This is a genomic window from Shewanella sp. SM68 (genome assembly GCF_025653925.1).
Classification (GTDB): Bacteria; Pseudomonadota; Gammaproteobacteria; order Enterobacterales; family Shewanellaceae; genus Shewanella; species Shewanella oncorhynchi.
In genome coordinates this window covers 57,672-115,342 of record NZ_JAKKRU010000007.1, presented here as the reverse complement: position 1 = coordinate 115,342, position 57,671 = coordinate 57,672, and the positions used below count along the sequence as shown (strand labels likewise).

The following is a 57,671-nucleotide window of genomic DNA, read 5'->3' as shown; positions in this document are numbered from 1 at the left end:
CAGTGTGATGACTAGCAGGCTTAATATTGTTTAGTATTGCAGCGCAGTGATCCTTTATGCATTTTAAGAAGAGCCAACAGCACTCGATGGTTTAGTAACGGCATTACTCCTACGGATAAGCCCTGTCATAGTAGAGCCCTGCACTAAAATCGAAAATACGACGACGGCATAGGTCATCACTAACAACAACTCCCGCAGCTCTACACCACCAATAGCATCTATGACGATACCCTCAGGCAAACTCATCACCATAGCGAGGGCTAATCCTCCCCTTAAACCACCCCAAATCAAAATCGTCTCAGCATAGGGGTTGTATGACTTAAACAATCGAAAGCCCAAATAAGGTAATAACACACTCATTGCACGAGCCAACAAGACTATTGGTATAGCCACAAACATAAACCACCACAATGGCGCTTTAAAAGTGACTAACAAAAGTAATAAACCAAGCAATAGGAAGAGTAAGGCATTAAAGAAGGATTCAATCAGCGACCAAAAAGTAAATAGTTTCACTCGCTCGTTACGAGCAAAAAACTTAGGCACGCTGAAATTTCCTATGATGATCCCCGCACTCACCATAGCTAAAGGACCAGAAACACCAAGCACATCCGCCATGACATATCCCGCGGTTGGGATCAGCAGGGTCACCAGCATTAATTGCGTTTCTTCCTCGCAGTAGCGGAAAAAATGATGCAGCAGAAAACCAAGCACGCCACCGTAAATAACCCCACCTACTGCCTCACGAATAAATAACTCAGAGATATAGATAAACGTCAGTGGCTCTGTGGAGAAAGCCAATTGCGATATTGCCACAAAAATCACTAACCCTATGCCATCGTTAAATAAAGATTCTCCTTCTACTTGAATCGCGATATCTTCCGGCGCACCCATTTTCTTTAAAATAGCCAAAACAGCGATCGGATCGGTGGGCGAAATCAAGGCGCCGAACAGTAAGCAGTGGCTGAATTCTAGCGGGAGACCCAGCATAGGCGCGAACCAAAATAACAGCCCACCTATAATAAATGTCGACAATAAGGTGCTTATAAAAGCAAGGATTAGGATCTCCCACTTTTGATGCCTCAGTATTTTTAAGCGGATTTGTAATGCGCCGGCAAAGAGTAAAAAACCAAGCATGCCATTGAGCAGTAAAGCTTGAAAATCGAGTTTCTCTAAGCCAGAGACAAAATAAACATAAACGTCCCCACCTAAGGCCTTTCCCCCAAGGAGCAACAACAAACTCATTCCTAGGGCAATAGCAGTAATGGCCACAGTTTCCTGCAGTTTATGGACGCGAGAGGAGATAACCGAAGTCACTAGCGCCAACGCGCAGAGGACACACAGAATTTGGTAGCTGGACATAAGAGCCTCTAAAAATCATCAATTTAGAGACTCTAGCACAAGTTTAGATTTCTAAACCATCCAATAGACTTAACCACCCTTTAATGATCCTGTGGCAAAACCAAATGATCCCAAAGAGATAAATCGAAAGACTGAGCCAAGTCAGTGGAACGCAATAGCCGAGCACTAGCAAGCCAAGAAAGGCGAGATTAGAATGCCGTTGCCAACGCAAATGCGACGCCAATAATGGATTACCATGGAATTGGCGTTGGGAAAGATTAATGAACAAACTTAGCAGCACAGGAAGTAATAATAAGGGAAAACCCGACATCAAGGCGTACAACAAATGTCCCAGAGTACGGTCTTCAATTTTTGCGGCATAAGTGGTTGTCATTGTCATTGAGAGACTCCAGCCAGACTAATAGACTGGGCGCAAACATCATACGCCCTTGTCATTAACCTTACGTTCTCACTGAGATAAGCGCAACTAAGGATTAGAAATATTTCCATCCATTTAAAAATAAGTCACAAGTAAATGACGCTAATTAGCAGCACGTTAAAGTTTAAGTGTCACGTCGGATGCTAATGTTGTGGAGCAAGCGAGTACAAAACCGGCCTCAATTTCTGCAGCAGTCAGTGTCATCACGCTTGTCGATACCGTTTCTCCCTCCAAGACTTGACACTTACACGCGCCGCAAACGCCCGAACGACAGGCTGCAATAATCGGCAACCCTTCGGCCTCAATTCCCTCCAGCAGACTTTGTCCTTGATTTAGCGTCATGCTTCGATCGCCAATAGACAAGGTAAAAGCCCCTTCAGGTAGGTTTTCACTCGTTCCATCTGACGAGTTTGCTTGCATAAGCTGACTGCGGGCAACTTTCTCGGCCGTGGCAAAACTCTCATGGTATAACCGACTCATATCAAAATTGAGTTCGACCAATAAGATTTTTACCGCTTGCATATAGGGTTCTGGCCCACAAAGGTAGATAGTACGCTCTGCAAAATCAGGTACTAAGGTTTTTAGCATCTGTGCACTTAACCGCCCGAAATCGAATGCTATCTTTGGTGAACACCCCAGTGTTTCAGTGACAGTCTCAAGTGCGTAGCTGAGCTTAAATGCATTAAAACGGTTGGCCATAGTCGCCAATGATGACTTAAAAATAATATCATTCTCTGATCGCGCACTGTGCACAAAGGCAATATCGGCATCAATTTGTGTATCAGTCAGATAACGCGACATAGAGTACATGGGGGTAATACCGCAACCAGCACTCAAAAAAAGGTATTTCTGCGCCGTTATAGCTAATAGATTAGCATCTAACTTTTCAGTCTCTGGCTGTTTATGGCTTAGCCGAGCAATATCAAACAGATTAAATTGTCCCGCGGGCGGCAGCACTCGTACACTCTGGCCGAGTAATAGATTGTCGATAAGATAATTAGATACGAGTCCACCCGCAACACGCTTAATCGTCACCATCAAGGAATAGGGCCTAGATGGCGATGATGACAAGGTATAACTGCGGCACACTTGCTCGCCATTAATCTCAAGCACAAAGGTCATAAACTGACCGGGTTTATAGTCAAACTTCATCGGCTCGCCCGCTTGAAAACGAAAACTCACGACATCCGAGGTTTCATTCCAGCGTTCGACGCACACTAATTGATTAACACTTCCGGGTTTATGGGGCGAAACCGATAATGCCCGCGCTCCCGCTATCACACTCATGTTCATAGCATTTACCCACAAAACACTGCGGCCTCAGTAAACAAGCCAAAACCGCAGTTCAGCAACAATTCTTGGTTGATTTAAGCCACGTTTAACATATTTTTTAAATCGGCTTCGACTGTCGTGGTATTACGCAAGCCAAACTTATCTTCCAAAATTTTGGCTAAATTGGCCGTCAGGAACGCAGGTGGCGTCGGGCCTGTTCGAATATTTTTAACCCCGAGAGACAACAGTGTCAGCAGTACTACAATGGCTTTTTGCTCAAACCAAGAAAGCACTAAGCTCAGAGGTAATTCATTGATATTACATTCAAACACTTCAGCTAATGCAATCGCTAACTGAATCGCTGAATAGGCATCGTTACATTGGCCCACATCGAGCAAACGTGGAATACCGTTAATGTCACCAAATTCGAGCTTATTGAATTTGTACTTACCACAGCCTAGCGTCAGGATTATTGAATCCTTAGGTGTGGATTTAGCAAGTTCAGTGAAGTAGCTTCTGTCGGCTTTGTCGCCATCGCAACCGCCAACAAGGAAGAAATGCTTAATCGCACCACTCTTCACATTTTCAACCACGGCGGGCGCTGCGGCCATCAAGGCATTACGGGCAAAACCAATAGTGATAGTGTGTGGGATTTCATCATAGATAAAGCCTTCTAAGGCTGACGCTTTATCAATGACAGCCGAGAAATCATCTCCTTCGATATGCACCACACCAGGCCAACCCACTATGCTGCGAGTAAAGATACGATCACTATAACTACCCACATTTGGATCGATAATACAGTTAGATGTCATCACCACAGCACCAGGGAAATTGGCAAATTCTTGCTGTTGATTCTGCCAAGCACTGCCGTAATTTCCGACAAGATGTGCATATTTTTTAAAGGCTGGATACGCCAGTGCAGGAAGCATTTCCCCGTGGGTAAACACATTGATACCCTGGCCTACAGTCTGCTCGAGAATAAGCTCTAAATCCTTCATGTCATGGCCAGAGACTAGTATAGCTTTGCCCTTAACTGACTTAGTGTTGACCACAGTTGGCTCAGGATGACCAAAGGCTTGAGTTTCCCCCGCATCCAGCATTGCCATTATGCGGTAGTTCAACTGACCTATGTCCATAGCAGTAGTAAACAGCTTATCGCCATCAACACTCGGCTCACCTAAGAAAGACATGATTTCATGGAAGCGCCCTGCCACATCAGCATCAGTCTGACCCAACACGCGAGCATGCTCCATATAAGCAGCCGCACCCTTAAGGCCATATAAACACAATAACCTCAATCCCATGATGTCTTCATGAACTTCATGCTTATCTTTATTCAGCAGTGCAATCGGCGCCTGCGCTAGCATTTCAATCTTACTGGTCCCCAGCACTAACTGAGCGACTTGCGGCACTTGCTCAGCAGCAATACCGGCTTGTTCACAAGCCGCTTCGTAAGAAGCTTTTAACTGAGCACGATACTTAGCCGCCTGCTGGGTATAGGCCATAATGCGCTCATCATCGAAGTTGACGTTGGTGAGGGTCGCGAAAAAGGCTTTAGGCACAAAACTATCAATTTCAGCATCGATAATGCCCAGCTCGCGAGCTTTAACCGCATATACAGACACGCCTTGTAGCATGTAAATCAGCAAGTCTTGCAGATCGGACGTTGCCGCCAACTTGCCACACATGCCTTGGGAATAACTACAACCATTGCCAGCGGGTGTACGAATGGTTTGCTCACACTGAATACAGAACATGGATAGACTCCTAATTTAAATTCATGCTTTATTTTTGCATGTTTAAAACTAGTCTACCTAAACGTGCCATAAGCGACAGTCATTTCTAAAGTGAGATGCTAAATGTTAGAGAAAGATCACCTTAAGCAATTGCTAATTAATACAATGTGACCTATTAAAATCCATAAAAAACGCCCATCAATGATGGGCGTTTTAAAGGGTAACTTATTATTTATTAATTGGTTTTCATATCATTAACCGATTGCAGCATAATACGACTTTCGCGCTGGAATTGAGGTGCAAAATCCCCAAACCATTTGGCGACACTTTGGAACTGCTTAATAAACTCGTTCCTGTCACCCCGTTTTAGTAGCTCTAACGCTTCACGGTAGTTATCTAAATAATCACCAATAGCATGCTGGCTATCTTGCTGGGCAAAAATAATATCGGCGTAAAGCTCTGGGCTTTGGGCGAATAAGCGCCCTACCATAGCCAATTCTAATCGGTAAATCGGCGAGCTAAATTGCAGTAAAGTATCAATATCGGCCTCTTCCTTACACAGATTCAAACCATACACAAAGGTCGAGAAGTGACGCATTGCCTGCACTAGCTGCATCGCACTGTCGTGACGCTCTGGTTCTGCTTCGACAATCCGCGCCCCCCAAATGGTGATCTGCTCAAGCAACCACTGGTATTTTTCCGGCGAGCGACCATGACACACCACCACGACTTGCTTCGCCAGACTGCCCACATCAGGACCAAACATAGGATGAAAACCAACGACGGGACCAGAATGCGCCTCAAGCATGGCTTTAACCGGCTCAGTCTTGATGGAGGTCAAATCTGCCAGAATGCAGTCGGCTGGTAATTGGGTCAGCTTTTCACGAATAAGCTCGCAAGTAATCGCAATCGGCACAGTCACTAACACCATGCCCGCATCGACAAATAAGCTATCCGCTTGCTGCCAATCGTCTTTATCGAGCAAATTCACTTGGTAGCCAGATAAGGTCAGCATTTGTGAGAATAGACCACCAAGCTGACCTTTACCGCCGATAATCACCACAGTTCCTAAATCTTTTTTGACTTGTTTAAAGCCTACATCTTTCTCATTAAGGTAAGACTCACGCATCAAGCGACGCAAAATATCTTCGATCAACTGCGGCTCGATCCCCATAGTTTTTGCTTCTTCACGGCGTTTAGCCAGCATGGCGGCTTCACGCTGAGGTGCATAAATAGGTAAACCGGCGCCGTGTTTCACCGTGCCCACTTGCGCAACGAGATCCAAGCGCTTACGCAGTAAGTGCAGTAATTGCTGATCAACACCATCAATCAGGCCGCGAAGGTGTTCTAATTCGGCCGTTGTTTTTTCATTCATACCTGAGTCCATTAAGCTGTAACCAATTTAAGCGTTAGCTACTTTAAGCATATCGAAACGCGTTGGAAGTATTGAAGATAACTTCGCTGCACCTTCCCGTAAAATGGTTTCTGTTTTTTCCCAATTAATACAAGAATCTGTTACAGAAACACCGTAAGCTAGCTCGCTTAATGGCCTATCACAACTTTGATTGCCTTCATTTAAATGACTTTCTAGCATGACGCCAATAATCGACTTATTGCCGTTATAAATCTGCTCGAACACATCTTCACAGACAGGCTTTTGGCGGCTGTAGTCTTTGGATGAATTGCCATGGCTGCAATCGATGATCAAACGTGCATTGAGTTTGGCTTTATGGAGCTGCGTTTCACACTCTGCCACACTCGCCGCATCATAGTTGGGCGTTGCACCACCGCGTAAAATCACATGGCCATCGGGATTACCTGCAGTTTGCAATAATGCGACTTGGCCCTGTTGGTTTATGCCCATAAATCTGTGGCTACTGGCCGCCGATTTTAGCGCATTAATCGCTACATCGAGCTTACCATCGGTGCCATTTTTAAAGCCCACCGGCATAGAAAGACCCGATGCCATTTCCCTATGGGTTTGCGATTCAGTGGTGCGAGCGCCAATGGCAGACCAAGTGACAAGCTCAGAAATGTACTGAGGACTGATAGGATCGAGTGCTTCGGTGGCAACAGGCAGTCCTAACTCGGCCAACCAAATCATTAGCTCACGGGCCATTTTCAGGCCTTTTTCGACATCGAAGGATTCATCCATATCGGGGTCGTTGATCATGCCCTTCCAACCTACCGTAGTACGCGGCTTTTCAAAGTAGACTCGCATTAAGATATAAAACTCATCACTGAGTTCATCGTGCAGAGTTTTAAGCCTTAAAGCGTATTCTTTTGCGGCGGCGATATCATGGATGGAGCAAGGGCCAGTGACAATCAATACTCGATTGTCACGCTTATGAACAATATCAGCCACGGTTTTGCGGGCATTGAGGATATAGCGATAAGCATGCTCAGAGAGTGGCAAGGCATTTTTAAGCTCTTGCGGCGTGATTAAGACTTTCTCTGAACTGATGTGTACGTTGTTAATCGTATCTTGTTGCATGCTTACCACCTAAGACTTAGTGTTTAACCCAGTTGTCGAAGCAGGACTTCAAGTCAGCTTGGGCATTCATTTCGGATATAAAATAGCGTAAATCCATCGCAATGTACTTTTGTAATGCTACACCATTACAATCAGGCGACCACTATGCCTGTTCATTCTCTTTAGATCAAGTATAAATACTTAAAAAACAGCAACAAAAAACCGCCACTAGGGCGGTTTTCTGTGCGAACACTACGTCTTGTTTTCTGTAGCGGTAACTATTACTTAGTTGCCAGCTTCTCACGGATACGTGCAGATTTACCTGAACGATCACGCAGATAGTACAGTTTGGCGCGACGAACGCGACCACGACGCTTAACTTCAATGCTAGCGATCAGTGGGCTGTGCGTTTGGAAAGCACGCTCAACACCTTCGCCATTAGAGATTTTACGTACTGTGAATGCAGAGTGCAGACCACGGTTACGCTTAGCAATTACAACGCCTTCAAAAGCCTGTAAACGCTCTTTATCGCCTTCTTTAACACGAACCTGAACGACTACTGTATCACCAGCACCAAACGCAGGTACGTCTTGTTTCATTTGCTCATCGTTGAGCATTTTAATGATGTTGTTCATAACTTACTCCGTTCTAGAATTAACTGAGCTACGACTAAGCATGCTTGTTCATTGCTTCAACGAACTGCGCTAATAGAGTCGTTTGTTCGTCAGTCAGAGCTAGATTTTGCAATAATTCTGGCCGTCTAAGTAAAGTCCTACCAAGGCTTTGCTGTAAACGCCAGAGTCTAATTTGTTCGTGGTTGCCACTTAGCAGCACTGCCGGTACGTCAAGACCATCCAAGCTTTCAGGGCGAGTGTAATGTGGACAATCCAGTAAACCGTCGGAGAAAGAATCTTGCTCCGCCGAAGCTTGTTTTCCTAGCACGCCAGGAACCAATCTCGATACTGAATCTATCAGAGTCATCGCCGGTAATTCGCCGCCCGAAAGCACGTAATCCCCTATCGACCACTCTTCATCCACTTCCGTTTGAATGATGCGTTCATCAATACCTTCGTATCGACCACAGACCAAAATCAAACGTGATGATTGAGCCAACTCAGTGACGCCTTGCTGATCCAGCTTGCGTCCTTGAGGTGACAAGTAAATCACCTTCGCACCTTCACCCGCTGCGGCTTTCGCTGCATGGATGGCATCGCGCAAGGGTTGCACCATCATCAACATTCCGGGACCACCGCCGTAAGGCCTGTCATCTACCGTATTATGTCTATCATGGGTGAAATCACGGGGATTCCACGTGTGCAACTCGAGCAGGCCGTTTTTCACGGCTCGACCCGTAACACCAAAGTCTGTCACGGCACCGAACATCTCTGGGAACAGGGTTATTACCCCTAACCACATCTGTTGTACCTCGACTTAGAAGTCAGGATCCCAATCCACTAAAATCTGTTTACCTTGCAGGTCCACCGTTTTGATGAACTGCTCAGGGACAAAGGGGATCATACGTTCCACTTTGCCGAAACTATCTTTAGCGTTGGCTTTAACAAGTAATACGTCGTTCGATCCTGTTTCCACGATCTGATCGACAATCCCCATGTTATAGCCTGTTGTATTGACCACTTCGCAACCGATGAGATCACGCCAGTAGAATTCATCTGCTGGCAAATCGTTCATCTGTTCCGGCAAAATCGCAATCTCACAATTTGTGAGCATTTGCGCTTGCTCCCGTGTTTCTACGCCATCAAGTAAGGCAACAACGGCCTTACCTTGATAACGCCACTGGGTGACCTTTATTTCGCGCCATTCACCATTTTCTTTAATAAGCCAAGGTGAATAGTCAAAGATACCTTCAACAGAATCGGTATAGGCGGTGATTTTCAGCCAACCTTTAATGCCATGACAGGAGCCTAATTTCCCCAGTACGACTGGCTGTTGGTTACTGCTCATCAATCTATACCTTAACGCTATTAAGCTGTTGCTTTACGAGCGTCTTTGATCAGTTTTGCTACACGTTCTGTAGCAGCTGCACCGTTAGAAACCCAGTGCTCAACGCGAGCTAGGTCTAAACGTAAAGTTTCTTCTTGGCCACGGGCCAATGGGTTGAAGAAACCAACACGCTCGATGAAACGACCGTCACGAGCGTTACGGCTATCAGCAACAACGATGTTGTAAAATGGACGCTTTTTTGCGCCGCCACGAGCTAAACGAATGGTAACCATGCGTTTTCAATCCTCTAATGATTTGCTTGAAGCAAAAATAAAAACTGGAACCCCGTGTTCGCGAAGAGTCCCAGATAGAAAGCCGGAAGATTTTACCTGACTTTCCAACGAATGCAACCAAAGATGGCGATTATTACGCCTGCGCCCTCAGTAAGCGGTTCATTGTTACCAGAGTCAACCGACTGATAAAGTGCTAAGTTTAACTAAAAATGCCCGATTAACGTCCCGGAAATTTCATTCCTGGCGGCATCATGCCGCGCATTCCGCGCATCATTTTTTGCATGCCGCCCTTAGCAGACATTTTTTTCATCATCTTTTGCATTTGAGTAAACTGTTTCAATAAACGGTTTACATCTTGAATTTGCGTGCCAGAACCGGCAGCGATGCGACGTTTGCGTGAGCCCTTGATTAAATCAGGGTTCTTACGCTCCTTGGAAGTCATCGAATTAATGATGGCTTCCATTTGGCCTGTCATCTTGCCGTCTTGGATTTGCGCTAAGGCTTCTGGGGGCAATTGACCCACACCGGGCAGTTTTTCCAGCATGTTCATCATGCCGCCCATGTTTTTCATTTGCTGTAACTGCTCACGGAAATCTTCTAAATCGAAACTACCACCCTGCTTCACTTTCGAAGCCAGCTTCATGGCCTTTTCTTTATCGACGCCACGCTCAACTTCTTCGATAAGCGATAACACATCGCCCATGCCCAAAATGCGTGAAGCAATACGGTCTGGATGGAATGGCTCTAACGCGTCGGTCTTTTCACCCACACCGAGGAATTTGATTGGCTTGCCCGTAATGTGGCGAATCGATAACGCCGCACCACCGCGCGCATCACCATCGACTTTGGTTAAGATCACCCCTGTCAGTGGTAAAGCTTCGTTAAACGCCTTAGCCGTGTTCGCCGCATCTTGACCTGTCATAGCATCAACAACGAACAAGGTCTCGATAGGCTTGACCGCAGCGTGTAAGCCTTTGATCTCGTCCATCATGGCTTCGTCAACGTGCAGACGACCCGCGGTATCGAGGATCACAACATCGATGAACTTTAATTTAGCGTGGGCAATCGCCGCTTTCGCAATGTCGATTGGCTTTTGGCTGACGTCCGATGGGAAAAACTCCACCGCCACTTCTTGCGCTAACGTCTCAAGCTGTTTAATCGCTGCTGGGCGGTAAACGTCGGCACTGACCACCAATACCGATTTTTTATGGCGTTCACGTAAAAATTTACCCAGTTTGGCCACACTGGTGGTTTTACCCGCACCTTGCAGACCTGCCATCATAATCACAGCTGGCGGCTGAGTGGCTAAATCTAGGGCTTCATTCGCCTCGCCCATGGATTTTTCAAGTTCACTTTGAACTATCTTAATAAAGGCTTGACCTGGGCTTAAGCTTTTAGAGACTTCTTGGCCAACGGCACGTTCTTTTACGTTATTAACAAATTCGCGCACCACAGGCAGGGCAACATCGGCCTCCAGCAGTGCCATACGCACTTCGCGCAGGGTTTCCTTAACGTTTTCTTCAGTTAAGCGACCACGGCCACTGATATTTTTCAGTGTGCGTGACAGTCTGTCGGTTAGGTTCTCAAACATCGTCCTGTTCTATACCTTTAAGAATCTCGATTGATGGGCTGTATTATAACGATGCATGCGCATTATGCTACTGCTGCACCCATCTTGATTGTGGTTAAGTGTTTTACTTGCGCTGAGTCATGTTTTATTGTCGTCGACACACTATTTAACCCTAACAATAAGAATCTGCTAAATTTTGCAACTCATGTCACTGCCCATTTGCCGACAGCTCATGTTATTCTAGGGAAAATATTGATCTGTATGCCCCGTTTTTAAGGCACCTTTAACTACACAAATAGGTTAATTACCCATGGTCATCTTTTCTGCCTCAGCCATGTTTTTTTATTGCATTGCATTGGTACTAGTGACGAGTCGATTGTTTCACCCAGACGGTCCGAATCGCCGTGCTGTCGCAGGCTTTGCCGCTATTGCGGTTATTTTGCATGCTGCAGCATTATCACAAGTGATTTTCACCACAGATGGCCAAAACTTTAGCCTGACGAATGTGATTTCCTTAGTGAACTGGATTATCGCTTTTACTTTTACGATATTGATGTTCAGGCTGAAAGTCATCGTCGTCGTGCCCGTGGTTTACGCCTGCTCAGTGCTTTCGGTTGCCCTACTCTGGTTATTGCCGCCTAAATTCATCACGCATTTTGAGCTTTATCCTGAAGTATTAGCCCACGTCGTATTGTCACTCATGGCCTACAGCGCCCTGATGATTGCCGCCCTGTATGCGATACAACTGGCGATGATCCAAAATAAACTGAAGAAAAAACAATTTATGCTGAGCCCTGGCATTCCGCCGCTGATGACAGTTGAAAAACAGCTTTATCACCTGGTGATTATCGGCGTTATCTTGCTCAGTTTGTCGCTCGCGACTGGTTTTATCTTCCTTGAAGATATGTTCGCCGATGGTAAAGGTCATAAGGCAATTCTGTCGATAATGGCTTGGTTTATATACATTACTATGCTGTGGCAACAGTATTGGGTCGGTTGTAAAATTCGTACCGCAGTCATTTATACTCTGACTGGCGCATCCTTACTTTCGCTCGCATATTTTGGCGCGCGCATTGTCAAAGAGTTAATCCTCAACTAAACATTTAAGTCGGCTGGGCAGTTATTGCTGCGGCCGACTTGACACTTTTTTTAAATGTCGGTATTTACTTAAGTTTACTGGCCACATTGGAGCCTTTTTTGGACGCTATATCGACAAGCGCACTCCTGATCGTTTTACTAGTGCTTATCCTATTCTCTGCCTATTTTTCAGGCTCAGAAACCGCAATGATGACTCTCAACCGTTACCGTCTACGCCACTTAGCCAACAATGGCCATAAAGGGGCGATTAGAGCTTTGAAGTTACTTGAGCGTCCTGACCGTTTGATTGGATTGATCTTAATTGGTAATAACTTAGTCAATATTTCCGCATCGGCTATTGCGACTATCATTGGTATGCGTCTTTGGGGCGACTTAGGGGTCGCTGTTGCAACAGGCGTGCTTACGTTAGTCGTGCTCGTTTTTGCTGAAGTCACGCCAAAAACCATCGCAGCGCTAAATCCTGAGCGTATTGCTTTTCCCTCTAGCATATTGCTACTTATACTTTCCTCTACCTTTGCCTATGTTGTCTCAAGCGTTAATTTAATAACCACAGGTATCTTACGTTTGATGGGGATAAAAACCGTTAATAGTAGCGATGCACTAAGCCAAGAAGAGTTGCGCACTGTGGTACATGAGGCAGGGGCACTCATCCCCCGACGCCACCAAGAAATGCTGTTATCTATCTTGGATTTAGAGAAAGTAACCGTTGAAGATATTATGGTGCCACGCTCAGATATCTACGGAATTAACGTCAATGACGAATTTAAGGTTATCAATCGTCAGGTGATCCAAAGTCCACATACCCGAGTGTTAGTGTATCGCGACACCATAGACGATGCAGTGGGCTTTATTCATCTACGCGATGCTCTGCGCCTCCAATCTAAAGAGCAATTTAGCAAGTCATCTTTGCTGCGCGCAGTGAAAGAACTCTACTTTGTGCCAGAAGGTACGCCACTCAATGTGCAGCTAGCTAACTTCCAACAAAATAAAGAGCGCATCGGCTTAGTCGTTGATGAATATGGTGATATTCAAGGTCTAGTAACACTCGAAGATATTCTCGAAGAAATTGTCGGCGACTTTACCACTTCTATGTTGACCACCCCGAGTGAAGACATTAAGGTCCAGCAAGATGGCAGCTACTTAGTTGATGCGGGCATTACGATCCGCGATTTGAATAAAGAAATGAAGTGGAACTTTCCCACCGATGGCCCTAAAACCCTCAATGGTCTGATTCTGGAGTATCTGGAGGAAATTCCTTCTGCGAATACCAGTTTACGTTTAGCAGGTTATCCATTAGAGATAATTGATGTGTCAGAGAATATGATTAATACAGTGAGAATTATCCCACTGTATTATCATCCCCCCAGAGTTTAATCCTCAATTTTGAGTATAAAAATTGGCCGAACCACACAAGTTAAGATGTGGTCCGGCCGACAATTCCCTCTAAGCGATGATGCTCCCCCGAGCTATACCTTTAGCGCTAATCTATCTACTCTAATTCACTATCTAGCCAAGCTATGCAGACTTTTTCGCCTCAAGTATACGACGCTTCTCAAGCGCGATTGGCGTTATCTGGGCATTCAGCGCCTTTTCTAAGCCCAACATAAAATACACTTCCGCCATTAAGAAAAATGGCCCAATTAATAGCTGATTTAAGTCATCCACAAAGGCTGGCTTGGCTTTTTCATATTGATGGCCGATTAGCTGGAACACCCAGCCCACCACAAATACCCCTAGGGCAAGCCAAGTGGCACCGGCGATATGCGCCGCCCACTCAGTCGTGAGCAGCACTGGTACCATGAATAATATGAGCCCCATTGAAAGCCTTAAGTGTAAACGGACATAATAGGCCAACACGAATATACCGACTATCACTGCTAAACTTGTCTCCCCCATACTGCCCAGCGGAATACGCACTGTGGCCAACAACAGGAAAGCAGACCAAATAATCAGTGGGATGCCAATAAAATGGGTCTGAATATTACGCTGATTTAAATGCACACTTTTGTAGGTCGATAACTGCTCTGCGGCGGATTTCATGCGGGTTCCTCTTCATTTGCCCCTGCTTTTACGTGCGCCAAATTGAGCGACGCGCAAGCCATAAACTAACGTAAAACAATTAAACTGAACAGTAAAAGTAAATAAATTGTTGCATTCACTAATTTGGATACCCATCCAGAAATGAAAAAAGGAACCCTAAGGTTCCTTTTTTACCGCCAACAGACACAAACTCGGGTTTATTGAGACTCTATGATTACCGTCGCAATCGCATAGGATTTTTCATCGGCAATAGAGATATGCCCAACCGTCGCTTTAAGCTGCTGTAAACGCGTCAGCGCCCCCTCGGTAAAGTGAATCGTCGGTGCACCATCCTCATTGTTGCCAATGTGAATATGCTGAAACGACACGCCGCGGCCAATACCCGTACCGAGGGCTTTGGCTGCGGCTTCTTTTGCAGCAAAACGCTTGGCAAGATAACGACTTGGCTGACTATGGGCAGTATAAATGGCTAACTCAGCCTCGGTCAGCACACGTCTAGCGAGCTTGTCACCTGCGCGCGCCACATGGACCTGAATACGCTCAATCTCGACGATATCTGTGCCTAGGCCGACAATCGCCATTATTCGCCTCGACGACCTTCAAGCATTAACACTTTCATGTCTTTCACTGCTGTCGCCAAACCGTCAATGGCGGCACGTGCGACAATCGCATGGCCGATATTGAGTTCATATAACTCAGGAATCGCCGCGATGGGTTTCACGTTGTGATAATGCAAACCATGACCCGCGTTAACCACTAAACCTTTGCCATGGGCGTATTTTGCCATTTCGCGAATACGCGCTAACTCAGTGGCTTCTTCTGCTTCCGTTTTAGCATCGGCATAACAGCCCGTATGAATTTCAATAAGCGGTGCGCCAGAGGCAACGGCGGCATCAATTTGAGTTTTATCGGCATCGATAAATAAGGAGACTTGAATACCCTCAGCGGCTAAACGAGTCACTGCGGCAGTGATTTTATCTAACTGCCCCGCCACATCTAAACCACCTTCAGTGGTGACTTCTTGACGTTTTTCTGGCACTAAACAGACATAGGTCGGCTTAATTTCACAGGCGATGTTAAGCATTTCTTCGGTCACAGCACATTCAAAATTCATGCGGGTTTTCAAGGTTTTTGCCAACAGATACACATCGCGGTCTATGATGTGGCGTCTGTCTTCACGCAAATGGATAGTGATGCCATCGGCGCCAGCATGTTCAGCAACGGCAGCAGCATGCACAGGATCAGGATAACTGGTGCCACGGGCTTGGCGCAGAGTAGCAATATGGTCGATATTCACGCCCAATAAGATACGGCTCATCGGGAACTCCTTAATGTTTAACGCTGATATTGCGGCCTATTGTACTTAGGCTCACGCTAAAAAACAGGAGCTAGGGCGAATTATTCCCATCAATCTTAGTTGGTACGGCTGTGCTGACGAACAATTGTCGACTCAACAAAGGTTTAGTCCCGAGTAATGGCGTTAACAGGGAGCGCATCAACAACTTCGCGCTCAAAAAATGTGCTTCGGTGAGCTGGTTATCGTTAAGCGCCGTCAACATTGCCCCTTGGTAGGCGTTGCGAGCACGGGAGTTAAGCACAAATTGAAAACCTAACTCAGGCACGAGTTGGTAATAATCATCAGGTACGAGTGGTTCACCTTGAGTATCGCGGCTAAGAGAAGGCATAAAACCTAATTCCCGCAGCAAGGCGAGCTCAATATAACGCAGTTGGGATTGGCAAAACTTCGCGGCAAGGCCGACTAAGGCTTGATGATAAATGAGGAACAACTCTTCGGCATTGTGCTGTACAGACAAAGTGCGAACCAATAACTCATTGATATACATACCAGCAAACAAACTTTGGCCAGAAAGAGGCACAGCAGGCGCAGCGGCTTCGACTTGAGTTAAGGTTTTTAATTCAGACTTACCGCTAAATTCGAAGATCAGCGGTTGAAAGGGCTGGAGAATACTCTTGATAGAGCGCTTACCGCTGCCGGTTCGGGCAACCACATCAACCCGTCCAATGCCGTCAACTAACAGGTTAACTAAGACACTGGACTCTCGATATGGGCGATGATGTAAAACGTAACCACGTTTCATCGGTAAGCGCGCTCGCTGAAATTAATGCTTAATCGTCGCCGTAACCTAAGCTACGCAAGGCGCGTTCATCATCGGCCCAACCGGATTTCACTTTCACCCACACTTCGAGGAAAACTTTATTATCAAACAAGGTCTCCATGTCTAAGCGAGCTTGAGTTGCGATAGTACGAATACGTTCGCCCTTGCTACCAATCACCATACGTTTTTGGCCTTCACGCTCAACAAGGATCAAGGCATTGATTTGATAAACGCCATTTTCCATCATCTTGAACTGTTCAATCTCAACTGTCGCATCATAGGGTAATTCATCACCTAAGAAGCGCATCAATTTTTCACGCACAATTTCCGACGCCATAAAACGTTGCGAACGATCGGTAACATAGTCTTCAGGGAAGAAGAAAGGTCCTTCAGGAATAGACGCCGCCGCTAGCTCTAAAATGCGCTTAACGTTGGTACCTTTACTGGCTGAAATCGGCAAAATTTCATCGAAAGGATATTTTTTGGCGACTTCTTCCAAATACGGGAACAGCGATTCTTTGTCTTTGATATTGTCGACTTTGTTAATCGCCAGAATTGTCTGACGCTCTTCACCGCCACGGCGTAATTTACTCAACACCATCTCATCATCGGCGGTCCACGTCATGCCATCGACCACAAAAATCACCATAGCTACATCGGCAAGCGAACTGGTTGCTGCGCGGTTCATCAGGCGGTTAATCGCCCGCTGCTCTTCTATGTGTAAACCTGGTGTATCGATGAACACGATTTGCTTCGGACCATCGGTATGAATACCCATGATACGGTGGCGCGTTGTTTGTGGCTTTTTAGAAGTAATACTTACCTTCTGACCAAGTAAACGGTTAATTAACGTTGATTTACCGACGTTAGGGCGACCAATGATCGCTACCATGCCGCAATAAGTGACATCGTATTGGGCCGACGGCGTTGGCGCGGCCGCATTCATCCTTGCCAGTAATTCATCTAAACTCGGCTCAGTTGCCGCTTTTGCAGCATCGATACCTGACAAGTCTGTTTTTTTGGTCATTTCTTTAGTAACTCCAATACTTGAGCGGCCGCGATTTGCTCGGCTTTACGGCGTGAACTCGCCACACCAATGACGCTTTGACTCAAGTCTTCAATACGACATTCAACGGTAAATGTCTGATCGTGGGCATCGCCTTCTATGTTGATTACTTGGTAATCAGGCAGCGGCTTTTTAAACCCTTGTAAATGTTCTTGCAGTAATGTCTTAGCGTCTTTCTGGCTGATCCCAGGTTGAATTTCGGCCAAACGCTCGGCATACCATTTCAGCAGTAATGCACGGCAAACTTCGAGATCGGAATCAAGGTAAACGGCGCCAATAATGGCTTCAACCGCATCGGCAAGAATCGACTCGCGTCTAAATCCGCCACTTTTCAACTCGCCAGGACCGAGATATAAATAATCGCCGAGCTTAAACTCTTGGGCGATGATAGTTAAGGTATCACCGCGAACTAAGGTGGCACGCATCCGGCTTAAATCGCCTTCGGTTGCCTTCGGAAACTGATGATACAAAGCATCAGAAATCACGATAGATAAAATTGAATCACCTAAAAACTCTAAGCGCTCATTATGCTTATTTGCCGCACTTCTGTGGGTCAGCGCTTGAGTCAAAAGCTCAATATTCTTGAACTCATAACCTAAAGTACGACACAAACGTGGCAAATTTTTAATCGGTTCCATGCTATTTAATTCCACCTACACGCTCAAAACGCACACCGCTTGGCACCCAAGTTGGGAGGAAGTCGGCTTTTGAACGGTCAAATTCAAAACTAATCCAAATCGCTACCGCTTTACCAACAAGGTTCTCTTCTGGCACAAAGCCCCAGAAACGACTGTCGGTACTGTTATCGCGGTTATCGCCCATGGCAAAGTAATGGCCTTCTGGCACTAAAAACTCACCCGCGGGTAAATTACCTTCGCGCTTAAAATATCCCAGCATGTCAGGTCGACTTGGGTTGATCAAAATATCGTGGGCGACATCACCCAATTCCTCTTTATAACGCAGTAATGGCACACCATCTTGGCTGTAATCACCACGACTGATCTCTGTGCGGGCGATAACTTGCGGTTCTGGACAAGCTGTTTGCTCAACGCCACAGGCCTTTTGGATCATCAACTGTTTATTACGGTAAATAATTCTATCACCCGGCAAACCGACTACACGCTTAATGTAGTCAATGGCGGGATTTTCAGGATACTTAAATACCACCACATCACCGCGTTTGGGCTCGCCAGTTTCAACCAGCTTGGTTCGCCATACGGGATCTTTAAGCCCATAACTAAATTTTTCCACCAGAATGAAGTCGCCCACTAAGAGGGTTGGCATCATAGAGCCCGATGGGATTTGAAATGGCTCATAAATAAATGAACGTAGGATCAACACAAAGGCAATCACAGGGAAGATAGAATGCGCGGTTTCGACTATGGTCGACTCACGAATGATTTGGTACTCAGTTTCTTCAGTTAAATTCGCTTGTGATGCCTTTGCTAACGCTAAACTCTCACGACGCTTTGGGGCGAAAACGAGCACATCGACTAACCAAATAAGTCCTGAGATCAGGGTGATTAGCACTAGAATAATGGAAAAATACGCTGCCATTGCTTATTGAACTCCTGCCTTAAAAATAATTAAAGGTGCCTAACTGGTGCCTAACTCAGCGAATATCATACTTTAGTTAACTTACCGTATTCGACCTTGGTAAACCAAAGTGATAAACCAATGCGATAACCTAACTAAAGCGCCGCAAACAGCGGCGCAATAGTCAACTAAATTGTCACTTCTTATGCTAACGATTACTCGTTTAGCTTAAGTACCGCTAAGAATGCTTCTTGTGGCACCTCAACGTTACCTACTTGCTTCATCCGTTTCTTACCCTCTTTTTGTTTATTTAAGAGTTTTTTCTTACGAGAAACGTCGCCGCCATAACACTTAGCCGTTACGTCTTTACGCAGGGCTTTTACGGTTGAACGGGCAATAATTTGACTGCCCACCGCCGCTTGAATCGCAATATCAAACATCTGACGTGGAATAAGTTCTTTCATCTTATCCACTAAAGCTAAACCACGGTGACGAATGTTTGATCTATGGATAACCATAGCCAAGGCGTCGACTCGGTCGCCGTTGATGAGAATATCTAAACGCACCATGTCTGCAGGATCGAAACGAATAAAGTTATATTCGAGTGATGCATAGCCACGGCTAGTGGATTTCAAACGGTCGAAGAAGTCCATGACCACTTCCGCCATTGGCAGATGGTAAGTCACAGCCACTTGGTTACCGTGGTAAACCATGTTCACTTGGGTGCCACGTTTTTCAATACACAGGGTAATCACGTTACCTAAGTATTCTTTTGGCACTAAAATGTTGGCCTCAACAATCGGCTCACGCATTTCTTCAATGTTGTTAATCGCAGGCAGATCAGACGGGTTATCAACGTAAATCGTTTCGCCGCTAGTCATCACGACTTCGTACACTACGGTTGGCGCAGTGGTGATCAACTCTAGGTTGTATTCACGCTCTAAACGCTCTTGTACGATTTCCATGTGGAGCAGGCCTAAATAGCCAATGCGGAAACCAAAACCGAGTGCCGAAGAACTTTCAGGTTCAAAGAATAATGACGCATCGTTCAGGCTGAGTTTGTTCAGCGCATCACGGAAGTTTTCATATTCGTCGGTCGAAATTGGGAATACGCCAGCGTATACCTGTGGCTTCACTTTCTTAAAACCAGGTAACGGCTTTTCAGCACCATTTTTGGCTAAAGTTAACGTATCACCTACGGGCGCGCCGTGAATTTCTTTCAGACCCGCAATCACAAAGCCGACTTCACCGGTTTTAAGCTCGGTTTTATCAGTTTGTTTTGGGGTGAAAATACCGACGCGATCCGCAGTGTGGTTTTGTCCAGTAGACATGACCTTAAACTTGTCACCTTTTTTCAGGCTACCGTGTTTAATTCGCACTAACGACACTACGCCTAAGTAGTTATCAAACCAAGAATCGATGATCAAGGCTTGCAATGGTGCGTCAGGATCGCCTTCTGGCGGTGGAATTTTGGCAACAATGACTTCTAAAACCTCGTCGACACCGACACCGGTTTTAGCCGAACAACGCACAGCATCCATCGCATCAATACCGACGATATCTTCAATCTCGGCAGCAACACGTTCTGGATCGGCTTGTGGTAAGTCAATCTTGTTTAAAATGGGTACCACATCTAGATTCATATCCAGCGCGGTATAACAGTTTGCCAGTGTCTGAGCTTCAACGCCCTGACCCGCATCAACCACCAGCAAAGCACCTTCACAGGCAGCTAATGAGCGCGAGACCTCGTAGGAGAAGTCAACGTGACCTGGGGTATCAATAAAGTTGAGTTGATAGACAAGGCCATCTTTGGCTTTATAATCCAAAGTGACACTTTGTGCCTTAATCGTAATACCACGCTCACGTTCTAGATCCATAGAATCTAAAACTTGAGAATCCATTTCACGGTCGGTTAAACCGCCACAAACCTGAATAAGACGATCTGATAGCGTCGATTTACCATGGTCGATATGGGCAATAATTGAGAAGTTTCTAATTTGTTTCATTATGCTGCAATGACTAATACTGAAAATGGATACGGTTCAAAGGAGCGAAATTGTACCTGATTGCGGTTTCAATACCAATCACATTCACTCCTACTTAAGACAGGCCGATAAAACAACGTCCAAAACCGCAGTTAGCTGTTATTTGATAAAAAATAACACATTGAAATTATTGAGCTAATTTATTTAAATTGATGCTCCTACCTAAATAGGCCAAAATCACAGGCTGAGCATCAACTTCTAAACGTTTGGCCTGTTGCTTACCAAAAGACCACGCAATCAAGGCACCAACGGCCGCAAAGCCCATGGCACCTAGGTTAGGATTAAACTCAAGCAACTGGCCTAAAAATTGTCCTAACGCCGCGCCGACAAACAGGCCAAACAGCGGCATTAAATAGATTAATGCCGCGGCTTTGAGGATCACGCTCTCGGGAAGGCCTAATTTGAGTAATTCACCAGCCTCACAGCGGCGGTCACTCTGAATAGAAAATTGCTGGGTTTTCGAGGAAAAAGCCTGAGCGACAGCAGAGGTCCCGCAAGACTCACTGTTACTGCAGCTCTTGCAGGTACTCTTAAGTTCCACTTCAACCGTCAACCAGCCTTGACTATCACTGGAGACGACTCTGGCAATTTCTTCCATCATAATCGGCGTCCTATTCTAGCGTCAGACTTTTAGCAATGCGCGTTAGAGTTTCTGTCGGCACTTTACCCACAGCAACCACTTCGGCATTACCGACTTTTTCTGAGACTAACGACAAGCCATTACGGGTAATTAATTCTTCAGGCAATGGACTCGTGCCCGCACGCGCCACATAAACAGAAATATTTGCCAGTCCATCGGTCAGTGCTATGTATTCCACCGCTTCGTGACTGCCAATTAATCTATGGTGGTCGCGCACTACCACAGTAAAACCTGCGGGTAACCAAGCAAATTGCCAGTTTTGACCGTCTTGGCGCTCGGCTTGATCGATAACTGCCGGCCACTCTTGCTTATAGGCCTCTTGCAAAATGGCTGGCGGCTCGCTGAATTCAATGAGTTCAATCACCATGATCTGCTCAAGTAATTGCTTATCTTGAGTCAGCATGTCGTATCTCAGTGGCAGATAGGTTTCCATATCAAGCCAAATTTGAAAGCCATAACGGAATTCATCATTAGGCAACAGGCGGATCATTTGCCCTGGACGCCCAGCGATACGGGTACGGCCACCGAGTACAAACTGATAACCCACTTCTAAGTCCGCCATATTGGCAGAGAAAGCAGCAGGCCAGACACCTTGAATATGATTAGAAACGATACTATACGCAGGCTCATCGTGCTCAATAAAGGTGACACGATTACCGACACGCACTGCATTTTTGGGTGGACCGTTAAGGTATTCTAGAAAGGCAACTTCTTGATTATTCACCTTACCGTGCAGGTAAACCAAAGGCCGAATATGATCGGCCTGAAGTTGAATAATCGATGCTTTAAACTCTTTCTCTCGTAAAGCCTGGCTCATTTTCTCGAGCCAAGCTTTGGCAGGCATGTCTTCCTGCGCGGTTGCAGGAAAGACCAAGGCTAATAAAGCCAACAGGATTAGACGCAAGCTAACTCCTCGTTATTGATTGACCGGAACGGGTACGACCTCGGTATTGTCCTCTACAACCGCACCAGTATTCAATCGTTGTTGCAACATATGATCTTGGATATAAGTATTAATTCGGCGACGTTGCTCATTCACCTGATCATTGGTATAGCCTTGATTCTGTTGTACAGGACCGGTTTGTAGGCTCACAGGTGATGCGCTACCAATAAGCGGCCTTGTAATTAACACGGGCGATGGTGACGCGGCATCATCGGCAGTTTGATTGTAATTCTGCACACCCACAATCGCAAACATAGCAACCGTCGCAGCAATGGCATATTGGCCAAATTGCTTAAATAAAGGTACGACGCGGCTTTGCTCCGAATTGGCGGCAATTTGTGGCGTTACAGGTGCAGTGACTTTAGACACATGATGCTTAGGCGCAACTATCGCTGGCTCAAGTTCAATGGCGGCAGCAATGCTAGCAGAGAGATCTAACACAATAGTCTGCGGCAATTCGCCACGCATGGCATCGCCTATCATATGATAGTTATGCCATTTATCATGTGAATGTGTATCAGCAGATAACTCTGCCATGGTCTGTTCATCAGTCTCTCCATCGACTGCGGCAGATACCCATTCTTGACCTAATTTATCCATTTTTCACCTGTCTAAATATAAGGGTTTCTTAAAATAAGAATTTAGGCTTCCAGCAAAGGCTGGAGCTTTTTATCGATTGCTTCTCGTGCTCGGAAGATACGTGATCTTACGGTCCCGACAGGACAATCCATGACTATGGCAATATCTTCGTAACTCATACCATCGAGTTCACGCAATGAGATGGCCATTCGTAATTCTTCAGGCAAGGTCTCTAATGTATCGAAAATCACTTTTTTGATTTCATCCGATAACATTAGCCGTTCTGGGGAGGCAAACTCCTTCAGCGCGTCACTGCCTTCGTAATATTCGGCATCTTCTGCATCAACATCATTCGCAGGCGTTCTACGCCCCTGTGATACGAGATAATTCTTCGCAGTGTTTACTGCGATGCGGTACAACCAAGTATAAAATGCACTTTCACCGCGAAAGTTTGGCAAAGCTCTGTAAGCTTTGATAAACGCTTCCTGTGCGACATCAGCAACGTCCGCTTGGTTCCGTACATAACGGGATATCAAGCTAATGACTTTACTTTGATATTTAAGCACTAACAGGTTAAAAGCGTTTTTATCACCTTGTTGTACGCGCTCAACTAATTGTTGATCACTTAATTGTCCACTCATCCGAGCCGACTTCTCCTAAATCTAAAATGCTGATTTCTCAGTCGCTCGAATCATATTCACTTATGTAGACTCGCGGGCTTTGAAAAAGTTCTAAAAATTATACAAAAAAAGTAAGGTAAAAAGGAAAGTACCCATAATCGGTGAGTTGGTTTACCATAGTTGGCACTCTTCAGTCACATCATGATACCCGATGAAACAAGTAGTTGAACACCAATCTGACATATTAGTCATAGGTAGCGGTGCCGCAGGTCTGACACTAGCTTTGCATCTTGCTGAAAAAGCAAAAGTAATTCTGCTTTCAAAAGGCCCACTCTCGGAAGGGTCGACTTACTACGCCCAAGGCGGTATCGCCTCCGTCTTCGACGAAAGTGACACTATCGAATCCCATGTTGCAGACACCTTAATCGCAGGGGCGGGTTTATGTGACAAAGACGTTGTCACTTTCACGGCTGAAAATGCCAAGAGTGCGATGCAATGGCTTATCGAATGTGGCGTCGCCTTCGATAAAGAAGAAACCACCGACGGGAACGCAAAAGATGCACCTTACCATTTAACCCGTGAAGGCGGCCATAGCCACAGACGTATTCTGCACGCTGCCGATGCCACAGGCAAAGAAGTGCAAACCACACTGCAAGAACGCGCACTCGCCCACCCCAATATTCAAGTTTTAGAACGCTATAACGCCATCGACCTCATCACCACCCGTAAATTAAATCGCCCAGGTAATCGTGTGTTAGGCGCTTATGTCTGGAATCGCAATGAAGAACACGTCGAAACCGTTAAGGCTAAGTTTGTCGCGTTAGCGACTGGTGGTAGCTCTAAGGTTTATCAATATACCTCAAACCCTGATGTCGCCAGCGGCGATGGTATTGCCATGGCATGGCGTGCAGGTTGCCGAGTGGCGAATATGGAGTTCAACCAATTCCATCCGACGTGTTTGTACCACGCAGATGCGCGCAACTTCTTACTCACCGAAGCCCTGCGTGGTGAAGGGGCTTATCTGCGTCGTCCTGATGGCAGCCGCTTTATGCCGGACTTTGATGAACGCGCTGAACTCGCTCCCCGTGACATCGTTGCCCGAGCCATCGACTATGAGATGAAACGTCTCGGTGCCGACTGTGTGTATCTGGATATCAGCCATAAAGATGCTGACTTTGTGATGAAGCATTTTCCGACCATCTATAGCCGTTGCTTAGAGCTGGGAATCGATATCACTAAAGATGCGATTCCTGTGGTACCTGCTGCTCACTATACCTGCGGTGGTGTAATGACAGATATGCACGGTCAGACGGATCTCAATGGTCTCTATGCTATTGGTGAAGTCGCCTATACGGGCTTACATGGCGCCAATCGTCTGGCGAGTAACTCGTTACTCGAATGTTTAGTGTTTGCCCGTGCGGCGTCACAGGACATAGAAAGCCAACTGCATAAAATTCAAATCCCGGGACAAATTCCAGCATGGGATGAAAGTAAAGTGTCGAACTCGGATGAGGAAGTGGTCATCGCCCATAACTGGCACGAGCTGCGGTTATTCATGTGGGACTACGTTGGAATTGTACGCTCTGATAAACGTCTGGAGCGAGCACTGCGCCGCTGCCTGATGTTACAGCAAGAAATTCAGGAATATTACAGTAACTTCAGGGTTAGCAATAACTTGCTCGAATTACGTAACTTAGTGCAAGTGGCCGAATTAATTATTCGCTGTGCCATGGAGCGTAAAGAAAGCCGTGGACTGCATTTTAATATCGATCATCCAGAGAAATTAGACGCGCCTCGCCCGACTATTTTACTACCAGAAAAGTAACCGCATAGGTGACTTCATCATAAACAGACTAAATCTCAGAATGAGGTTTAGTCTGTTGCATTTTAGCCCGCAGCAACAGCCGACATAAATGTCGATAGTCAGTATCATTTAACATATCAGCCCAAACCAGCAAGAGCCGCAGCTGAGTATCCACTTCGATATAAATCAAGCAAACAAAGGGCGTGACCCAAGTGCGTTTTAGTACCTGAAAGTGCTCCCCCGTTGACAAACGTCCCTCGCCTTTATCACTCAGCACAAAATCTAAACGCCAATGCTGCAGTCGCCACAACTGCGACAGCAAAAAAATACTGACAAGTACGATAAACAAATATTTAAGCAGAGATAAGGCGATAATGTCGCTTTGGGGCCAAAGCAGAAATGAGCTAAAACAAACACCAATAAAAACGACCAACGAGAGTCGTTGGTCGAAAGAGGCTTTTACGCTGAAACTATGGTGCCGGTCTTCCACGGACTTTTACTATCATACGAGCCAGTTCAGTGTCAGGGCACACTTCATGGCCCATAAACCAAGCAAACAATTCTGGATCTTCACATTCCAACAAACGGATAAACACGGTTTTATCTTCATCGGACATTTCTTGATAGAAGTTTTCAACAAAAGGTTGAAGCAAGACGTCTAATTCCAGCATCCCACGACGACATGCCCAGCGAACCCTTGCGATGTTCATTAATTCCAAGGTATTTCTCCCAACACAGATTTGGCATTAGTCTATCAGTTCACTGACTAAAGTGTCGATTAACCCTTCATATTGACTCACAAAATTAGCATTGTTGTACTTGCGTATCGAGTCCCTCAAAGAGATCGCTAAAATCTGTATCCAATAATCGCTTTACCGCAGGATGTTGGATCATACGTTCGGCAAACATCACATGGTATTCCTCTTTCACATCGGTGGTTTCACCGAGCAAATTCATACCATGGGAAATCACTTCTTGGCGATAAATCGACGGTGTGACAAAAATACCTCGTTTAAGGTAACCAAAGGCTTTCATCATGGCCGCATCATCGAACTCACCTAAGATACTAACTTTAAGATTTTGCTCGTCAAACCAGCGATATAGCTGTTGTCCGAGTGAGGTTCTGCGGCCAGGAATTAATAGCTGGCCTTGCTCTAAACAGGCTGGAAAATCAGCGCTATAAGTCTCCGCGGAGAAAAAACTCACGCCACACTCGCCTAATTTTTTAGATAAAATTTCAGGGTATTTCAGTGACTCACCTGCACAATCCGAAAGGATCATATCCAGTTTATGCTCACGTAAACGCGCCATTAGGCTCTCGTGAGTCGCCTCATAGCAGGCTAAGTGCATAGAATTGTCATTAGGTACTACAGATAGTAAAACTCGGCTGACTAAAGCTTTAGATAAGGCATCGGCAATACCCACCTCGAATAACATGGCATCCGCTTTTTGATAGTTAAGTAAATCGAGCATTTCATAGCTAAGGCTAAACATCTTATCGGCGTAGCGAAAAACCAATTCACCTAATTCTGTCGCCTCCAATGTCCGCCCGACTCGCTTGAACAGACTGCCGTTTAACCTATCTTCTAAGGCACGAATTTGCCCCGTTATCGTTTGCGGCGTCAAACATAGGGCTTCGGCCGCCTTCGCGACTGAGCCCTTTTTCTTAATCATCCAAAAATAATACAAGTGGTTATAATTCAAGTGCAGCATGCTAACCCGCTGTTAATGCTCCCTCAAACGCCAAAGCGCTGAGGGGTTACTGTGTTATTTTAAACTCGATTAGTTTAAAATCAGATGATTAAAAACCTGATGATTCCCAGTCAAGTTACTTTAAACGCTGGCAGTCGAGTAAGTTAGTAACTATGCCTTGTAACTGCTCCAAATCGGCAGCATTCCCCAGACTTACCGCTTCAGTGACTCCTGAAACTAAAACGTTACGTTCTGGAATACGTTCGGCGCAATAGGTTCGATTCGCTTCTTGGAAACGTTTACCACCGCGATACTTAAGTGCCCTCGATTCATAACCATTAGTTTCTAATCTCGCCCCTAAGGAATCAGATTTAAACATCAAAGCGCCATCCACTATTCCTTCAAGATAGCTTTGGCAAGTCTGCGAGTTTGCATCCTGATTACAGGCCGAAATTTGCGATGCCGTCGCGGTTGTCGATAAACATAAGAGCGTTGCTATTCCCATTAATTTCAACTTTATCATAGTTATACTCCTTTCTTAGGTAACACTTTTGATAACCAGAAATACCCGACTAACGCTGCCATAATCGAACCGATTAAGGTTCCTAGGCGTGCTAAGTCACCGTACATAGGGTCTGCATGTTCAAAGGCTAACGACGCAATAAACATAGACATAGTAAAACCAATACCGCACATGGCCGCGACGGGGGCAATTTGCTTCCAACCTACGCCATCAGGCAATTGCGCTAATTTTAGTTTCACCGCAATAAAGCTAAATAACATTACACCGATTGGCTTACCTAACATCAGACCCAATGCAATACCAACAGGAACAGGAGAAATTAACGTCTCCAAATTCATATTGCCGACATAAACACCCGCATTAGCAAAAGCAAACACTGGCAAAATGAGGAAAGTACTCCAAGGATGCAAACTATGCTCTAAGCCTTCTGAGGGTGAACTGCCATCCTTTGCCCGCAATGGAATACAAAAAGCAATGATGACGCCAGCCAGAGTCGCATGCACTCCAGACTTAAGTACGGCAACCCAAAGAATTAACCCTAAGATGCCATAGGGTAAAAGTGAGATAACCCCTTTGCGGTTTAACCCAACCAAGCCCGCAATCGCTAAACTGGCAATCACTAAACTGATGGTTGATAGGTCAGTACTGTAAAACAGCGCGATAATCACTATGACGCCTAAGTCATCGATGATAGCTAAAGCAAGTAAGAAGACTTTCAGTGAAACAGGAACGCGGCTTCCGAGCAGCGCCATAATACCTAAGGCAAAGGCAATATCGGTCGCGGCAGGAATCGCCCAGCCCGCTTGTGTGACAGGATCCCCATAGTTAAACAGTAAGTACACACCAGCAGGGACTAACATGCCGCCAATGGCTGCAAAGGTAGGCAGGGAAGCTTGAGCGACACTCGATAAGGCGCCTTCAAGTAACTCACGTTTCACTTCTAAACCAATCAGCAAAAAGAATATGGCCATCAAGCCATCGTTTATCCACAGGATGAGTGGCTTGTGTATATTGAGTTCGCCAATTTTGACTTGAACGTCAGTGCCTAAAAAGCCTTGATAAAGTCCAGATAAGGGGGAATTGGCCATCAGCATGGCTAAGGCAACAGCAACCAATAACAGGATACCGCCAGCCGACTCTTGGCTCAGAAAATTTCTAATTGCTTTTTCCATCTTGCACTCCTAAAAATCATAATGAATTGAGTGTAGACGAATTGTAATAACAAATATAATCGTAAGTTTCTCCCTAACACCTCGGCTATCCCGAAGTGTTAGACTAAAAAACATACATCACACAGCAACAGGGGCTTTGATATGAGGGTGTGGAGCGTAGTTTGTTAATTCAAAATCATCGAATTGATAGTCAAAAATCGACTCAGGTCTGCGTACAATAGTCATGGTCGGCAACGGTTTTGGATCACGACTTAACTGCAGTGCCGTCTGTTCCATATGATTAGAATATAAATGGGTATCGCCACCCGTCCACACAAAATCACCTAAGGCCAAGTCACATTGCTGGGCGACCATCATAGTTAACAAAGCATAGCTGGCAATATTAAATGGTTTTGTGACAATAGGGGTTTTACTGCAAACCACTTCGCACGAGTGAATGTTTTTATTTTATGACAAACCAATGAGACTTTTACTGAGAATCTATTACAGGATAAAAATCAAATTTGATTGAAACAGAATCTGCCTTACAATTTGTTGCTCACTAGCATCATAAAAATTTGTAGTAACAAAATGCAATTTTTCATAATTCATCTAGTGTCGGATCAAATGACAATTCACTTTTCAAATTGAGCACTCTTTTAGGGAGGGGAACATTATTATTGCACAACGCAACATTTTCGCGCTTCAATATGTGAGCTGCAACAACCGCATTAACTTCCAATATTAAGCAGCCATTAGACATACCATACATCAGCTCAATTGCTCGTCTATTTATTACTGACGGATGAGGCTCAAATGCAAGTTCAACAATAGTGTTCCACATTGTATCTACAGGTATGTCTGACATTGAAATTGGTCGTGTAGACTGCGCCACCGAGTTCATTCTAGACAGCGAAAAATCTAAAAATTGAGACACAGAAAAATCGTAAGCTCGCACATACCAACCACAATAACCATGAAAAATTGCGAATGGAACAATTTCAGTGGCCATTGAACCAGCATTCAAGCACTCATACTCAATCTCGACAACACTGTGACTAACAATTGCTCGGTTAACGGCTGCCGTGACTTCCATATCTGGATACAATAGCCAGTTATCAAACATGAACTTAGACGTATTCTGGCTGGCTCGTGAGTACGTTGACTCCTGCAAAGAAAAACGCGCTAGGTTAGCCAGTGATTTTTGAGGGGTATGCACAAACAAAGCAGTGAATTTATCAGTTCGATAGAACGCTTTGTCCTGATGCCTCATCTCCAAGTTATCAGATGCTATTTGGCGATACAGGGCAATATCTCTAGTGCAACTGGCTGTAGCCAGTTGCAAACATTTACTCAGCCACTGTCGGCTAACTCTACCATAAAACTCTAATGAAAAATCAATGAACTCCAGACGGTCTTTTTGTGTCAACGGCAGCTCATCAAGTGAGAAAATTTTCAATGGAACCCAACTTTTTTGTTATTTTATAAAAAATATACAGCACAGGTGCTCTAACTGTCATCTTCTTAATATTCCCTGTAACCTTTCTGTAAAATTTATCCCAGCCTGCTGAGCATCCACCAGTTTTCTTGTCATTCGCTTCAAGCCATGTGGATAGTAAGGAGCACGTGTAGGGAAGGTTCTGTCATGTACTTAACAAGCAAGTTACACGGATTCTACCGGTTCAATTTAGGCATGCTCGAAAATAATGATTCATACTAATCGCTGTACCAAGTCTGAATCGAGCATACCTATCACATCAATTTTCAACTCCCATTGAAAAACCGATTTGACTCAACAGATTCAGTGAATTATATGTAATTTGGTGTCGCACTTCGTCAAAAGGCATTGACCAAGCATCACTAAGGAGACTAACTGTAATATCAAAATCCCACGGCATAACAGAGTGACCATTTAACTTCGCAAATGGACCGTCGCTTTCAGAAACGACTTTGTCCTTCGGAAGTCTTTTAGCCAATGCTTTCCCTGATGCAGAATTAAAAGCTGCAGGGCCAATACTGAACCAACAACCTTGCGCTATTGTGGCATTCAACTCTGATATCGTTCCAGTGAACCAATGTAGTACAGGGATTCCGTGGTCTGGATACTCTCGGAGTAGTGTTAATACGTCTGTAACCGCTTGCCTTGAGTGAATGCTGAGTGCTCGTCCACCAATATCATGACATCGCTTTACCGTAGCTGAAAATACTTGCTTCTGCTTCAAGTAGCTAGAGGCGTAACGTTTAGAACCATCTAAACCTATTTCCCCGACAGCAGTTGCACCATCGATCAGCTCTAATAAGAGATCCAACTCTTGGTAACGCTCCTCAACAAGCTCAGGGTGAAGGCCTGGGCTGATCAACATTGCTTCGTGATGTCCAAGCACGGAACTTGTTGCCAGAAAGGCCTTCGGGCTTGTTGTTACTAGCCACGTGAAAGCGTTACGACTCAGAGTTTCGGCATGTATCTCCCTGGCGTTGGGGTAGAGGTCTAAATGACAATGGAAATCGATCAAAGCAACTGGTCCAGAACAAGGACAGCTTCAAGTTCCGCAAGTCCCTGTTGTAGAACTCGACGATAGCGTGGCCGATCCTCAATAGGTGAGAAGGCCAGTGTGCCACCCAAGAATCGATCTAGCCCTCTTTGCTTTGATTCGAGCACAGCAAGAGCGGTTGCCATCGGATCATCAGGGTTACCAGATTTATCGCTGCCCAGTACAGATGGGAAACGATAGTTAGTTGTGTCTGTCCCTGGTCCCCAGGCTAAGAAAGCAGCTCGACGAATCAAGCAAGGTACGCAGCGGCCACAATGTTGACGATTATAAGTCCTGAAGCGTCCACAACTTGTAGAGTCTGAAGCTAGCTCTTTCAATCGCTTCTGGTCAAGGCAGTCGCGCATCATCTCGCCTTTGGTTTTGAAGCGGTAAGGCAAAATAAGCTCTATAGATATTCCAAGTTGGTCGAGCACACCTTGAAGCATATCAATAAAGAGAGGGTGAGTTGTTCGAGTACTCAGGCTTGATACACGGCCGGGGACTAATGGCGGATTGATGCATATAAATCCGTTTTCAGGGATGTAGATCGGAGGCTTCGGGAGATTAACCTTCGTCGAAGCCAACACGGCAAATGCGTAGAAGACCAAAGAGCGAGCTCGAGTGGACGCTTCTCGTGCACCTTTGAAGCTAATACCATGGCTCCATTGATAATGTGAGCCCGTACCTGCCAGCAAACTTGCGTAACGCCGCTGCCGTTCCGAATCTTTATGTGCAAGTTGTGAGACAAACAGAGGGCACCTGCCTTCTGTGACCAAATTAATGCCACCAATCAGGCTATCGAGACCACCTGATAGTAAAGACACGCAATCATTCTGAAGGTAGGCCCCATCTCCCTGAGGCGGCTCAACCCCTGCATCATTAAATATCAGGGTCCAATAGTCGCCGGTTAAAACCTTCAACATTTCTTCAAGACGCGGCTTAAGATGCCCCCATCGTTGAGGATCACAAAGCCCAACGGTGAGTTGGATAGTACGAGTCCATCCATCTGCACTGGTGTTTCTGGGACTAGCTAAGTCGGCACTGCAAACAGCAAGACAAAACTGAACAAAGTCCCAGACCTCCGTTGATGGCTGGAATCCTGCTCGTTTCAATGCTCTAGGCCAGAGGTTGGCAATTGTGCCGACACCATCTCGTTTGGCACTCTTGAAATATGAGAACACTCGCTCGTTTGTTTGAAGTTGTGGCGGAACGCTTTCAACTTTGCAGCACAAAATTTTGTTCATTCGGCAAATACCTGCATGGCGGATTGAAGTACTGACTGTGCCAAACTCTTTGGGTCTGTATGGATGGCTTTTTTTTCTTCCAGAACAACCCGTACTTCCGCCCATACCCATTCCTTTATGTCAGCTCGGCGTAGTTGGATCTGGACTGGATCATGCTTGAGTTTTTCGTAGGTTTGGCCAAGTTGCATATCTATACGCTGACAGATTTGGTTCGAAATCGTCAGTCCGATCACATCGGCAATTTGAGCATCTGTCAGATCAAAAATATCAACATCTGGGTGGTTTTCGTAAAGCTTAGCTAGAGCCTCTGTACCTGCGTCACGCAGAGACTCTTCGTCAATACTGCCAGCTCCTGAGATCACCTCTTTTAAAACTTCAAGCGCCAAGTCAGACGCGGAAAGATTGGCCGACCTACAGTGGGCTACCCAGTCCGTAACCCGTTGGTCAGTGCCATCCCGAGCTGCCGCAAGGAACTGGCCTAGTACACCTGCCCCCCGAGCGGTGCTGCGCATGGTGGAAGCTGCGCGGCTTGCCCCACCCATACCTTTTGACACCATACTCCGAGTTGCATCACGTAGATCGTCTCGGTTGCCATTTCGGAGGTAAGAACCTAGTTTCGAACGTGCGGGACCAAAACGACGGTTCGGTGCTAAGACGCTTTCAGGCACGGGAGTAACATTATTGTCAGGTACATCGCCGGAGCCATTTTGTTCAGAGCCAGGTTGTTCCCCTCCACCACCGACTGAGCTTGGTGCAGTCTGGTCTGGAGTTAGCCATTCAGGGTCAAAAGGAGAGCCTGCACGGCCGCCACTACTTGATGTTGAAGTCCCCATCAGTGTTTCTTCCTTAGATTTTCAATCGCTGCCTTTGTGGGCTTTGATAGTTCGTTTAAATCCGCCCAACGTTCCAAGATCTCTCGTGCCCAGGGCTGAGCTCCTAAGGTTGGTATGATGCCGGGACCAACTTGTTTTAGGGGCGCTTGCTCCAACAGACCGGCAGCTTTCTTCCCTAATACTGGAAAGGTCTTGCAGCACTCAACGAGCATTACGATTTCCTCGTTTCGCCTCCAAGTTCGGGCATTACTGCAACTCTGCCACGCCTTAGTCATCGCGAGTTCTGTCTGGTCAGGACCAACTTTGTTCATGAGATCCGTGAGGGATTGATGTCCGCTTGTTGCGTTTTTCAGTGCGTCACGAAGCTTGCGTGAGTCAGGATTCATATTGTCATCACCAAAGTCACGAGTGCCCGAATCACGGCTCAGGTGCAGCAGTGGACGAAGATCTTCTGTGCCGAGTAGGGGGGGTAATTGAAGCCACTGTCGTGTGAAGGAATTGCTCTTGAAGGGGGGTAGTAAATCCCCTTGTTTAGTGGCAGCGTCTTCTGCGTCAGCAAGGATCTGCACTCGGCCGTCATTGTCGGAATGTACTTGACCAGCGATAGCCTCTGCGAGTGACTCATCACAGCGTTCAAGAAGATGCCACTTCGCCAATGCAGCAATATCTAGCTTGATCCCTTGAGGTGCTGAAAGGGCCTCGCGTAGGTATACCGTATTGAGGAAGCGTTTCATAAGCCGAGGATTGGCATTAACCGCTGACGAGCCATGGAGTAGTGATGCCAATCCTTCAGCAAGGTTCATCAAGCTCCGAAGAGCCTCGTTTGTTCCGACAAGGTCATAGAGAAACTCTTGATTAATCGTTTCGCCTTTCCAACTGTTTCGTAATCTTGCAGGAATGAGCTCAAGTGCTCTTTCAAATTGCTCAAGATTGAGTGAACCGACCTTGGCCTCGCGTTCCAACAGAAGCAGCACCAGATAAGCTTTCGCCTCATTGAGGCCCAGTCTCGGAACATGAAGCGGCACCTGAATGAGCTTGTCAAAATAATTGGTGGCCACATCGCCTGAAATTCCAGCGCCATCGAAATGGACTTTTACTGCGGCCTTTATGAAATCATTGTCTGCCGCAACGACAAAAGCGCTACGACGAATGAACAACAGCAGGCGAATAGATTCGAGTGTTGAAATAGCTGTTTGAGGGAGGCATCGATCTAAGTCGTCAACGAAAATCACCAAAGTGATTTTGAGTTCGGTAAGAAGCTCCTCGAGGGTGTCCCGGAAAGCTTGAATGTGCGCCGGCATGGAGAACGGCTCACTTGGCTTCAGCAAACTTTTGGCTGCGGACACAATACTTTCAGAATCTACTGCTATCTCACTCGGCTTTTCCGGTGAGGAGAAGAAGCCTACAATACTGTTGAAGGTTTTACCTAGCGCTCCTATTGGAATACCGATTGACATTGTCAGTGCGGCCTCACCACTCAACTGGGCAATCCTAAGTAGATTGATGCGACGCCATAGCTCAGTAGCCTTATCCGCGATGGTCTGGTTATCTTTGGCAAGCCGAACAATCTCATCACCTACAATCTGAAGCAGTGCGCTACGAGCTGTCTCGAAATCTTGATACAACCATGGATTGAAAGTGAGGACAACGAATTTGTTGCATAGCTTGTTGCCAGCTTGATCTGCTTCGGGGAGGAGCTTCAGACGAGCTTCAATCATCTTAACCAAAGACGATTTACCAGCCCCCCATCCACCGGAAACACCAATGGAAATAGGCTCACCATCGGCTTGCGTCAGCATGCTTACGCATGCATCAGCAACTACAGCGAAATTCAGGTAATCAATTACTGTCTCGTTGTCATGCCACATCACTTAAAATCCATTTTCTAGGTGAGTGGCAAAAGCAATTTGATTGCCACATATGTTTAAAGTCAAGATAACGGCAGAACAACCGAATTTCAATTAGAAACTTAGTGGTTTACAACTAATGTTGAAATACTTAATTCTATGAACCCAGTTTCAACCAGCTCCTCTCGGAACTCTTTTAGGTTTGAATGAGGCACTGCTAGCCAAAATAAGTTTTTCGCTCTAGTGACAGCGACATAACCAATCCGACCTTCCTCGTCATTTGTACCTGAAAGTAACGATTGGATATTAGCTTTCTTTGCCACAAATAAAACAGCTCCTATGGATTCGCCTTTCACTTGATGAACCGTTTCCACCCTAATTCCGGGGTCATTTTTCTGAGCCGCTATAGCTCCAGTGAGGGGCTCGCTAGTCAACCCAGTTTTCGCCAATTTATTGCCAACAGTACCAATCGGAGATAGCCCATATTGCTTCTCGATGGTCGCGAGAAGAATTTTGATATTATTTTTAAGTTGTGAATGCCACTCTGTTTTAGCGACAAGTTCAGACAATGGCAGTCCTGTTTCGGCATTGCGACAAAAGCACCACAGCAATCTTCTGAGCCCCAGCATCCACGTTTCATGAGGTCCTCCCAGCAAATTTGAGCTTAGCCCATTCGGAGGGTTGTCAAGCAACCCGACGACTGCTTTGCATACAAGCCTATAGCATTCCTGATACTGACCCTGTTGATCTCGCAGCAACGAAGCCTCAGCGAACATTGCTATCGTACCTTGCCCAGGTGGAGCAGTTTTCCCCGCAAGTTTCGCCGCCCGATCTGCCCCTCGACTGAGAATCACGGCATCCTGATGTGACATTCCTAATTCATCGATATGCGCCTTGAATAATTCAAACAGATTGGAAAGCTGTGAGTCCTTATATCCAATGAAATACGCTCCACCTTTTTCGTTTTGCCTATCTGGTTTATCATGACGGCCGCAGAGTGAGTTGGCTATATTAATTATCGAAGGAAGGGAGCGATAGTTGCGAGTGAGTTTGTAGCCCGTCACATCAGCACGATCCGTATAGGTGTGCAAGAAAGAGCCATCTGCGCCAGAGAAGCCATAGATACCTTGGTTTATATCTCCGATGAGGGAAACTTGGACTCCTGCACCGATTAGCAATTCCAAAATTGCTTGATGTATTGCCCCAAGATCCTGAGACTCATCGACCAGAATCTGGGGATAACGGGCAGCCAGAGCCCGCAGAACAGAAGGTTGATTAACCAAAGTTTGATACACCCAGTATCGGCCAAGTTCATGAGTGTAGGCTCCCGTTCGCCCCAAACGGTTGACAGTATTTCGAGCCTTAACAACATCAAGTTTCTCTATTCGTTGATTGGCATAGCTGAAGAAGAAAATGTTTCCATCCTGTATGCCAACATTGATGTCTTTGATCGGCAGAGGTCTGCCCTCATCAGGCCAATATTGAAAGCTATTAAGGAAAGATTCAGAGCCCAGCACTAAATATGCAGATTGAGTCGCTGCCATCGTCCGGTAAGCATGAGGGCGTAATATGTGCTGAGTGAAAAAACCGTCAAGTGTCGCAACTTCCACGCGCTTACGACTGGCATCGTCAGGGAATACTGAGGCGAGCTGTGTGTATCCCTTGTTAAATGTATTTACCGCAACATTAGAGAAGGACAAAAGCACAACACGCCCACGTTTTTTCCCCATTTTCTGCCGGACAGCGATCAGGCGCCTAATGGCCGTTTCAGTTTTTCCGCTACCAGCGCATGCCGTGACAGCGATAGACGTCAACGGTGCATTTATTACTTCGTTCTGCTCTTCTGAGAGTTTCATGACTTGACCGCGTCTTGGCATACATACCGAATCGCTGCTTTAAGATAATCAGGAACCTCACACCCTGGCGTTTTGCCAATTTGCTCAGCAAAGGCCTGGCCGAATCGCCCCTTTTGTACATTGCTTCTAGTATCTTTGCGTTCGAACATCCCGCAAAACAGCGCTTTAGCCTTCTCAGTGTTGTCTGGTTGAGCATCCACGATCTTACGTAGTGTTTTCGAGATTTGTGGATGTGGATCGGCTAACGCAGTAAGCATTGGGTCGCGGTTCGCTGCAAGCAGTGCCAAGTCGTATTCCAGGGTTTTCACACCGTGGAATACCTTCACAAAAGCATCCTCCGACTTCTTCATCTTGACGGTGTTACCAGACAATTTCACACTATCTCCTAACGATGGATAAACCTCTTTCCTTTTAACTTTTTTCTTCTTAACCGCCTCATCGACCGGTTCTTCCTCTTCAGACGCGTCTGTTTCTTCCAAATACGCAGCTTCGGCAAGCAAATCCTCAATCCCTTCCTCATCCAGCTTGCCTATTGCCGGGACCTCGACCTCTTCTTCTTCGAAGGGGTCGGCATCCGTCACGACAGCGACGGGGATTCGTAGGCCTTTTTCACCAAATAGCGGCAAAAAAGAATCGAAATTGAGCCCCTCGACACTGATCAGGCTGACCCCAAACTTCCGGAGATCAAGTTTCATTAGTTTGGCGAGTGCGTCTACCAACATGAGCTCCGCAGCCCCCTCGACAAAAATCACCCGGCGAGCAAAAAAAAGTTCAGCCCTAGTAACATCCAGATAGCGCTCAAGTTTTTCTCGCTTTCCCTTAGCAAATTTGATCTCGCGAGGGAAGAAAGTCTCCACGCCAGTATCGTTCTCTACCAAGCACACAAGAGATTCGAGTTTTGAATTACTGGCAAAATTAGGTGAGTGGCTGGTGACAAACAGTTGCACAGGTTTTTCACCCTCACTTGTAGGCACACCTGCGAGGTAATTTAATAGAACGCGTTGCAATTGGGGATGCAAATGTGCTTCCGGTTCCTCGACAATCAAGCTCCGGTAAGCCGCGTCAGGATTCTTGGCCAACTCGCTAAGCACTACCGCCATGTAAATCAGATTGTTGAAGCCCAACCCATTGTGCTCTATTTCCAAAGAGTCAACCGTAAGTGCAAGCCGAGCAGAAAGCCGCTGAAAATCCGTGGTGCAGAGACCAACAGCAAGTTCCTGCGCCAATTGTTCGCCCATCATTGAGCTATGCCGAGAAGATATTGCGGTATGGGTGTTTTGGATGGATGGATTCTGTTGAAGCGTTTCGTCAAGCTCCTTCAACGCCAAATTGATAGCTTCGCGCCCCTTGTCATCGGTAAGCAAATGAAGCAACCGAGATAGCTGACTATTACGGCTAGGCCGAAGCCCCTGTGCAGCATCCCGTAGAGGTTGCAGATATACACCCCTAAGGTTTTCCATCATATCTGAGGTAAGCGAAATATCTTGATGATCGCCGCACCAACGTTTCACTCTGAAGCGTCCCGTCTGATCCAAATCGGTGTAGCGGACATGGATATGCGCTTCCATGGTATGATCATCGCACGGCTTAAGAGCAGCAATGAAATCCGCCTCATCTTCGAGGCTCAGATCTCTAAATACAAAATGGAAGTTGATATCGCCACTAGGCTCTCCCTCGACTGGTCGATGTCGGTCAGAGATATCGAGCCGAGGGTAGAGTTCATCATGTCCTGCAAGAAGAGTCCTGAGAGCATCTACTACAGCGCTTTTGCCCACGTTATTTGGACCGACCAATACATTCAAACCAGGCTGAAATTTCAGCTTGGCCTCACGCAATTTTCGAAAATTCTTAATCGTGAGCTCAGCGAGATACATGAAGGTCCCTTTCCTAGTTATTATTGTCGATTGCAATCACTACAACTTTAATAGTATCGATAATGCAAGGCTAGCCTTAATTGCGGCCATTCGTTTTTTCATCAAGCAAGGTTCGTTAGTCTGTAATCAACAAAGTAACCATGCCATCTAACCGCTCTTTGGTTTTTCCCCATTGCGGCATAACCTGGTTCATTAAACGATAGAACCGTTCGCTGTGGTTGTGCTCGGCGATGTGGCAAAGCTCGTGCAATATCACGTAATCAATACAATCGCGTGGCGCTTTGACAAGGTGGGGATTTAAGGTAATTCTGCCACTTGGAGAGCAGCTGCCCCATTGGGTTTGCATAGTCAGGGTGCGAAGATGTGGCCGGTCGTTGACCCAAAGGGTTTGTTCTAACATGGCATCTAACCGCTTGCTAAATAACTCTTTAGCTCGTGTTTTATACCAGTCGCTGAGCAACTCTTTCACTTTGCCAGAGCTTTTCGCCCGTACCGTCACCTCTATCTTGCCGCGCAGTAACTTCACGCCTTGAACCTGATCAGGTGCTTCAACAACTTTGAGCAGGTACTGCTTACCCAAGTAGTAATGGCTCTCACCGCTGATATACTGGCGTGGTGTTGTATGTTCAAGCTGCTTTTTAAAATCACGTAATTGTTCGTAGATCCAACGGCCACGCTTTTTAACGGCTGATAGTACAGAATCATTGCTGGCTTCAGCAGGTGCTGATACCACAACACGGCAATCCGGATGCACTTTAATCAGTACTTTTCCTGCAGTTTGAGACCGAAGCACTCGCTCTATGCTGATTAATTCATCACCATAGTAAAATGCGAGTGATTCTGAAGCTGGCCGAATTGGGACGTTCATTTTAATTAAGACCCACTCAACCCAACGCGTGTAATTTGCACTATCATCTCGACGATTTTCTTCGCTTGGTCCATACCACCGCCAATCGCTTTGCATTCCTGAAACATGCGAGGAAGGAGCTTTTTCCGGATATCAGCTTCAATGTTCTGCGGATTAATCGAATTTTCTGCAACCGAAGTGGTCACTGATTCGTCAATTTCAAAGGCTAATTTGACCCACTTGTCTTGAACCTGCTGATCTTGAATGGCGAACGCTTCCGGCAATATCTTCTTAAAGACACCAAAGTAAGCCTGAGCATGGTGGTTTCCGCTGAAAGTATCAGGGATATCGCTGAGTCGGCGCTCTTTAACCTGTTCTTCAAATTCGCGGAACAACATGTATTGCTTCAGTGGGTGATCGAACAGTTTGGCAGCTTCTTCGATAGCTTGGCGTAGTAGTTTCGAAAAGGCCTCTTGCGCGTAAGGGTCGTCTCGTAACTCTTGCTCAATCATTCGAGTTACCCGAGTTTTGATAATATCCGTTTCGTTACGGGTTTTATCTTCGTTCCAATCCTCTGGCTCAGGCTTTTGACCCATTTTGCCGACTTCATACACGCCACCAGGTTCTTTCACTTCAACACCAACGACGTGTTTATCCAGCAGCTTTTTCACTTGTTCGGCGTACTGGTCGTAATCCACTTTTTCACCAGCATCCTGCTGAACTAATTGGCGCAAGCTGGAGAATTGTTTCACCGTTTCTTTGTAATGGCGCCGGTCATCATCGCTAAAACTTTTGTCTTCAAAGAAGGTGGCAGATTGCAATGCGACTTTTAGGCAACTGGCAAAAGCAGTCAGTGCTTCGTAGAAGTCTTCCCGAACTTTCAGGTTTACATCAACCAACTCACCATGCCGGTCTTCAATCTTAGGGATCAGAACTTGGCGTAGTTGCTCGATGTCGTTCTTGTTTTTAACGCCATCAAAAATGGTCCATAGGTGTTTATAGAGCTGAGGTAAGCGTTTGTACTCAGTACTCATTTGGCTGTAGAGACCCGCAATATCGTTAATGTCGTAACCGCCTTGAGTACGGGAGGCTAAATCCTGATATTTCTGAATAGTGGTATCAAGTTCACTAAGAATGCCACGGTAATCGATGAGCAAGCCGAACTTTTTCAGCGGATGTAGGCGGTTCACTCGAGCAATGGCCTGGATCAGATTGTGCTCTTTTAGTGGCTTATCGATGTATAACACGGCGTTTTTTGGTTCGTCAAAACCGGTCAGTAGTTTGTCGACAACAATCAGCATTTTTAACGAGTCATCTTTGTCGAAGCGTTCAATCAGATGCTTGGTATACGTTTGTTCATCCTGATTACCGACATTGGCTTTCCACCATTGCGTGACTTCCGGAGCTGCCATTTCATCGACGTCGGTATTGCCTTCACGGGTATCTGGCGGGCTCATCACGACAGCCGATTCAAACAAACCGGCTTCATCTAAATACTTTTTGTATTTAATAGCTGATGCTTTACTGTCACATGCCAGTTGGCCTTTCAGGCCTTCTTCAATGTTTTTATCAAAGTGGTTGGCAATATCAAGCGCTATCAAGCGGATACGGTCTTCTGCTCCGTATACCTGGCCTTTTTTGGCAAACTTGCGCTTTAAGTCGGCTTTTTGCTCGTCAGAAAGCCCAGCAGTAATGCGCTCAAACCAGCTATCAATAGCGCGTTCGTTCACATCTAAATCAGGGATGCGCTCTTCGTATAAGAGCGGGGTAACTGTCTGGTCTTCGACCGCCCGTTGCATGGTGTAGGCGTGCACAATAGGACCAAATTTATTGGTCGTTTTGTCGTCTTTAAGGAGTGGCGTTCCAGTAAATGCCACAAATGCCGCATTCGGTAATGCTTGCTTCATGCGAATATGGTTTTCACCGCCTTGGCTACGATGGCCTTCGTCGATCAACACAATAATATCCGCACTGGTATTGATGCATACTGGCAATTTTGTGGCGCTATTAAACTTCTGGATCAGCGAGAAGATAATACGCTCAGTGCCAGTACCAATCTGTTCTGCAAGGCGTTTACCCGAGGTAGCCATTGCCGCTTCTTTGTCTTTCTTCGCGGCCAGCTCACCGCCAGAGGCAAAGGTTTTACTGAGCTGGGTTTCCAAGTCTACACGGTCAGTCACCACTACAATTCGGCATTGTTTCAAGCTGTCGTGCAAGATCAGCGCTTTGCTTAAAAACACCATAGTAAATGACTTGCCAGAACCAGTCGTGTGCCAAATCACACCGCCTTCACGGCCACCAGAACTGCTGCGGGTATTAATACGTTCAATAAGTCGCTTGATGCCAAACACCTGCTGATAACGCGCAACAATCTTTCCCGCCTTTTTATCAAACAAGGTGAAATAGCGCGTCATTTCGAGCAAGCGTGCAGGGCTTAATAAGCTGATCAGCAACTGGTCTTGGCCTGTGACCGCTAGCTCTCCACCAGCCAACAAGCCTTGATACCAGTCCAAATCTGCTGCAGGCCGGTGGCTAAACAAAGTTCCTAATTGCTGTTGTGTCAGCTTTTTATTTTTTAGGGTATACATCTCAGCATCAGAGATGTCTTCTTCGCGCCACGCCGCCCAGAACTTCTGTGGTGTACCACAGGTGCCGTAACGCCCTTCATTGCCATTTATAGAAAGCAACAGCTGGCTGTAGGCAAAGAGCAGAGGGATCTCGTCATGGCGCTGGTTACGTAGGCTCTGTGAAATCCCTTCGTCAATAGTTGGGCCTTTTTTTGACCCTTTAGAGGCGTAACCATCGGGGCGTTTGGCCTCAATCACCACCAACGGAATACCGTTCACAAAGCAGACAATATCTGGCCTACGGCTCTCAATGCCACCGGCTTTGGTCACTGAAAACTCTTCAGTAAACACAAAACTGTTATTCGCTGGGGTCTGCCAATCAATCAGTGAAATAGTCGGATTTGCTTTTTTGCCATCGACAAACTCTGTGACCGAAATGCCATACAACAGATGGTTGTACAAGCGCTCATTCGCATTCAGCAACCCCTCATTAAGGGCAGGGCTACATACTTCAGCAACTAGGTTATCGATAGCTTTATCAGACAAAGGGTAAGTTTTACCGGCAAAGGTAAAGCGGCGTTTTTGCAATTCGCTCCGCAAAATTTGCCGTAGGACTACTTCATCTTGTTTACTACTGCGAGCGGCCAGTGCTTCGTCAGGAGATAAAAACGACCACCCAAGGTTAGTCATTAACGCCAGTGCAGGGAGCTTTGCACTGTATTCTTCCTGAAATTTTGGGAGATTAGACGTCATTTTTGTTCACTTTTGTCAGCTGGCTGTAGTGGACTTGTTTGTACCTGAGGACTATCCGGAGTACATGGCTTGCACAATGTTTTTATGCAAGGTGCAATTAAAATCGCGGACATCAGAACTAGCACAAACATAAATGACAAAGGGATTTTATCCCTTAAAAAATGGAATTTAAGCTGCTCATCTATCCAGTCAATTTGATGTTCCCAGAAAAATTTATAATGAGCGTACCAATTGCTAAACATAATTTGCTTGGAGATTGAGTTGTCATAAAACTGGTTTTCTATTTCGGTTAACCGCTTTTGGTACTCTGAAAGCGGTGCGTCGTCGGGAGACCCTTTAACTTCAAGATAAAGCGCTTTTAGCTCGTTGAAGTCTTTTGTCAGTGCGCTGCCCGATTTCTCATACTCTGCTTTTTTGTGGTCGCTCAAATTGATATATAGCCCGACAATACCCAAGACAATAAATGTCGCGGATATTAACTCGGCTGAAAGGCTTTTTATAACCAGAGCATATACGCCTACAGCCATAGAAATAAAACTTATAAAACCTGGTGTTTTCTCAATAATGTCGTAAGTCGCAAAGTGCTTTTTGGCACCGAAGCCGACGTCATAACCTTTTTGGGCAATGCTTTTTAGTAAGTCAGACTTGTTCATTTAGGCCTCACAAAATCGGAACTTGAATTTGATCACGGGCAACAACAACGCCACTTTGAATGGCATAACACTCAACCAAGTGAACGCCTGCAAAGTCAGCAGTCTCTTTTCTGGATGTTGCTTCGTAGTTGGGAATGTCAATTTGACCTCTGATACAGTCTCTTTTTTCTGCTTCATCACCTTTATTAAGGATCTTCCATTTAACAGAGAAATGGCCTTTCAAATCGTGTTCTGTGATCCTAAAAATCAACTGTTTGTTGTTACTGATATTAAAGCCCTGAGCTAGCATGGCTCGCAGACTACGGGGCAGTCCCTGATTTTGATAAACAGTACAATCGATCTTGATATTGCTCCGAATATCCACTGGATACTGGTCTTCAATAAATTCCTCGGTGTTGCGAAATGCTCTCAGAGCTTTTGATACTGATTCTTGAACAACCGCAGCTTTCGGGAAGTTTCTACCAAAAACTTTCCGCCATTTTTTATTGGCACTATCTTGCCCTTCGGCTTTAATGGCCTCTAAGCAGGTGTCATAAGCCTCTTTTGCCTGTTTTTGAAATTTCTTTTTAACTTTTACATCTTGGTTGCTTCCTGGCGCCTGATAATGATCTTTGTCAGATTCATCGGCCAAATATTTAAAAAAATCGCGGCTCAAAAAGTCAAAATATAGATAACTTCTATCATCATAGTAAGTTGTTGATTTCATGAAGTTATATGCAAGGGTATCGATTAACAGTCCTCCCATTCCGACACCATGCCTGTTCTTCCATGCTCGTGCCATTTTGCATAACAGCCGCAAATTTTTGTTCTTTTTGTCGTTCAGATCCTTGATGGCATCCATTTCCTGACGTGGTTTAGTGTTTTTCCAACTGCCACCGTTATAGGTATCTGGGTAATGAAAATAGCTATTCCCGTCTTCGTCTGTTTTTTCAAAAACAGGCTGAACTTCGATATGGAAATTTGTGTAAGTCACTGTAACGACAAGCCTGTCTACACGGACATCCGTGTTTGGATATCTTGCTAAGATGGCGTTTTTCACATCTATTAGCAGCTGAGATTGCTTTCCGTCTTTATAGGTGTCCCACTGAGTTTTAGGCATGATATAGAGCATATCTAAATCAGAAATACCCTTGATACCGGTATATCGCCCATAAGATCCAACCTGCAAGGTATTGGCTGTATCAGACTCAGTGTCACGAAATTTTTTATTCAAACTTTTCGTAATTTCGCCATAACGCAGAGAAATTTGAGCGTAGTTATCTACCTTCAGATTGTTCAGAAAGTCCTTAAACATATCAGCTACTGACATCGCTACCTCACTTCGTATCTTTTGGTGGATGAGGGTCGTTGCCATAGCTGTTGCCAGCTCGGATCTTTCCATCAGTACCATGGATTTTGGTGTCTGACTGCTGGTTACGTGCAATCTCTTCGGCTACAGCAATAGCTTCTTTTTGGGTTTTGGTGACTTTCGTCGCTTTTGAGTTGCCTGCACCGACTACAGCCCAACCATCTGGGTGTGGCACTACATGTTGATTTTTTCCTTTAGCCATTATGCAACCTCCTTTTCATTGATTGTTACTCGGCGTTTGCCGGTTAAAAGCTGTTGCATCAGGGCTTTTTTCTCTTGCTTTAGTGCATCAAGCTTTTGTTGGAATACTGCTATTTGGCTATCTGCCATTGAGAGAACTGCTGCGATTTTTTGTTGTTCTTCGAGCGGAGGGAGTGGGACATGAATTGCCGAAAACTCTTTCCAGCGCAAGCTCCCTCTACGATCTACTGAAGCGTTTGTTGCTGCAGAAAATATCTGCCTGTAATGTTCTGTTTTTAGTAGTGAATAAAGAAATTTTGCGTCCACTTTGCGGCTGTTAACTTTAAACACCACATAAATTGGGCTGACAAGGCCAAAGTCGTACAAATTCTGAAGCCCAATTGAACCTTCTTCAATGTGGTTCGATGGAAAACCGAAGCAACCTCTCGGAATAACCCGATAGCCGGATGTATCCTCGCTATAAACTTTCTTTTTAAAGTACTTTAGTGAGTCAACAAAGCCATCGTATTTAGAGCAAGAGAGAACTGGTAAATCTGTACCCTGCGCATTTTTTTCTGAAACATTTGAACTGATTTCTTTTATAGCTGGATACGACCAGTCAGCGGGAATTTTTCCATATCTTGTATTCTTGAATTCGTAAGAACCAAGCTGATGGCCAAATCGCTTTTTGCCGGTGAGCAGTTGCTGCATCAAAGCTTTTTTCTTCTTCTGGCTGTTGGCAAGCAATTGTTCAGTGGTGGTGATAGCCTTATCCCAAGTGGATAGGATTTGGGCTATTTTCTTTTGTTCGGTAAGTGGGGGAATAAGTGTTTGAACTTTTCTCAACTCCGACAACGAAATCTCTTGTAATGCAGATCCACCCACACGCCGCATTAAATCAGCTCTGAATTTCGGAGAACGTAACTCCCACAACAAAAACTCAGGGGATACTAAATGTGGTTTAGCTGATATCCGTGCTAATCCTCTTGTAATATTCGCCCCAACTAACTTATCGTCTACTAAGCGCACCAAACCAACCTCTCCACGCAAAGCCATAACGATTTCATCTTTTTCCAAAATCGTTTTTCGATAAGCTTCATGTATTTCAACGGTTGTTCTTATCATTCCTTCTAGCTGGATTTCATCTTTAGTTAGATCAACAACTCGAAGGCATGGAATACCGTTTGGCTGATGCTCGCCGGTCTGAACAATTCCATAAGAAATTTGCTTCCGACATACGTCAGCTAGTTGCTTAACTTTCCAATCTTCAGGCACCATATCCTAACTCCTCCAGATACTTCGCCATCTTGGTTTCCAGCTCAGTCAGTTGCGCTTTCAGCTGCTCACGCTCGGTGCGCACCGCGATCAGATCGATTTCTTCCTCTTCTACAAAGGTATCGACATATCGTGGGATATTCAGGTTGTAGTCGTTGTCGCGGAGCTCATCAATACTGGCGACATACGCATATTTATCGACGTTTTGATCATTGCGGTAAGTCTCAACAATTTTCTGGATATTGTCTTCGCCTAATAGGTTTTGGTTTTTACTGGCTTTAAATTCACGGGAGGCGTCAATAAAAATAACGTCTGTGGTGGTTTTGTACTTTTTAAATATTAAAATCGCAGCTGGAATACCGGTGCCGTAAAAAAGTTTCTCTGGTAAGCCAATCACGGCATCCAGCAAATTCTCTTCAATCAGCTTTTGACGGATTTGGCCTTCGGTAGATCCACGGAACAATACGCCATGCGGCACCACAACACCCATTCGGCCAGTTTTGGGTTTCAAAGTCTCAATCATGTGCAAAATGAAGGCATAGTCGCCTTTCGTTTTTGGCGGCACGCCACGGCGGAAACGGCTGTATTTGTCGTGCTCGGCCTCGTCGTGTCCCCATTGATCTAAAGAAAATGGCGGGTTGGCTGCAACGATATCAAACAGCATTAAGTCGCCGTTTTTATCCAAAAGTTTGGGGTTGCGAATAGTGTCGCCCCATTCGATTTTATGGTTGTCTTCGCCGTGCAGGAACATGTTCATCTTGGCTAATGACCAGGTTGAACCAATAGCTTCCTGGCCATACAGGGCGTATTGCTTGCTGTTGTGATTGGTGCGCACTTTGCTGCCGCATTTCATCAATAATGACGCCGAGCCGCAGGCTGGGTCACAAATGCTGTCACCTGGCTGCGGATCTAACAGTTCAGCAATCAAATCGGATACTTCAGGCGGGGTATAGAACTCACCGGCTTTTTGGCCACCACTGGCGGCAAAGTTTTTGATCAAGTATTCGTAGGCGTTACCAATCACATCTAAGGTGCCAACACGGCTTGGTTTTAAGTTCAGCTCATCTTTGCCAAACACTTCCATCAGTGTGCGCAGGATAGTGTTTTTTTGCTTCTCTTCGCCTAGTTTGTCAGTGTTAAAGGAGATGTCCTGGAACACGCTCTTACCCGCATCTTTTAACTTGGTGCCATTGGCTTCTTCAATGGCATGCAGGGCTTGGTCGATGCGCTCGCCATTGCCGGGTTCGTAGCGTTGTTCAAAAAGAGTGTAGAAGCTTGCCCCTAACGGCAATACAAAACGCTCGTTTTTAAGCATCTCGGTGATAAGTTCAGGCTCATCGCCGTATTCTGCTTTGTAAGCGTCGTAATGGTCCTGCCATACATCTGAGATGTACTTCAAAAACAGCATAGTTAGGATAAAGTCTTTGTAGGTATCGGCACTGATGGTGCCACGGAATACGTCACAAGCCGCCCAAAGTGCTTTGTTGATGCTGTCTTGGTTGATTTTGTCGTTCATTAATTCGCGTCCTTTAGAAGTTGGTTAAACATGCCTTGCATCATTAGTTCTCGATTTTTTAAGAGAGCATGTGTAAGCCTTTGTTCATGTTCCCATAATTCGTTCAAATGTAAAATTTTTTGTTGAATGTCTATTGAAGGAATTTCGAGTTTTAGCTCGCTTGCTATCTTGGCACTCAACATAACGATGCTCGTGCCTTGACTAGCCGCACCGTCACTTAACGCATGTTGAATAGAGTTCTGATTGAGTGCCCAACATAGAAATGCTGGGAGCACGTTATTATTTGGTTTGATAATCAAAAATTGACTACTGACTACAACCGGATACAGTGCATCTGGATCGTCACTTAAAATTGATGCACGAAAATAGCCACCGCGAGCCCCCCTCGCGGGGAGTAATACGACTTCAGTCTCAGCAAAAGCTTTATCCTTTCCTTCCCAGTTAATACAAGGTAACTGAGAGGCTTTTAAAACTGAGCTATTTGTTGATTCATAAACAGCGCGCACATCTTTTATTTGGGCAACATGAGCATTACCTTCTTCCGCTGATACTTCTTCAACTTTTTCACGAAAAGTAAACCCTGAGCGGATCTCAGCGATTTCACTAAGAGCTACGAGGTTAGTGCGTTGCGGCATAAGGCAACCCCGCTTCTGGTTTTACTCGGAGCATGCAACCTGCTTTTTTCCCCTTTGCTGAACAATCATTTATAAATATCGCTTCTTCCCAGTTATTCTGTTTGGCTGTTTGGATAAACCATTGCTCTACTAATTCTGTAAGTCTCTTTTGATTCTTGCCTGTAGCTTTTTTGTAGATTTCTATAACCCTTTGGCTTGTACAAAAAGAATATCCATTCTGGCTTATGTTACTTTGCTTAGGGTTAGGGAATGGATATTTGGGTTTGGCAGTTTCTATATGAACTGCTGGAATTGTAGATTCCAGCCCAGCATTCGTAACATTAGTGACGTTACTTGCTGAAAAAAAACAAATTCCGACTAAAGTGACATCTTGCGTCGTGGTATCGACTTGATAATCTTTCATGGGATCTCCTCCTTTGTGTTAAACCTCTCTTTGTTTAGCTTTCGGTTTTAGGCAACTACCTATTGCTTAAACTTTTTATGCAGTAGCTAAGCTACGATATAATAATCAGGTATTATTACTGCAAAGTCAATCGATATTTTGCAGTAATCCACCTACTGTAGCTTCGTGTTCTATTATCATCCTTTGAAAGATTTGATCTGCAAGCACTTGGATAGAGTAATTTGTTGGTTGGAATTGAATTTACTGGGTCGTACAACATGCTATTTGAGCATGCGAAAACAAACCATGCCTTTTGTTTTGAGCAGAGCCAACTGATGGATACCGGTCTAATTCTCTCAGAGACAGGAGATTGAAAGATCACATTATGAAAAAGTGCACGCGACAAAAATGTCGAATCATTTTGATTTGACATTGGCATTATTCATCTATACTGAGAATATATTGGCTCATATTCTGAGGATAGCTAGATGGAAAATATGTCTAACATGGTCCAAGAAGCACTCATTGCACTGCCGTCGCTACCTGGTGACTGGCCTCATGAAATAATCCTGTTGGATTCAAAATGGTTAGCGTTCCATCGAGGAATTAACGGTCCAGTTACAATCGCAAAAACGAAATTCTCAATTGAAAGTGGCTCTTCGTGGACTGCTATCATCATCGATGGTTCAAATAGTCTCATTTTGGCCAGCTCATACGAACTTGGCTCAAACGCAAATGATTCATCTATCAACCTTATCGAGGTGCTGGGACATCGCCTGATACTCATGCCATGGCAATCATTAATTATCCAGCTAGACGAGCCAGCATTAATGCAAGGTACCTGCTTCATTGAAAATACAAAACAGGAGCAGTGACATTATGACGAGCCATTGCCATGTTGAATTTACCGGTTTACTTCCTACAGATATACAACAAGACTGCGAGAGAGAATTTCTGGTGCAAATGCATCAAACTGACGGAGAACTTTTTACTTGGTCAAAAACTCATTTCAATACTATTAATCTAAATGCTCCAGGTCCGATATCTCAAGCAGTGTTGCAATATTTTGCAGATTGTGGATGCCCAATCTCTGGAATCATGCTTGGGATTAGTTTGTATCCACATACGTCAGAGATATGGCCAATCCGTTCATCAAGTATGTCATTCCAATATTTATTTAACGCCATAGAGACCATTCTGAATATCCGTACCGACAATCGCATACAGGGAATAATTTATCAGTTCGAACAATCCCTCAGATTCAAACAGGCCATGCACATAGCATCCATTTTTATCAGTGACCATAGTGTAGCCACTAATTTCTGTCCAGAGGTGGTTATGTACGTTCGTAAACAGCACGCAGAGCCGATCATATTGCAATGACTAGTGATTACATATCTGGTGACGATACCAAATGGCAAATTGTCTGCGATAGGCTAGAGATAGAGCGATCAGTTTTGCGCTATCAAGCACTGTGCGAATACCTAACCAACAGAATTTCAAAAGCAGTTGGGTTAAAAACGTACTTAAACTGCATATCCAGCAGGTTGATTTGTGACGTCATACAGTTATTAACTGGTGAGCAACTCACTGCATCAAATTTGTGCACCTATAAACAACATGGGGTTGACATAGTTGGGGTAGTTGCCAAAAAACTATCTCTCCCGGTCGTAAATGGAATCAATTGTAAGGTTAAACTGACCGAAAATAGCGAATTAGTGATATCTCCAACACCCGGAGCTCCTTCTCAGGCATTAAGAACCCTCATGGAACACCGTGGGATCTCTGTCCGCGATATTTTATATCAACAGTGGAGCGCAAATGGCGATTACCAAGTGGGCGATAAACGAAACTGGCCCTCTCCCAAACTATTAAATTTATTAAGTCAATATCCTAGCCTTATTGTTCAGGCTCCGGTGTCGCACGATACTCCTGTACGTCATGGTCGATTACTCAAATACCTGGGCCGAACATTATCATCATTTCAACCTAATGCTATCAATCAGCCTGCATTAGAATTAATCATTCATGAATTCTGTCTGCAGGATTTGAAGAGCCCTCGACAAATTCGAGCATGGTTACCGTCTGTAGGTTTCATTAAAAACATCCAATATGTCGAGAAGTTAACTTCAGAGATACGCCAAAGCCCCTATTTTTACATCAAAAATGTTTATCCGCATAAAATCGCCAAAATCGGCAGTGCGGATCGCAGTAACCAACGTGTAAAGGCTGACGACTTAGGGGTGATTATTGCACTGAACTCGCGGCCTGAAAATGGTGATGCACTGCGGATTGAATCAATTGTAAGAAGTGAACTTGCGAAATGTCACATTCATCCAATTGACGGCAAAAAAGACCACTATGAAATGCAACTAATTGAACTTGCACCACTAGTGTTAAATATTTTAGCCAATAAAAAATCACTTCATCCATTGCTAAATAGTATTACGGCCACATGCCTTCCAAGTCAGTAAATGCTGCAGAAGCATTGGTTACAAAAAGTCACCCAAGTTTACCACTACATTAAGCAAGGTCCGCTTTCAGTGAACTGCCTCGCAAAGATTCGGCAATCGGTGAAATTAACCTAACACAGAATTATTAACAGCCTCACAAACATTGTTAAATGTCACTTTTCATCGTTGAAAGTAAAAGCCAACAAGCAATCGTTATTTTCTCGTACGATTGCACAATATCCATATTAGCTGTTGTCTTTGTAATCCTGTAAAAACTTCAAGAGTTCATTCTCAAAATCAACATTTTTTGTCAAAGCCTCAAATAAAGCGTTCGATTTGTCCATTTCAGCCAGTTTTTTCTTGCGCATTTGTATTTTTATCTCTAAAGACCTGAGCAATTCAAAATTGTGCAATTTCGCTGCAATACCTTCGCTTCTCGAAAGCGCCAGATAGGGTCTCAACGATTCGATATTTGAATGACCAGCCTTTTCAGCAGCTCTTATCAGCACATCTTGAGCAGATTTTGGTTGCCCCCTGTCATCATACCCGTCAAATGCGGCGACTACGTCAGTTAAGCCCTTAGCTCTAACTCGGTGACCAGTTCCCTTTACACCAGCTTTTTTCATCAATCCAGATAAGCGACGTGAGATGTACTCTTTATTTAATGGTCTGCCCGTTGTAGCACCGACGAAGAGATCAGGTGGTTCCTTATAAAACCGCTCTCTTTTTTTAGCTGCTTTGACAGCCTCAAGTCGTTCAGTCTCTATATAGCCTCTAATCAACTCCATCGTCTCAGGAAGAAACTCGAGATCCCTGACCCTGTTACGTTTACCTAATACCTCAACATAGAATATTTTGTTTTCTCTCTGATATTGCTCAATTGTGTCCCAGTCTGGTACATCTGATACTTTGATCTGTAATGCTTCCATTCTGCGTGCTGTTCGTTCATATATTGTGAATATAAGAGAATCACGCACGCCGACGTATTCTGACTCTTCAATGGTCGTTGCATGCAACCGCTCTAGATCTTCATTGGTTGGCGTAGGCCGTAATTTAGAGTGACCTTCCGGCAGATAGGGCCATGTCCATCCTTTTTTTGATCGTTTTGCCGATATTGCGTAGCTCTTGTCTTCCCCATAAATTGCAACATGTTGACGAATATACTGCTTTTGCTCAGCCCAAACATAAAATGAAAAAACAGTTTGTAAAACTCCAGCCACGTAAACGGCTTTTTTACCTTCACCTGTTTTGATATTACTGAACTCAACTAAATGCCTATCTGTCACATCTCTCCATGTTAATCTCTTTCCATTCTCGTCAAGAAACCTGAGGAAAGTCTGGAGCTGGTCTGCATATGTTTTAACCGAAGTAGTGGCATCGGTATCTTTGAGAGATTTATACATTAAATAATGGCTTACCTCTTCAATAATACCATTACTGTCAAAAAATACGGGAATGTCACTAGCAACAATTTTTTTAAATTTGCCTAGAATTTGACAATCTTCATCTGTTTTTTTATAAAAAATCATAGAAAGCTCGGCCTTGTAAAATATCTGTAATTAGTTCAATAAATGTAATGAACCAGTTAATACAGCAGATTTCGTTCAAGACAATTAAGCAATTTAGAGTCATCTGTCTTTGTTATTATCTTTACCAAAATTGACCTGTGTTACGTTTGAGTGTGCAGCGATACCACCGGCAACAAGGGCTTTTTGTAACGATATTAACTCTTTTCTAGCTGCTAGTAACTCCTCGCTTTTCTCCTTCAATTGTTCCACCAATCCTTCAACTTTACTTTGCAAAAGAAGTTTCTCTTCATTCAGTAGGTCAATTTCGGTTTTATATTTAACAAATTGGTTTGCTGTATTTTGTAAAGACTGGTGAAGCTGGTTGTTTTGCCGAATGACTTCGGTCAGTTTTTGTTCCCTTGATTTTTTGGGATGCTTCGCAAGTTTGTTTATTAAACTTAAGCACTCTGCAATTTTTGCAATTTTCCGACCATGCTCTTGGTGGGATGTCACAAAGGAGCTAGGGCTGCCAATCTTTTCTATTCCGTAGTCGGCATGTTCCCAAAGACGTAATTTCGTTAAGCTTTTTGGAATGACAAGATCTGAATACTCACCATTTAACTTGCCTTGCAGCAGCGATAATCGACGATCGATTTGCTCGCTCAAATTCTTCGCTTTTACTTCATTACTCTGGGGGTTAATCACTCACCACCTCAAAAGGAATGATATTTTCAGCTTTACTCAACAAGTCTTGCAAAACAACGATCTGAATCCCTGATACCTCGCCAAGTGCAGAATCTTTACCACAAAACTCTACTGTCTTTTGTTTAGCCTCAATCTTATGGGAGATTGAATCTGCAAATCGAGAAGTGTAAGCGCCGTAAGGGCAGCTACCGCAAATTTCTTCAGAGCCATTCTGTATATTTGGCTCTCCGTTACCATCTGCACAATTGGCATATCGCCGCAGAGTAGTTTTTTTCGGGCAAGAACATATGGTTCCCCATACTTGTTGAGTGAATTCTGTTCCAACCCTCTTCATATAGCGCATTAGCTTTTCAACAACGCGCTCTCGTTCAACAACATCCACATTTTCGCGAAAATGTCCCAACCAATCAGCCATTTTCCGCTTCATTTTCTCACCAGCTTTACCACCAATTTTCTCCTCTCCTGCAATAACTCGTCGCAAAAAGCTTGCAGTCCAACCTTCACCGATCTCCTTCATTTCTTTCATGAACTGCTCATCGGTGATGTATCGTTTTGTCATCTCAATATTGAAGTGCCGCAGATGATAAGAGAGCGCACCGATGTACGCTCCCTCAAATCGATAATAATATAGAAGCGCAAACATACGGCGAAATTGATGAAAAGACACACTCCAGTTTTCATTTGATTCTGGATCAACAAATTTACAGTAAAAATCTTGCAAACTATACCTGATGGGACCGTCTCTAAGGTTAACTACTTCACCATCGGAGATATATTGCCAGAGTGAGTCACTTTGCGAGCTCTGTCTCGCTTCGTGACTTAACTTCTCCAATACGCCAACAGCCTTTTTTACCATTACAGGAACGGGACAAAGATCATACCTCTGACTTGTTTTTTCGATATAAATAGTCAGCCAATAAGCACCATCCCCACGATCTTCATCAATACACTTGAAACCAAGATCAAAAATCTCTTCTTTGCGTCTCGCAGTTAATGAGGCTATTACTGCAAAACACGCTGCAAAAAGATATCGGACAACACCGTCAAGCGTAACCACCCCATAGTGCTTCCGGCGGCCATCACGAACATCAATCTCTAACCCTTTTGCTGATAAACGATTTATAACTGTCAGTGCATCGGCATTTTCATTTAACAGGCTCAAAATTTCATCGGCATAATCTATGACCCACTTTGCACTTGAACTCATTATTGCAAACGCTGTTTTTGGTGGGATTGTTCTTGTACGCTGAGTAGTTGAACCAAACCGAGTCGCAACCTTGGATGCCCCCTCGATAAACGGTTCATTTCGGAAGGATTTACTTTTGAAGTAATACTTCCAGTTCCAGATCTCCTCAAGTGGTATTAATTTTCGATGAAGATCCTGCACTGTGATAGGCGTTGGTACTAAATCCAGATTGTCCAAAAGGTCTTGATATTGAACTTTCTCTAAATCTATCTCGGGAACATGGTTTTTGAGTTGGCTTTCAAACCAGTCTACAATTTTCGATGTGTAGGTAAGCACACTACAAGGTAGTTTATCCACTGAAGCCTGCTTATATATAACAGAACGTCTGAAAGTGTTTGATTGCCGGTATAGCGATTTATCTCCCTCAATCAATTGTTTTTTGATTGAACAGAACACCCTATAAGGGATATCCAATGCGAATTCAGTTCCATAAACGGCGTCGTTGATGAATGCATCAATATGAGTCCTGGTGACGTTTTGAAGAGTTCGTATATTATATTTACCAAGCCAGCAAATAAATACCAGTATGGAGGTAATGCGATGCGCATGCACATGAGCTTTGACGCTAGGGTTATGTAATCGATAAAGTTCAATATATTCGATGACTAAGTTAAATAACTCCTTGTTTTTATGGTCAGTAAGACGGCTACCATTAAGGAGTTCTATATCTAAGTTCACAACAGTAGAATCAATCAATTCTCCCGTTGTATCAGTTATCTCAATAGCATAATCAGAAATAGCAATATTGCTCAGCCACGGCCAATTATCTTTATTAAATTGAAACAACTCTTTTGTGTTGTCTGACTGAAAAATATCAACAAGTGCTATCTTATTCACTACCATGGCTCCGGCATGACAAAACGTGTATCGGCTATCTTGTTTTTTACAATGTCTTCTGCTTTTCTTTTAATCGAACTCAATACGCCCCGAGTCATCTTCTCTTCTAGAACGACATAAAAAAATGCTTGCCAAGGAACCCAAACGTTTGTCCATCGTTCCATGTTGGTCGCAGACATACGTTCTTCATGTCTTTCTAACACAGTTTTCCAGATCATCATCTCCGAAATAGATTCAGGATCAGCAGAAACCAACATTCTATCATGTTTGCATTTCACGCAATGTTCTACTTCAGTGCACTGCACAGATTGCCCTTCAACATCTGTGATTTCGCGATCTTTACAGAACACCCCCCACCCTGTTTTTTGCATTTTAGCCCTGTGTTCATTCCATGTAATCGGTTCAATTCCCAATTTGACAGGGGCATTTTCGTCCTCGGAAACCATTGCGATTTCTAATGTCTTCTGGAACTCGAGAATATCTCGCTCCATCTGAAGCCTATGTGGCAACTTATTGGTGTAGCCTTGCGTCGTAGTGCCTGACTCATGTTGGGCAATTAGTTGAGCGATCCCAAGATTAGCAGGGTCTTTCAATTGAATATTCAGCAGGACTGTAGGCCTCAGCATCGACGGAACTAGCCGAAATTGCTTTAAATAATCTGATTGAGAGCAAATCGCTTTAAAATCCGCGCGAAAAGCATACTCTGCAAGAGGATTCATCGTTCCCTGCATATAATATTTCAACACATCATTACCAGTGGACCACTGGACAGCACAAATGCCCTCTAGAGCCTGAACAGCGCTGACATAATCTTCACCGTCAGCACGTATAGGTAAATCATCATAAATCACCTTGCCATTTGCTCTGTCTTTTCGGCCTACAATCTTTTTGTGGAGCGGAACAGATGAGTTTTGCACGCAGTCAGGCGCTAATGTTGTCGCAACAGCAACATTTGCGCCGCTTTCGCATAAATACAGTATTAGTGCAGCACTGAGAGCCCTTCGTGTAGGTACCAAATACGACGCTACTTTTTCAACGCCCCCAACCAATTGATACTTTTTGTTCCACATATGCATGTTTGTTATAGCGGTAGTTGGAGGACAACCTTTATACAGGTTATTTATTACCGATAATAAGTTTGCCAGCATCACCTCAGGCTCATGGCTGGGGAAAACTTTGGCAACATATTGCGACCATTTATAACTTGAAATATATCTCCGATTATCCATTTTTGAACGGAACTCCTCGCAGTCGACAGTTGCCAACATAAGCAGTTCTTTCCCACGCTCGTATAATATCAGCCATTCCCTGAATGCTTTACTTGCTTGAATACGTATCTCAGCTAGCCTAATGTTTGTTATTTCTAACATCGACTCAACAAGATCATCAGATAAATTTGGATTTCGTAACTTTTCAAACAGCAGTGTTTCTAAAAAGGCTTTAGTATCTTTTCCATTACTAATCTCTATCCCTCGATACTTAGCCGCATCCGTCAGGATGTTTTCTAACCGAGACTGTTCGTCTTTATTAATTGACGCTTCAAGGATCGATTTGCGGTGACCTTTATCCTGATGTTTCCTTGCTTGTATTAAAAATTTGAATTTTGGAATGATTCGAGCTTCGCCCAACTGAGTGATAACGTACAAATTTAAATTTGAATTA

General features: G+C 44.8%; 54 protein-coding genes and 1 pseudogene (1 of these 55 only partly in view). 5 read left to right on the top strand and 50 right to left on the bottom strand.

Going from position 1 to position 57,671, the window contains the following annotated elements; translation table 11 throughout:
* Positions 1–63: 63 nt before the first annotated feature.
* From L5M40_RS13005 to ffh, 11 genes are all read right to left on the bottom strand, one after another.
* Positions 64–1,359, bottom strand: coding sequence for a cation:proton antiporter (locus L5M40_RS13005; protein WP_263175498.1), 1,296 nt, complete (start codon positions 1,357–1,359; stop codon positions 64–66).
* Between the two features lie 43 nt (positions 1,360–1,402).
* The gene (locus tag L5M40_RS13000) at positions 1,403–1,738 is read right to left on the bottom strand and encodes a hypothetical protein (RefSeq protein WP_028760805.1); all 336 of its coding nucleotides are present in this window, start codon (positions 1,736–1,738) and stop codon (positions 1,403–1,405) included.
* Positions 1,739–1,894: 156 nt separating this feature from the next.
* On the bottom strand, positions 1,895–3,070 hold the full coding sequence (locus L5M40_RS12995) for a hybrid-cluster NAD(P)-dependent oxidoreductase (protein WP_263175499.1): 1,176 nt from the start codon (positions 3,068–3,070) through the stop codon (positions 1,895–1,897).
* A 74-nt stretch (positions 3,071–3,144) separates the two neighbouring features.
* Positions 3,145–4,809 (bottom strand): hydroxylamine reductase, encoded by a 1,665-nt coding sequence (gene hcp / locus L5M40_RS12990; protein WP_263175500.1) that lies wholly within the window; start codon positions 4,807–4,809, stop codon positions 3,145–3,147.
* 214 nt (positions 4,810–5,023) lie between these two features.
* Complete coding sequence (gene tyrA, locus L5M40_RS12985; protein WP_263175503.1) at positions 5,024–6,163, bottom strand: bifunctional chorismate mutase/prephenate dehydrogenase; 1,140 nt, start codon at positions 6,161–6,163, stop codon at positions 5,024–5,026.
* Positions 6,164–6,190: 27 nt separating this feature from the next.
* Positions 6,191–7,282, bottom strand: coding sequence for a 3-deoxy-7-phosphoheptulonate synthase (locus L5M40_RS12980; RefSeq protein WP_113940660.1), 1,092 nt, complete (start codon positions 7,280–7,282; stop codon positions 6,191–6,193).
* Positions 7,283–7,542: 260 nt separating this feature from the next.
* Positions 7,543–7,896 carry a 50S ribosomal protein L19 gene (gene rplS / locus L5M40_RS12975; RefSeq protein ID WP_006080791.1) on the bottom strand — a complete coding sequence of 118 codons (354 nt, stop codon included), beginning with the start codon at positions 7,894–7,896 and terminating at the stop codon, positions 7,543–7,545.
* 34 nt (positions 7,897–7,930) lie between these two features.
* Positions 7,931–8,677, bottom strand: coding sequence for a tRNA (guanosine(37)-N1)-methyltransferase TrmD (gene trmD / locus L5M40_RS12970; RefSeq protein ID WP_263175504.1), 747 nt, complete (start codon positions 8,675–8,677; stop codon positions 7,931–7,933).
* Positions 8,678–8,692: 15 nt separating this feature from the next.
* Positions 8,693–9,223 (bottom strand): ribosome maturation factor RimM, encoded by a 531-nt coding sequence (gene rimM / locus L5M40_RS12965; RefSeq protein ID WP_006080789.1) that lies wholly within the window; start codon positions 9,221–9,223, stop codon positions 8,693–8,695.
* Positions 9,224–9,243: 20 nt separating this feature from the next.
* Positions 9,244–9,495: a 30S ribosomal protein S16 gene (gene rpsP, locus L5M40_RS12960; RefSeq protein ID WP_006080788.1), complete on the bottom strand. Its 252-nt coding sequence runs from the start codon at positions 9,493–9,495 to the stop codon at positions 9,244–9,246.
* Positions 9,496–9,712: 217 nt separating this feature from the next.
* Positions 9,713–11,086, bottom strand: coding sequence for a signal recognition particle protein (gene ffh / locus L5M40_RS12955; RefSeq protein ID WP_006080787.1), 1,374 nt, complete (start codon positions 11,084–11,086; stop codon positions 9,713–9,715).
* 289 nt (positions 11,087–11,375) lie between these two features.
* Between ffh and L5M40_RS12950 the strand changes: the two genes are divergently transcribed.
* Both L5M40_RS12950 and L5M40_RS12945 read left to right on the top strand, forming a co-directional pair.
* The gene (locus tag L5M40_RS12950; RefSeq protein WP_263175507.1) at positions 11,376–12,164 is read left to right on the top strand and encodes an inner membrane protein YpjD; all 789 of its coding nucleotides are present in this window, start codon (positions 11,376–11,378) and stop codon (positions 12,162–12,164) included.
* A 98-nt stretch (positions 12,165–12,262) separates the two neighbouring features.
* Positions 12,263–13,537: an HlyC/CorC family transporter gene (locus L5M40_RS12945; RefSeq protein ID WP_113940661.1), complete on the top strand. Its 1,275-nt coding sequence runs from the start codon at positions 12,263–12,265 to the stop codon at positions 13,535–13,537.
* Positions 13,538–13,678: 141 nt separating this feature from the next.
* On the opposite strand, the gene L5M40_RS12940 is transcribed toward L5M40_RS12945, so the two are convergent.
* From L5M40_RS12940 to rpoE, 12 genes are all read right to left on the bottom strand, one after another.
* On the bottom strand, positions 13,679–14,203 hold the full coding sequence (locus L5M40_RS12940) for a DUF962 domain-containing protein (RefSeq protein WP_263160818.1): 525 nt from the start codon (positions 14,201–14,203) through the stop codon (positions 13,679–13,681).
* A 197-nt stretch (positions 14,204–14,400) separates the two neighbouring features.
* The gene (acpS, locus tag L5M40_RS12935; protein WP_105249855.1) at positions 14,401–14,784 is read right to left on the bottom strand and encodes a holo-ACP synthase; all 384 of its coding nucleotides are present in this window, start codon (positions 14,782–14,784) and stop codon (positions 14,401–14,403) included.
* Entirely contained in the window at positions 14,784–15,521 is a 738-nt protein-coding gene (gene pdxJ, locus L5M40_RS12930) for a pyridoxine 5'-phosphate synthase (RefSeq protein ID WP_131523032.1), read from the bottom strand. Before pdxJ ends, acpS begins: the two co-directional genes overlap by 1 nt.
* 70 nt (positions 15,522–15,591) lie before the next feature.
* Positions 15,592–16,302, bottom strand: a complete 711-nt coding sequence (gene recO, locus L5M40_RS12925; protein ID WP_212599987.1) for a DNA repair protein RecO — start codon at positions 16,300–16,302, stop codon at positions 15,592–15,594.
* Between the two features lie 28 nt (positions 16,303–16,330).
* Positions 16,331–17,347 carry a GTPase Era gene (gene era / locus L5M40_RS12920; RefSeq protein WP_263256743.1) on the bottom strand — a complete coding sequence of 339 codons (1,017 nt, stop codon included), beginning with the start codon at positions 17,345–17,347 and terminating at the stop codon, positions 16,331–16,333.
* Positions 17,344–18,024 carry a ribonuclease III gene (rnc, locus tag L5M40_RS12915; protein WP_012088603.1) on the bottom strand — a complete coding sequence of 227 codons (681 nt, stop codon included), beginning with the start codon at positions 18,022–18,024 and terminating at the stop codon, positions 17,344–17,346. The genes era and rnc overlap by 4 nt, the downstream gene beginning before the upstream one ends.
* Position 18,025: 1 nt before the next feature.
* On the bottom strand, positions 18,026–18,943 hold the full coding sequence (lepB, locus tag L5M40_RS12910; RefSeq protein WP_263175510.1) for a signal peptidase I: 918 nt from the start codon (positions 18,941–18,943) through the stop codon (positions 18,026–18,028).
* Positions 18,944–19,137: 194 nt separating this feature from the next.
* Positions 19,138–20,928: a translation elongation factor 4 gene (gene lepA, locus L5M40_RS12905; protein WP_028760822.1), complete on the bottom strand. Its 1,791-nt coding sequence runs from the start codon at positions 20,926–20,928 to the stop codon at positions 19,138–19,140.
* A 166-nt stretch (positions 20,929–21,094) separates the two neighbouring features.
* Positions 21,095–21,568 (bottom strand): SoxR reducing system RseC family protein, encoded by a 474-nt coding sequence (locus L5M40_RS12900; RefSeq protein ID WP_263175511.1) that lies wholly within the window; start codon positions 21,566–21,568, stop codon positions 21,095–21,097.
* A 10-nt stretch (positions 21,569–21,578) separates the two neighbouring features.
* The gene (locus L5M40_RS12895; RefSeq protein WP_028760824.1) at positions 21,579–22,511 is read right to left on the bottom strand and encodes a MucB/RseB C-terminal domain-containing protein; all 933 of its coding nucleotides are present in this window, start codon (positions 22,509–22,511) and stop codon (positions 21,579–21,581) included.
* A 12-nt stretch (positions 22,512–22,523) separates the two neighbouring features.
* Complete coding sequence (locus tag L5M40_RS12890) at positions 22,524–23,150, bottom strand: sigma-E factor negative regulatory protein (protein WP_263146062.1); 627 nt, start codon at positions 23,148–23,150, stop codon at positions 22,524–22,526.
* Positions 23,151–23,191: 41 nt separating this feature from the next.
* Positions 23,192–23,770, bottom strand: coding sequence for an RNA polymerase sigma factor RpoE (gene rpoE / locus L5M40_RS12885; protein WP_028760826.1), 579 nt, complete (start codon positions 23,768–23,770; stop codon positions 23,192–23,194).
* Between the two features lie 190 nt (positions 23,771–23,960).
* Between rpoE and nadB the strand changes: the two genes are divergently transcribed.
* Positions 23,961–25,574, top strand: coding sequence for an L-aspartate oxidase (gene nadB / locus L5M40_RS12880; protein WP_168823426.1), 1,614 nt, complete (start codon positions 23,961–23,963; stop codon positions 25,572–25,574).
* Between the two features lie 28 nt (positions 25,575–25,602).
* On the opposite strand, the gene L5M40_RS12875 is transcribed toward nadB, so the two are convergent.
* From L5M40_RS12875 to L5M40_RS12770, 22 genes and pseudogenes are all read right to left on the bottom strand, one after another.
* The gene (locus tag L5M40_RS12875; RefSeq protein WP_263175512.1) at positions 25,603–26,043 is read right to left on the bottom strand and encodes a protein YgfX; all 441 of its coding nucleotides are present in this window, start codon (positions 26,041–26,043) and stop codon (positions 25,603–25,605) included.
* Positions 26,024–26,272 (bottom strand): succinate dehydrogenase assembly factor 2, encoded by a 249-nt coding sequence (locus tag L5M40_RS12870; RefSeq protein WP_028760829.1) that lies wholly within the window; start codon positions 26,270–26,272, stop codon positions 26,024–26,026. The genes L5M40_RS12875 and L5M40_RS12870 overlap by 20 nt, the downstream gene beginning before the upstream one ends.
* An 85-nt stretch (positions 26,273–26,357) precedes the next feature.
* Positions 26,358–27,266: a transcriptional activator NhaR gene (nhaR, locus tag L5M40_RS12865; RefSeq protein ID WP_028760830.1), complete on the bottom strand. Its 909-nt coding sequence runs from the start codon at positions 27,264–27,266 to the stop codon at positions 26,358–26,360.
* Positions 27,267–27,381: 115 nt separating this feature from the next.
* Positions 27,382–27,768, bottom strand: a complete 387-nt coding sequence (locus L5M40_RS12860) for a hypothetical protein (RefSeq protein WP_105249860.1) — start codon at positions 27,766–27,768, stop codon at positions 27,382–27,384.
* Between the two features lie 2 nt (positions 27,769–27,770).
* Positions 27,771–28,940: a Na+/H+ antiporter NhaA gene (gene nhaA, locus L5M40_RS12855; protein ID WP_263175514.1), complete on the bottom strand. Its 1,170-nt coding sequence runs from the start codon at positions 28,938–28,940 to the stop codon at positions 27,771–27,773.
* 117 nt (positions 28,941–29,057) lie between these two features.
* A pseudogene (thyA, locus tag L5M40_RS12850) lies at positions 29,058–29,330 on the bottom strand (thymidylate synthase); the annotation flags it as partial.
* Positions 29,331–29,520: 190 nt separating this feature from the next.
* Entirely contained in the window at positions 29,521–30,378 is an 858-nt protein-coding gene (locus tag L5M40_RS12845) for a WYL domain-containing protein (protein WP_172589579.1), read from the bottom strand.
* Positions 30,379–30,676: 298 nt separating this feature from the next.
* Positions 30,677–31,432 (bottom strand): Qat anti-phage system TatD family nuclease QatD, encoded by a 756-nt coding sequence (gene qatD, locus L5M40_RS12840; RefSeq protein ID WP_263256740.1) that lies wholly within the window; start codon positions 31,430–31,432, stop codon positions 30,677–30,679.
* Positions 31,429–32,694, bottom strand: coding sequence for a Qat anti-phage system QueC-like protein QatC (gene qatC, locus L5M40_RS12835; protein WP_263256738.1), 1,266 nt, complete (start codon positions 32,692–32,694; stop codon positions 31,429–31,431). Before qatC ends, qatD begins: the two co-directional genes overlap by 4 nt.
* Positions 32,691–33,527 carry a hypothetical protein gene (locus L5M40_RS12830; RefSeq protein WP_263256736.1) on the bottom strand — a complete coding sequence of 279 codons (837 nt, stop codon included), beginning with the start codon at positions 33,525–33,527 and terminating at the stop codon, positions 32,691–32,693. Before L5M40_RS12830 ends, qatC begins: the two co-directional genes overlap by 4 nt.
* Positions 33,527–35,395, bottom strand: coding sequence for a P-loop NTPase fold protein (locus tag L5M40_RS12825; protein WP_263256763.1), 1,869 nt, complete (start codon positions 35,393–35,395; stop codon positions 33,527–33,529). The genes L5M40_RS12830 and L5M40_RS12825 overlap by 1 nt, the downstream gene beginning before the upstream one ends.
* Positions 35,396–35,496: 101 nt before the next feature.
* Entirely contained in the window at positions 35,497–37,230 is a 1,734-nt protein-coding gene (locus L5M40_RS12820; RefSeq protein WP_263256734.1) for a UvrD-helicase domain-containing protein, read from the bottom strand.
* Positions 37,227–39,104: an ATP-dependent nuclease gene (locus L5M40_RS12815; RefSeq protein ID WP_263256733.1), complete on the bottom strand. Its 1,878-nt coding sequence runs from the start codon at positions 39,102–39,104 to the stop codon at positions 37,227–37,229. The genes L5M40_RS12820 and L5M40_RS12815 overlap by 4 nt, the downstream gene beginning before the upstream one ends.
* A gap of 115 nt (positions 39,105–39,219) precedes the next feature.
* A complete protein-coding gene (locus tag L5M40_RS12810) occupies positions 39,220–39,972 on the bottom strand; it encodes a M48 family metallopeptidase (RefSeq protein WP_263256731.1) in 753 nt (250 codons plus the stop codon).
* Between the two features lie 5 nt (positions 39,973–39,977).
* Complete coding sequence (locus L5M40_RS12805) at positions 39,978–43,271, bottom strand: type I restriction endonuclease subunit R (RefSeq protein WP_263256729.1); 3,294 nt, start codon at positions 43,269–43,271, stop codon at positions 39,978–39,980.
* Complete coding sequence (locus L5M40_RS12800) at positions 43,268–43,924, bottom strand: SLATT domain-containing protein (protein ID WP_263256727.1); 657 nt, start codon at positions 43,922–43,924, stop codon at positions 43,268–43,270. Before L5M40_RS12800 ends, L5M40_RS12805 begins: the two co-directional genes overlap by 4 nt.
* Before the next feature lie 7 nt (positions 43,925–43,931).
* Positions 43,932–45,233 carry an SMODS domain-containing nucleotidyltransferase gene (locus tag L5M40_RS12795; protein ID WP_263256725.1) on the bottom strand — a complete coding sequence of 434 codons (1,302 nt, stop codon included), beginning with the start codon at positions 45,231–45,233 and terminating at the stop codon, positions 43,932–43,934.
* 7 nt (positions 45,234–45,240) lie between these two features.
* Positions 45,241–45,474, bottom strand: coding sequence for a DUF2188 domain-containing protein (locus L5M40_RS12790; protein ID WP_263256724.1), 234 nt, complete (start codon positions 45,472–45,474; stop codon positions 45,241–45,243).
* The gene (locus L5M40_RS12785; protein ID WP_263256722.1) at positions 45,474–46,730 is read right to left on the bottom strand and encodes a restriction endonuclease subunit S; all 1,257 of its coding nucleotides are present in this window, start codon (positions 46,728–46,730) and stop codon (positions 45,474–45,476) included. Before L5M40_RS12785 ends, L5M40_RS12790 begins: the two co-directional genes overlap by 1 nt.
* Positions 46,720–48,243: a type I restriction-modification system subunit M gene (locus tag L5M40_RS12780; RefSeq protein WP_263256721.1), complete on the bottom strand. Its 1,524-nt coding sequence runs from the start codon at positions 48,241–48,243 to the stop codon at positions 46,720–46,722. Before L5M40_RS12780 ends, L5M40_RS12785 begins: the two co-directional genes overlap by 11 nt.
* Positions 48,243–48,878 carry a restriction endonuclease subunit S gene (locus L5M40_RS12775; protein ID WP_263256720.1) on the bottom strand — a complete coding sequence of 212 codons (636 nt, stop codon included), beginning with the start codon at positions 48,876–48,878 and terminating at the stop codon, positions 48,243–48,245. The genes L5M40_RS12780 and L5M40_RS12775 overlap by 1 nt, the downstream gene beginning before the upstream one ends.
* Positions 48,862–49,281, bottom strand: a complete 420-nt coding sequence (locus tag L5M40_RS12770) for a hypothetical protein (RefSeq protein ID WP_263256719.1) — start codon at positions 49,279–49,281, stop codon at positions 48,862–48,864. The genes L5M40_RS12775 and L5M40_RS12770 overlap by 17 nt, the downstream gene beginning before the upstream one ends.
* A 467-nt stretch (positions 49,282–49,748) precedes the next feature.
* Between L5M40_RS12770 and L5M40_RS12765 the strand changes: the two genes are divergently transcribed.
* Positions 49,749–50,135: a hypothetical protein gene (locus tag L5M40_RS12765; protein ID WP_172590297.1), complete on the top strand. Its 387-nt coding sequence runs from the start codon at positions 49,749–49,751 to the stop codon at positions 50,133–50,135.
* Between the two features lie 298 nt (positions 50,136–50,433).
* Here the strand turns inward: L5M40_RS12765 and L5M40_RS12760 are convergent, their stop codons facing one another.
* Positions 50,434–50,565: a hypothetical protein gene (locus tag L5M40_RS12760; protein WP_263256718.1), complete on the bottom strand. Its 132-nt coding sequence runs from the start codon at positions 50,563–50,565 to the stop codon at positions 50,434–50,436.
* 74 nt (positions 50,566–50,639) lie between these two features.
* Between L5M40_RS12760 and L5M40_RS12755 the strand changes: the two genes are divergently transcribed.
* Positions 50,640–51,734: a hypothetical protein gene (locus tag L5M40_RS12755; protein WP_172590298.1), complete on the top strand. Its 1,095-nt coding sequence runs from the start codon at positions 50,640–50,642 to the stop codon at positions 51,732–51,734.
* A 224-nt stretch (positions 51,735–51,958) separates the two neighbouring features.
* Here L5M40_RS12755 and L5M40_RS12750 read toward each other — a convergent pair whose 3' ends face one another.
* The 4 genes from L5M40_RS12750 to L5M40_RS12735 form a co-directional block, all read right to left on the bottom strand.
* Positions 51,959–53,242 (bottom strand): tyrosine-type recombinase/integrase, encoded by a 1,284-nt coding sequence (locus tag L5M40_RS12750; protein WP_172590299.1) that lies wholly within the window; start codon positions 53,240–53,242, stop codon positions 51,959–51,961.
* A 99-nt stretch (positions 53,243–53,341) separates the two neighbouring features.
* Entirely contained in the window at positions 53,342–53,926 is a 585-nt protein-coding gene (locus tag L5M40_RS12745) for a hypothetical protein (protein WP_172590300.1), read from the bottom strand.
* Entirely contained in the window at positions 53,919–56,009 is a 2,091-nt protein-coding gene (locus tag L5M40_RS12740) for a hypothetical protein (protein WP_172590301.1), read from the bottom strand. The genes L5M40_RS12745 and L5M40_RS12740 overlap by 8 nt, the downstream gene beginning before the upstream one ends.
* Positions 56,009–57,671, bottom strand: the 3' portion of a protein-coding gene (locus L5M40_RS12735; protein WP_263256715.1) for a hypothetical protein. It continues 1,271 nt past the right edge of the window; 1,663 of the gene's 2,934 nt are visible here — the last part of the coding sequence; its start codon lies beyond the right edge, outside the window; its stop codon occupies positions 56,009–56,011. Before L5M40_RS12735 ends, L5M40_RS12740 begins: the two co-directional genes overlap by 1 nt.

Coding starts and splice junctions, on each gene's coding strand:
- L5M40_RS13005 (WP_263175498.1), bottom strand. CDS start 1,359: ATGTCCAGCTACCAAATTCTGTGTGTCCTCTGCGCGTTGGCGCTAGTG.
- L5M40_RS13000 (WP_028760805.1), bottom strand. CDS start 1,738: ATGACAATGACAACCACTTATGCCGCAAAAATTGAAGACCGTACTCTG.
- L5M40_RS12995 (WP_263175499.1), bottom strand. CDS start 3,070: ATGAACATGAGTGTGATAGCGGGAGCGCGGGCATTATCGGTTTCGCCC.
- hcp (WP_263175500.1), bottom strand. CDS start 4,809: ATGTTCTGTATTCAGTGTGAGCAAACCATTCGTACACCCGCTGGCAAT.
- tyrA (WP_263175503.1), bottom strand. CDS start 6,163: ATGAATGAAAAAACAACGGCCGAATTAGAACACCTTCGCGGCCTGATT.
- L5M40_RS12980 (WP_113940660.1), bottom strand. CDS start 7,282: ATGCAACAAGATACGATTAACAACGTACACATCAGTTCAGAGAAAGTC.
- rplS (WP_006080791.1), bottom strand. CDS start 7,896: ATGAACAACATCATTAAAATGCTCAACGATGAGCAAATGAAACAAGAC.
- trmD (WP_263175504.1), bottom strand. CDS start 8,677: ATGTGGTTAGGGGTAATAACCCTGTTCCCAGAGATGTTCGGTGCCGTG.
- rimM (WP_006080789.1), bottom strand. CDS start 9,223: ATGAGCAGTAACCAACAGCCAGTCGTACTGGGGAAATTAGGCTCCTGT.
- rpsP (WP_006080788.1), bottom strand. CDS start 9,495: ATGGTTACCATTCGTTTAGCTCGTGGCGGCGCAAAAAAGCGTCCATTT.
- ffh (WP_006080787.1), bottom strand. CDS start 11,086: ATGTTTGAGAACCTAACCGACAGACTGTCACGCACACTGAAAAATATC.
- L5M40_RS12950 (WP_263175507.1), top strand. CDS start 11,376: ATGGTCATCTTTTCTGCCTCAGCCATGTTTTTTTATTGCATTGCATTG.
- L5M40_RS12940 (WP_263160818.1), bottom strand. CDS start 14,203: ATGAAATCCGCCGCAGAGCAGTTATCGACCTACAAAAGTGTGCATTTA.
- acpS (WP_105249855.1), bottom strand. CDS start 14,784: ATGGCGATTGTCGGCCTAGGCACAGATATCGTCGAGATTGAGCGTATT.
- pdxJ (WP_131523032.1), bottom strand. CDS start 15,521: ATGAGCCGTATCTTATTGGGCGTGAATATCGACCATATTGCTACTCTG.
- recO (WP_212599987.1), bottom strand. CDS start 16,302: ATGAAACGTGGTTACGTTTTACATCATCGCCCATATCGAGAGTCCAGT.
- era (WP_263256743.1), bottom strand. CDS start 17,347: ATGACCAAAAAAACAGACTTGTCAGGTATCGATGCTGCAAAAGCGGCA.
- rnc (WP_012088603.1), bottom strand. CDS start 18,024: ATGGAACCGATTAAAAATTTGCCACGTTTGTGTCGTACTTTAGGTTAT.
- lepB (WP_263175510.1), bottom strand. CDS start 18,943: ATGGCAGCGTATTTTTCCATTATTCTAGTGCTAATCACCCTGATCTCA.
- lepA (WP_028760822.1), bottom strand. CDS start 20,928: ATGAAACAAATTAGAAACTTCTCAATTATTGCCCATATCGACCATGGT.
- L5M40_RS12900 (WP_263175511.1), bottom strand. CDS start 21,568: ATGATGGAAGAAATTGCCAGAGTCGTCTCCAGTGATAGTCAAGGCTGG.
- L5M40_RS12890 (WP_263146062.1), bottom strand. CDS start 23,150: ATGGATAAATTAGGTCAAGAATGGGTATCTGCCGCAGTCGATGGAGAG.
- rpoE (WP_028760826.1), bottom strand. CDS start 23,770: ATGAGTGGACAATTAAGTGATCAACAATTAGTTGAGCGCGTACAACAA.
- nadB (WP_168823426.1), top strand. CDS start 23,961: ATGAAACAAGTAGTTGAACACCAATCTGACATATTAGTCATAGGTAGC.
- nhaR (WP_028760830.1), bottom strand. CDS start 27,266: ATGCTGCACTTGAATTATAACCACTTGTATTATTTTTGGATGATTAAG.
- L5M40_RS12860 (WP_105249860.1), bottom strand. CDS start 27,768: ATGATAAAGTTGAAATTAATGGGAATAGCAACGCTCTTATGTTTATCG.
- nhaA (WP_263175514.1), bottom strand. CDS start 28,940: ATGGAAAAAGCAATTAGAAATTTTCTGAGCCAAGAGTCGGCTGGCGGT.
- qatC (WP_263256738.1), bottom strand. CDS start 32,694: ATGAACAAAATTTTGTGCTGCAAAGTTGAAAGCGTTCCGCCACAACTT.
- L5M40_RS12830 (WP_263256736.1), bottom strand. CDS start 33,527: ATGGGGACTTCAACATCAAGTAGTGGCGGCCGTGCAGGCTCTCCTTTT.
- L5M40_RS12825 (WP_263256763.1), bottom strand. CDS start 35,395: ATGTGGCATGACAACGAGACAGTAATTGATTACCTGAATTTCGCTGTA.
- L5M40_RS12820 (WP_263256734.1), bottom strand. CDS start 37,230: ATGAAACTCTCAGAAGAGCAGAACGAAGTAATAAATGCACCGTTGACG.
- L5M40_RS12815 (WP_263256733.1), bottom strand. CDS start 39,104: ATGTATCTCGCTGAGCTCACGATTAAGAATTTTCGAAAATTGCGTGAG.
- L5M40_RS12810 (WP_263256731.1), bottom strand. CDS start 39,972: ATGAACGTCCCAATTCGGCCAGCTTCAGAATCACTCGCATTTTACTAT.
- L5M40_RS12805 (WP_263256729.1), bottom strand. CDS start 43,271: ATGACGTCTAATCTCCCAAAATTTCAGGAAGAATACAGTGCAAAGCTC.
- L5M40_RS12800 (WP_263256727.1), bottom strand. CDS start 43,924: ATGAACAAGTCTGACTTACTAAAAAGCATTGCCCAAAAAGGTTATGAC.
- L5M40_RS12795 (WP_263256725.1), bottom strand. CDS start 45,233: ATGTCAGTAGCTGATATGTTTAAGGACTTTCTGAACAATCTGAAGGTA.
- L5M40_RS12790 (WP_263256724.1), bottom strand. CDS start 45,474: ATGGCTAAAGGAAAAAATCAACATGTAGTGCCACACCCAGATGGTTGG.
- L5M40_RS12785 (WP_263256722.1), bottom strand. CDS start 46,730: ATGGTGCCTGAAGATTGGAAAGTTAAGCAACTAGCTGACGTATGTCGG.
- L5M40_RS12780 (WP_263256721.1), bottom strand. CDS start 48,243: ATGAACGACAAAATCAACCAAGACAGCATCAACAAAGCACTTTGGGCG.
- L5M40_RS12775 (WP_263256720.1), bottom strand. CDS start 48,878: ATGCCGCAACGCACTAACCTCGTAGCTCTTAGTGAAATCGCTGAGATC.
- L5M40_RS12770 (WP_263256719.1), bottom strand. CDS start 49,281: ATGAAAGATTATCAAGTCGATACCACGACGCAAGATGTCACTTTAGTC.
- L5M40_RS12765 (WP_172590297.1), top strand. CDS start 49,749: ATGGAAAATATGTCTAACATGGTCCAAGAAGCACTCATTGCACTGCCG.
- L5M40_RS12760 (WP_263256718.1), bottom strand. CDS start 50,565: ATGGTCACTGATAAAAATGGATGCTATGTGCATGGCCTGTTTGAATCT.
- L5M40_RS12755 (WP_172590298.1), top strand. CDS start 50,640: ATGACTAGTGATTACATATCTGGTGACGATACCAAATGGCAAATTGTC.
- L5M40_RS12750 (WP_172590299.1), bottom strand. CDS start 53,242: ATGATTTTTTATAAAAAAACAGATGAAGATTGTCAAATTCTAGGCAAA.